This is a genomic window from Legionella pneumophila subsp. fraseri (genome assembly GCF_000586315.1).
In the GTDB taxonomy this organism is placed as follows: Bacteria; Pseudomonadota; Gammaproteobacteria; order Legionellales; family Legionellaceae; genus Legionella; species Legionella pneumophila_B.
The window spans coordinates 1454-59124 of sequence record NZ_KK074221.1 but is presented as its reverse complement, the minus strand read 5'-3'; the positions used below and the strand labels follow the sequence as shown (position 1 = coordinate 59124).

Here is a 57671-nt window from a genome sequence, read left to right as displayed (position 1 = left end):
GTTGAGGCATTGGCAGGGAGCTTTATTCTATGATGCGCAAAACGAGGGATTTAGTGCAGATATTATAGCGAAAATAAGGGAAATATTAGATAATACTGTCTCTAATTGACATCATGCCGCAAAGGAACAACATGAGGAAAACAACAAAAGAACTTGCCAGCGCTAAAAAAAATTATGTAGTGCACAGACATCAATTACCATTGAGTTGCCCAACAGATGAGATGGAGTTATGGAATGCTCATCCTAAGGTTTATTTGCCTATAGAAAAAACAGGGGTGGAAGTCTGCCCTTATTGCGGGTCTCGTTTTGTATTGCAGAATGATTAAATCGATTTGCATTATAAGGCTTTCAGCTTTAGGTGATGTTTTGATGTTGGTCCCGCTGATTAGGACCCTGCAAAATAAATTGCCCAACGCTCAATTGACCTGGGTTATTTCAAAACCTGCTTTTTATTTGGTGGAGGGAATGGAAGGCGTAGAGTTTATTGTTATTGATAAACCTAAAACGCCTGCTGACTATTGGCGGTTTAGGAAACAAATGTTACCTCGCCAGTTTGATGTGTTGTTAGCTCCCCAAGCCAGTTTTAGAACTAATTGGCTTATTCCATTCATTAAGGCCAAGCGTAAAATCGGCTATGATTCCCATAGAGCCAATGATGGCCATCGTCTGTTTGTAAAGGAAAGTATTACTCCTGGCTTGGAACATACTCTTGAAGGTTTTTTAAAGTTTGCAGAGCCTTTAGGAGTCACTGAAAAAATAATACGCTGGGATTTACCGATTACCAAGGCAGATTATGAATGGGTCCAAAATCATTTGCCAGAACAAGAAGGGCCGATTTTAGTCGTTAATCCTGCAGCCAGTAAACCTGAGCGCAGTTGGTTGGCTGAGCGATACATCGAGGTTTTGAAACAGGCGCAAGTTAAATGGAATGTCAAAGTTGTCTTAACTGGGGGGCCTGGTGATCATGATAAGTCATTGGCAGAGCAAATAGTGAAAGAAATCCCTGCGATTAATTTGGTTGGAAAAACCAGACCTAAACAATTGTTGGCTGTGCTCAGTAAAGCAAAAGCAGTATTGTGCCCTGATACAGGGCCTTCTCATATGGCAGCGGCAGTAGGTACTCCTGTTGTGGCTTTGCATGCGGTAACTAATCCCTGTATTTCTGGCCCCTACACGTTTCAACATTTAGTAGTTAACAGGTATTCGCAAGCTGTCCAAGCTGTATTAGGAGTGAGCCCAGAAAAAAACATTTGGGGTACGCAGGTACATGGATATGAAGCCATGAAATTAATTACCGTAGATGATGTAATGGATAAATTAACTGAAATATTTCAGGGCTTATGAAAAATCCCCGATCTTTGTGTAGGAAAGGTTGTTAATTCGATCATTGAGCCCATGCTCATTAAACGCTTTTTTACCTTGACCCTGTGGGTTTTCCCAAGTTCTGATTTTGATTTTTGAGGAGCATAGGATGCAACTTTCTTCTGAGCAATGTGATTTTTTTTTCACAAATGGATATTTGGTAATTAATGATTTCTTTGCAGAATCTGTATGTGATCTTTTAAAGCAACGCATAGAAACATTGCTTGAAAATAATCAAACAGAGATACCTAAAACCATTTTTTCCACGCAAACCAATGAGCATGCCAAAAAACAATATTTCCTTGATTCTGGAGATAAAATTCATTATTTTTTTGAGCCGGGCGCTTTTGATGAAACCGGAGATTGTATACGGCTTTTTAAGCAATCAGTTAATAAAATTGGACATGCTTTACATGAACTGGATCCTGTTTTTAGGCAATATTCCCGAGATGAACGAATTAAAAAGATAGCACATCAGCTTGGGTTAGCAACACTTGGATTAGTGCAATCCATGTATATATTCAAGCAACCGGGAATAGGGGCTGAAGTGCTTTGCCATCAAGATAGTACCTATATTTTTGGCGAGAATAGTGATGCTTTAGGATTTTGGTTTGCAATAGAAGATGCTACTCTGGAGAATGGTTGTTTGGAAGTGATTCCAAGTCCTTGTACCACACCCTTAAAGCAAAGGATGTTTCGCCGAGAAAACGAAATTTATTTCGAATACTACGATTCAACTCCTTGGCCAGAAGAAAAGAGTGTCCCTTTACCCGTTAAAAAAGGTGCATTGATTATACTGCATGGCAGAGTTCCGCATAAAAGCCAGGCTAATTTTTCTGATCAATCCAGGCATGCCTATACTTTGCATCTGGTTGATATTTCTTCACCTTATCCCGAGAGTAATTGGCTGCAATGGCCGAATGGGATTCCCTGTTTATGACGTCGTTATTTTGAGTATAAAATATTAACAATTTCCAATTTTTAGAAAATTGCGCTGGAGAACTCTATAATTTACATGAGACTCTTGGGTAAATCATTTTGGAAGAGATCCTGAATGGATAATGAAAGCTTGCTTGCCATATTAAATAATTGGTCTGCAATCAATTATGCAAAAGGTAACTATATCCTGAGGGAAATCTCCGGCAAGTTTCTTTCAAAAATATCTATCCACAGTCATAATTACTTACTCGATGCCGGTTGTGGCGATGGCAGTTTCACTCAAATAGTAGCCAGTTTAGCCCCTGATGGATATGTTCTCGGCTTGGATCGATCAAAAACCATGATTGATTATGCGAACAAACATTATAGGAGTATCAACATTCGTTTTGATATAGGGGATATTCAAGAGCCTATAATTTACGGGCCATTTGATAATATTGTATCATTTTGGTGCCTTCACTGGACTGATTTGGAAAAATCCTTATCCAATTTATATCATGTTTTAAAACCAGGCGGAAAAATTTATGCCATTTTTTCTTCCGGCAAACAAAGCACATTGTTTGAAGTATTAAACAGCCTGCAATTTCAAAATCGTTACCCTGATATCGCTAAAAATGTCGCACAATCTAAAATGATGAGGGAGAATTATTCTGTTCAATGCCGAAGGGCATTAGATAATTTGCCATTTAAAAGCATTTCTTTTGTTGTAGAACATTGCCAAGTGGAATTACCTGATCTCGGGTTATTTGAAAACTTTATACATGGTGCCCCATTATTCAAGGATCTCCCCGGTAAAATGTATCAAGATATTGTAAACAGCATGGTGCAGTTTTTTGATGAGTACTGCAAAAAAAAATATGGTGGAAAATGGGTGTATGAAACCACTCCCTATTTTTTAACAATTACCAGGGAGTGAAGAATCATTGTAATTAAATTATATTTTAGCGAATAAGTCGGCTTTTTCTTTCAAGGAATCCAGAAAATCGCTTATGGACTAACATGGGATTGTCTACCCAACTCATCCAAATCGACAGTGATTTTATCGGGTACACTCGGCGTAAAACAAGAACCCAGGCATTTGGTAATTTGTCGATTCAAGCAGACGCCAACGCACATAGAGAAACAAATAGTAGCAGGGATACTCGAAATATAAGCTATTTGCGTTGATGAGTCGACGGCTGCTGCTTTCAGGATGTAATAAATACCAATATGCACCCCGGCCATCAATGTAGTAAGGGCAAAAGAAGAGCATTTTACAAAACATTCATTAGAGCTAAGATTGGAACTGCATTCCTCTATTTTTTCTTTCCTGGCTTCTACTTGTGTTTGATAGTCTTCTGTTAATTCATGAGTTAATGCTTCTAGTTTGTTGTCTATAAACTCTTTTTTTATCTCAGGGTGCGTTTCAAGTGAGTGCAACCTAAAAAAAAGATTCGCATTGGTTTTTTCAACAACTTTAGCTGCAAGGAATTTTAAACTGGGAACTTTGGATGTTTTATCTTCGGTTTTTGGCATGAGTTTTCTTAAAATGTAAGTTAATTATGCCAATTTGACCACATAATTGATTTATTGTCTATATAATGATGCGTATGCATTATTTATTGTCCTTTTTCTCACTTGATTTTCATGAGTTATCGTACTTTGGCAAGAGAGGTCACATTCTTACTCCTTTAAAGCATAACAAATCAAAATTGATTGTTATGATTGAGGAAGGTAATAGTCCTTCCTCATTCCAAATTCAGTCAGGTTTTATTTGGAGCTTATCCTAAGCTGTTATTCATTAGGTGTTCAGTGCTTGTGTCCTTCTCTTCCTCAAATAACTCAGGGAAATAATCATTCCAAAATGAAGGTGATTTATTCTTATGGACCGGCTGTTTTTCGGCTTGAATGCTCAGCTTATGATTAACCGTAGGATCTGTATGATAATTTAGTGTGTGTTTCTTCATGGCCTCATAAGACGAAGTAGCGGGCTCTGCTTTTTTCTGAGGGGTGTCTTGCAAATGTTGCAATGGTTGTTCTTTAAAGCGGTATACATTGAGTAGGACAAAACAAGCCTGAGTTACCATTAATGCCACACCAACAGCAGGATTTAAGACAAAACCAGCAGCAACTAATAAACCACCCGCTATTAATACTGCTGTCAAATTATACCCCAAGCTGATTAACAAATTTTGTTTGATGTTATTTACCGTTTGTTTCGAGATGGCAAAGGCATTGGCTATAGGCAATAGAGTTCCGCTTTGTATAATGGCTGAGGCGTGTTGCTGAGTAATTTCATCACTGTCCTGAGAGAGAACTGCTATACCGAAGTCACTCGCAGCAATGGCGTTTGCATCATTGGCTGCATCCCCAACCATAGCTACTTTTAGCCCTTGATTTTGTAATGATTTAATATAAATTGGTTTGGATTTGTCCTCTGTATTGATGGTCGTGGCGACACAGTTAGCATGTACTTTCTTAATGCCAAGAGCTTGCGCATAGCGATAGGCAGTTTTTTCATCTGCTCCAGTACACAGATGCACTTCTTTCCCCATTTTAATTAAAGCTTCAACCGTTTGCTTTGCATCTTTTCGTAAGGGGTCGGTGATGACCAGATAACCTAATAGTTGTTTGTTTTTGGCCAGAAAGACAAGGCTATCTCCTGCAACCAAATTCATTTGGCTTTCAATCGAGGATGTAGAAATCCCTATTTCCTGCATTAAGGTTTTACTGCCAATGGTGTATTGAGTACCGTTAATCTCCGCTGAAATGCCTGAATGGTTCGAATGGTCCAAATTAGCAATATTGAATTTTTGTTTATTGATTCCTTGGGTAAATGATTGTATTGCTTTCCCAAAAGGATGTTTTGATTGTTCCTCTAATGCGTTGCAAATACTCAGAAATTGCTCAGAAGAAAGATCAGTGTTATTTAATACAGCATATTCTTTAACAACAGGAACTCCAGTTGTTAAAGTGCCATTCAAGTCAAAAATGACTGCATCAATTTGTTCCGCTAATTGTAATACTCTGGAGTTTTTAAACTGGACGCCATGTTCTGCTCCTTTATGAATTCCGGTTTTTACAGCGAGAGGAATAATTAAACCAAGAGTACAAGGGCAGGCAGAAACCAGTACTGAAATCGCACATTGTATCGCAAGCGCTGGTGTAGAAATCAGGCCGACGATTATTCCTGAAAGGATGGAGATGGCAATAATGGCAGGGATAAAATAGGTGAGAAGCTGTCCTGTTTTTACTTCTATAGGTGCTTTTTCAAGTACAGATTGGGCTATGCTTTCATCAAGACGGGCAAGGTATGAATCTTTTACTGTTTTTAGAACGCGGAGTGTGAGTGGTTTTGCGTCATTAGCCAGACGCATCCCGGCAAGTACCTTGTCACCACTTCGAAATTGCCTGGGTATAATAGCACCAGTAATGATGGTGGGGTAAATGAGAGTGTCTTGCTCACAAACACTGTCCAATGGAATAAGCTCACCTGGTTTGACTTGTATGATGTCATTGGGTTGAACCTCCTCAATCCTGGCACTTTTGAAATCAGGTTGACGATATAATCTTATTTTTTGCGGGGCTCTGTCCTGAAATTTGGCAGAACTTATTTTTTCTTTGATAGTGTCTTCAATAGCGACACCAATATGTCTGAATCCATAAATAAGCAATCCCGCCTCAAACATCATCGGTAGCCAGGGTACAAAGAAAGAGGTAACGGATACCGCAAGAACAGAAATGGTGCTAATTGAAAATAATGTATCCATTGTGAGTGTGCGAGACTGGATAAACTTTTTCCAGGCCTCGTAATAAGATTGGGCACCAAGGGCAATGGTTAATAAAATGCTGAAACCCGCTAAAGGAATCATAACCGCAAGGGGTAATCCTCCTAAAGCCATAGTCAGGATCATCAAGCTCACACCGGTGATGCAACCCAATCCTCCAAGCAACCAATGGGAAGTGATTATTTTTTTGGCGCTGTTAAGTATTCCGGATAATTTACTGGCCTCTTGTTGAGGTGTTGATTGAGTTTTTTCGAGAGGGGTAGCAGGGCTCTGTTCTTTAACCGGGGGGAACTCGTAATTTTCGCAAGTAAACCCCGTCTCATCAATTAATTTTTTAATTGTGTTCCAGTTGCTTTCATGTTCATTTTCTTTTTCTTCAGAAAGGGATATCACAATTTTTTTCGGATCCGCTGTGCTCATGTCCGCATGGAATGTATTTACTTTGATTAAGTTTGAGTTTCTTAAAAAGGACTCTATTGCATTGCTGCAACTGGTGCAATTCATTCCGCTGACATAAAAAAAATAAGGTTTGGACATAATAGCTCGCTGAGTTAAATGGTTAACTCATCCTGAGAATTTTATACTGGAGTTATCAATCAGCACCAACTGTTGAGTCGGAGTTACTTAAGTCAAGACTTATCATCTTAAGTGCAGTGGATGAAGCCTACTGCCATTGAAATGATATTTTGGTATTTCCTTACCCCAATATTCCAGATTCCTGGTGCTTTTTGTAAGTCCCGTATTATTCCATTGAGGATACAGCTTTTTTAAATTGGGTTGAAATCATATCATACCCGATATTTTTTTTGCATCATGATTTTAGAACTTGTTGATGTTTTGTGATATTGCTATTGTGGATTGGGTTATAAAAAAGTTTTCTGGAGCAAACCACATTTTGAGTTCCCTGTTATCAAGAACAAAAACAATTCTGGTGCTATTAATAGCTATTTATTGCGCTTACGATCTGATAGTCGCCGTGTATACAGCTTGGGATTTCACAACAGATGACGCATACATCAGCTGGTATTACGCGCGACAGGTAGTGAGTGGGAAAGGGCTATTTTGGCATGTGACTCTGCCTCCAGTAGAGGGGTATTCCAATTTTTTATGGCTCATGATTGCTGCATTGGTCATTAAATTGCAATTACCTCTGGTTAGCAGTATGAAGGTTATTTCCTGTTGTAGCTTGGGATTGTCGCTACTGTTTTTATATCGATTGGCAAGACTTTTTTGTAGTCCTCTGTTATCCATATTACCCGTTTTTTTATTTAGTCATTATACAGGAGTGGCTTGGTGGACGGTCAGCGGATTGGAAACCTTATTTTACTGTGCCCTGTCTTTGGCATTGATATGGCAGTTTATCTTGGCATTCGGTTATCAAACTGTTAATGACAGGCCATGGCCCAATGGATTTTCCCTTTACTCAACCAATCATTGGGTAATAAGCAATATTCTCTTGTTATTGTTGTGCTTAACACGATTTGAGGGGATCATTTGGATAATTCCTCTGGTTGTTTTTATAGGATGTCAATATTTGAAAGATCAGCGGGGGCTGATTTTTAAAGATCATAAGAGGTTGTTCTTATGGGTTTCAATTACTTTTGTTTGCTTTATCTTGCCCTATCTTGTGTATTTTATTTGGAGATTAATTTATTTTGGTCATTGGATTCCTAATAGCTATCGTTGCAAAGCGATAGCTTATGGGCAATTTTTAGCAGTAGATTTTGATTATTTTCTTTTTATCACACCTTTACTTGTATTATCGGTACCCTATTTATTATCTGCTAATAAAGATTGTCGCCACGTTTTACTTTGGTTGCCTTCTGTTTTATACAGTTTGTTGCTTTGGAAAGCGAATCCAGTTGTCACCTATGGTTTAAGATTGTTTTTAAGTCCATTCTCTCTTTTTTCCATATTACCTGTTTTAGGACTTAGTCAATTGATACAATATCTTAAATCCTTTAGATGGGATCCTGAATACCCAATTGTGGTATTGATGTTGTTTATTACCTGGTCTTTTGTGCCGGGGAATGATTTAAATCATTTATCTAAAACAGTGACAGAATATAATGAGCGCACTCAAAATAGAATGCATATTGCTGATTTACTCAATCGAAAAGCAAAAAAAGGCGACAGCGTTTTGTTGGATGATTGCGGGATTATTCCGTTTTTTTCTCGAGAAGACATTCGATTCATAGACGCGCAATGTTTGAATAATAGCGATTTAACCCAAAAGCCATTTAAAAACGATTTAAGTCTTTACGCCGACTATCTCAACTCTAAAGTGAAGCCTGACTGGGTGATCACCAATTACTATCCTATGGAATCACGTGGTGATTATTTAACAGATTTATTAGATGAATAACATTTTTTTAAAAACTATCATTTAGTCAGTACGTTAAGCTCGGGGTTTTATTTAAACAAAAATCAACCGCAAGGGAAAAAAATGATTGATTTTGTGTATCAAATTTTTAAGCGTGCTAATAAACCTGGGTACAATGAGCCCCTGGAATTAGAATCCCAGGAGCCAAAGTGATGACTATTATTGCTCAGAAGGAGAGCCTTGACTTGAAAAGTCTGCAGTGGGTTGAGCGGCTTTTAAGTTTTGCAATAGCATAATGCTATTGGTTAATAATATCCGTTCTTGTATTTGTCTGTCCAAATACATTTGATAATTGATTTCGGCCAACAATACCGCTATTTCTTTTTGAACTGTGGCAGGGGATGCGTCATTGATTTGTTTAATCCATTGTTGGTTTGGTTGTCCAGGAGTGTTGGAGGCGGTTGGATCAAATAATCGTCGAGTAGCCATGTTAAATTCATTCAGCGCCTGGCTTGTCACATTAGGATTATTTTGGTCTCCACTCATATTTTGAGGTAACCTTTTGGATAAAATATAGTAGAGGTTGCTCACGCCCACAGAAGTTTGCGCTGCGTAAACACGCAAATTATTAAAATAACTGCTTAATGTTGCGGCCGCTTGTTTTTGCTGGACTTCATTATAACCCGCAGAGTTTGGTTTGGCAGTGGCTTGATTCCATAACTCACTGTAGGCACTCAACTTGGGTAATGAAGGAGGAGTGACTTGAGCACTGGCGTATCTAATAAAGTTAAGTGCTTGCTGGGCTTGGCTTTGTGCCTTTAATCCAGAGTCTTGCCCAGATTGTGACGCAGAGGTATCCATCAGTAAGGGGGCAATCAAAGAGTTACTGTTCAGTTGGCTTATGAGCGGTTGATTGTATTTATAAGAATAAAAAGCGGGTGTTGAACCAGATGTTTGGGCTGGAGGTATAGTGCCAATTACGTTTTGCATGACCAGATTTTGATACATGAGGTTACAATTGGGTAACCAGTTCTTTTGCTCGTTGTCCATACAAAAACTGTAATCCGGGGTTCCCAGTATGTTAAACACGGCTTGACTGACCGGATCACTCAAATAAGTTCCGGAAGTTGAGATTGGTAAGGCTGAAAAAATACCTGAAGGAGTGGGGGCTTGGGCACTGGTTGTTGATTGATCTATTAAACCATTAGCCGTAATTTTTCCATCCGCGCCGGATGATGGGGAGCTGAAGTTTTGATATTTAAAAGTATTATTCGCCAAATTATTAATTAATGAATTTCCTTGCACATTATTGGTAACAAAATTCATTAAGCTCTGGGACATGGCATCGACAGGGATAGCGCCCAAAAAGGTATTATAGGCGTAATTTTGAATGAGTTGAGCAACATTGGAATTGAATAATTGCGAATAAGGCGGGTTAGGGGCTTTATTAGATTGAGTGATGTCGTAGCCTAAATATTTTCCCAGATTAGTCAGGTAGGTCACCAGATTGGACGTGTTGGTGCTTGTCTGTTGTCCAGATGGGTCAACAGGTTGAGCAAAAACAGATAAAGTGGTAAAACAAAACAGATTGGCCAAGGCCAGTTTAGGTAATACTTTCATTATTCATCCCCTTCGAGTGCTCGTAAAACGAGTTTTAGACGGTATTGGCAAAAAACTCGCGATAATAACCTTAGTCTTTCAAATACAATATTGCGTTTTAGAAAAAAACCTGCCGGGTCATTGCTGCTTAAACTGGTTTCTTCCGCATGGATTAACACCCGGGAGGCGCTACCAGGATGGACTGTGTCTATCGCCTGTAACAAACGTAAACCTCTTCCTGATTTGATATTTCCAACGATACGAATAAATTTATCTTCTTCTGCTAACAAGCCCAAGTCAATTTTTTCAATATCATCAAGTTCTTGCCCTAACTGTTTCATTGCTTCTTCCAGTTCTGGATTGCCATCAAGAGTCCAGTTTTCCACACTTTCCATAAAAGTGATAACCCTGTAAATCATGGGGTCAAGGTACTCAAACCAGTACTTTGCGGCGGCTTCATGGCTTAAATCAGGCATTATTTACTCTTTTTTTACTGAGATACGTTGATAGACGAAACAACTACTTAATACTATAGTATATTATGATATATAAAAGTCCATTACTTAAAATTGTGAAAAAGTAAAAAATATGAAAAAGAAATCGGGATCAAGGATCGTAAGAGTTTTTACAAGGATTATCAATGTTCGTAAATGGTTCGATTGGGACAGAATGAGGTCATTAACCTTGTATTTGGTGAATGGCATTAAACGTTTATTCATACCTCAGGAACCAACCCATGTCGAATCATTTGATGAAGCAGCCAAGAAGTTAAAACTGAGCGAGGCTGACTTGGTAATCAAACAAAAAGCCTTGCTTAGACTAAGCATAATTATGGTTATCGCTGCTTTTATGATATTTATTTATACGGGTTATCAATTTTTATATGGTTCATGGAAAGCTACAATAATAAGCTTGGTTGTGGTGATGATCGCTTTGGTACTAGCCTTTCGTTATCATTTTTGGTACTACCAGATTAAACAACGTAAATTGGGATGTACTGTTAAAGAATGGTACAGGCAAGGGTTATTGGGTGAGAAAGAATGAATAAATTAGCTATTACGGTCCTCCTTTGCCTTTTTCCTGCGCTTGCACTGGCTGAAAATGGAGCGTTGAGTTTCGCTCCTCCGGCAAGTGACTTGTCCGTCGTTTTTTTAGGTAACCTGTTTGGTGTAGTCGATGGGGTATTGCACGGCACTGGAAGCCAGATAATGGGCAACATGTTTGCTGTCTTTAACTCTGCTGTCCTTGCGCTGGGTGGCATCATTATCATGTATACCCTTATGGTTTCCACCATGAACACGGCCCATGAAGGGCAAATGCTTGGCCAAAAATGGTCTTCTATCTGGATCCCTCTTCGTTCCACCTTCGGCTTGGCTTTGTTAATACCTAAGGCATCTGGTTATTGTATGATGCAGGTATTCTTTATGTGGGTTATTGTGCAAGGCGTTGGTGCTGCTGATAAAATATGGGAAGCTGCCTTGAGTTATCTTAATCGGGGTGGTGTGATAATACAGGCACAGGCCGATCCAACCAAGAGCTTGCAAGCAGCCGGATCTTCGTCTTCCGGTGTTGCAAAGGGAGCGCTAACTATATTGAGTGGCCAAATCTGCATGTTGGGTTTACAAAAACAATTACAAGCGCAAAGAGATCTTTATTTGAGTCAAAGTAAGAGTCCACCTTGTGGGGGTAATCCTACTGATGAAATGAATACTTTTTGCCGTACAGCGATTCCTGACTTCATCAGTACGGTGAATTTTGTCAAGAAACAAAACGATGACACGCCTAAAGATATAACGGCAAACCAGCCCGCTTCCTTTGAGATGGACATGCCAAATTTCGATAAAAGTTCAACATTTTCTTTCTTAAACGGGATTTGCGGCACAGTCAAATGGAATAATATTTCCGCTTTGAACTCAACGAATCAAACTGATAGTAAAGGACTTGTGACAGTAGGTGGGGCTGGATCCAACTCATCCATGGGCGCTAACAGCTTAAATATAACTTCTTCTCAATTGCAAACAGCACGATTGTCTCGCGCGATTGCCATACAGCAAATGTATGTGACTTTGTCTACTGTAGCACAGGTGATGGTTAATAATGATCCCGCGTTTTCAACAACCACGTCCACTGGAAACTCAAAAAATGATTTTTCCCCTATCGCCAAACAGCAGTTTGGGGTTCCCTATAAGTCATCCGGTGAGGTTTGCACTGAGTATCAACAAGTTTGCCAAACATGGGGGTCGGTACCCAGTTCCACCGGCTCTACTCCAGGTGTATTGTTTAATGGCACTGAATTTTTAGGCGCCATTAATGATTATAATGGCATTATGATGCCAACTCTCAATCTGATAAGACAAGCTACGTCTAAAGAATTTGATAAGAAATCCCGTGATTTTATCGCAGAAGCCAATGCCAAAGGATGGATCATGGCTGGCTCTTACTTTTTTGATTTGGTGAAACTCAATGGAAGCGCAACTGAGTTTGCTGACCAATTTGATACAGGAACAGGTCTCGATAAGAGTAGTTTTGATCCAACACAGCTCACCAAATCCTTTGGAAAAACGTGTCAGGCTCCCTATGCATTATTGTGTACCTGGTTTCAAAATAAGAACGATAAGCTGGTTCAAATCCAGTCACTAATCGATGGCGTACCCGCTTTAGGTCAGGATGGGGTCAAGCAACCTGATCTTAGTGATAATCCTCAACGACAGTCTGTGAGTGGGCCATTGTCTTCAACAGTCTATGGATTTGTCAACAATTCCATGATGGTTCAATTGCCAGGTCAACCAGGAATAAAGCCGTTGACTTTTGCTAACCTGATTAATTTTAAAGTGGATACGTCGCTTTATTACATGAAACACCAGGATTTTGATTGCGGCAGGGTGAAGATTTTGTTCTTCTCATTTTGCCTTGGTCGAATGATGGGCGATTTATTTTATAATTATGTCTTCAGGTACGTGTACAACTTCTTTCTGGCCATATTCGGGGAAATGATTAATTCCATAGTCATGGCCTTTTTAATGATTCCTTTACAAGGTATGAAAGATATCTTTATAGTGGGCGTTCAAACGCTGACACAACCTGGAGTAAACCCCATTGTCGCATTGGCTAATATGGGAACGATGTACATTAATTTTTCTGGTACTTTGTGGTTAACGTTGCTGAATATGGCAGTGGTCAGTTCACTCATACCACTTTTTGGTATCTTTATCTTTGCCTTGATTATGATGGCTATGCCCTTGTTGATGGCATGGATAGGAACCATGGTATCCATAGGATTTGTTACAGCATATTATATACCTGTTTTACCTTATATGATTTTTACTTTTGGATCATTTGCCTGGTTGATAGCCGTTATCGAGGCTATGGTGGCTGCACCTATTGTCGCTTTGGGTGTTACGCATCCAGAAGGTAATGAAGCTTTTGGTAAAGGTGAATTCGCCATTATGATTTTGGTGAATGTCTTTTTAAGACCTTCTCTGATGATAATAGGATATATTGCCGCGATTGCCTTGTCCTATGTGGGTGTCTGGATTTTGAATGCAGGTTTTGATCATGCGATAAGCTATATTCAAAGTGATCAGGGCAAAGATACTTCAGGAAAAGGATGGGGCGGATTCAAAACAGATACATCTCAGTGGGATAATTTTAAGGATAAATTGACGGGTGATTATCAATCGACTGCATTAGAAGGTGGGTATACTGGCTGGGCAGGAGTGTATGCTTTCTTCTTCTCCATCTTAATTTATACCAGCATGTATTTAATTATTGTACAAAAAGCCTTTACGCTGATAGCCCACTTGCCAGATAAAGTGCTGAGATGGATAGGTGGTAGTCCGGAATCTTTCGGTCAAGAAACCATGCAATGGGGTGAAGAAGCCAAGGGTAAAGTCCAGGAAGCAGGCAAGGAAACTTATGGGGCTGAGAAAGCTATTGGCGACAAGTTGGGTGCTAAAGGGCAATCCATGCTTGGCAATTTGGGGCCTCAAGCTAAAAAGGTTTCAGAAAATGCGGGTGATGTTTCAGGGAAAGGTAAAAACAGTGGTGGTAGCCAAACTGGACCAAGTTCCAAACCGGATACAGGCCAACAACTGGGTAGTTCAGACAGTGGTGCTCCTACCAGCACTCCGCCCCCCGAGTAACATTCTAAAACGATACGATAAAAGAAAGGCTCCTGCGAGCCTTTCTTTTTATGGGCAGTTCATTTCAATATACAAGTTCTGAACATGTGAGTATGAATGCTGTTTTGAACAGCTTTTAAAAAAGAGGGTTAATATGTTAGTTACAGAGGAAGTGGAATACAATGATGGTGATACGGTGTGCAAAGGCTTTATTGCCTATCAGCATAGTGTCTCAAAACCATTGCCCTGTGTCATGGTTGCTCATGATTGGGGAGGACGTGGAGAGGGGGCTTGTAGCAAAGCGATCCAGCTTGCTGGCATGGGATATATTGGATTTGCTATCGATATGTATGGAAATGCCAAACTAGGTAAGGATAAGGCAGAAAAAAGAGCGTTAATGACCCCTTTCATACAGAATCGAGGAAAATTAATCGCCCGTATTAATGCTGCCTTCAACAAAGTGGTTCAATTGCCTGGGGTCGACAGTGAGAGAGTGGCTGCTATTGGCTATTGTTTCGGTGGGTTGTGCGTATTGGATTTGATACGTTCCGAGGCGCCACTTAAAGGGGTTGTCAGTTTTCATGGGGTATTATCACCTTTGGATGGTGAGAATACTAAGCCATTAAATGCGAAAGTATTAATATTACATGGTTATGATGATCCCTTAGTACCCATCGAGCAAGTTAACCAATTCGCTATGGAAATGACGGCAAGGAAAGTAGACTGGCAGGTCCATGTTTATGGCCAAACAGCCCATTCGTTTACCGACCCTAATGCGAATGATGATGAAATGGGGCTGCATTACAATAAATTAGCGGATCAACGTTCCTGGCAAAGCACTCAATTGTTTTTGCAAGACTTATTTGCATGATCAGGACTTACGATAAACCCCAATCTCTTTACTAAAAAATGTTTTTAATTCGGTCATTTAGTTTATCTAAACTCCCTCATTAGAAACATTTTTTGCCTCGACCTTGGGGTTTATCGTAAGTCCTGATGATTTATTGATATTAGAATTTTACATCAGCTGATTATTTTGTTTTAGGGCAAGACGCAAACGTTTTGAAGAGTGAAGTGTACATGCTGTAAATGAGAACTGCAGCAATAGAATGAAAGAGGCGGGTTATGCAAGAGATCTATTGGAATTTTATAAGTTGAGTAATGCGATGGCATTGGAGAGAAGTAACTCCTCTTTTCGTTTTTCAGATAAATCCAATTCATGAAATATTCTTTTTGAGAAATGCAGCCAATCTGGAATATCCATTTGGCTGGGTTGCCCCAAATCCGAGCTGTAAATGACTCGAGGGAGATGAGTTAATACTTGAGAGAAATCTTGTTTGTCCTGGTGCCCAAGAATAAAGGTTAAGGCAGTCTGCTCTACCCATAACCATTCATTTTTAAGCAGCTCATTGAGCGCTGGAAATTTTAAACCGGTTAAAGGATTAGATGGTTGGCTTAATAATAAGGAAGGAACATCATATTGATTACAGGCATCAATCAGTCTATAAATCTCATCTCTCGAGGCATGGCCTGATGTTAAAACAATAGGGTAGTCCCTGGCCATTTTTAAAATATCTATCACTTCTTTGCGTAGCTGTTGTTTTGATCCGAACAGTGTTTCAACCTGTTGAGTATATTGTTTTAAATTATCGTGAGTTAATTTTCTTGATAGTTTTGATTGAAGTTTACGGCCTGTGATGGTTGGGAAATCAACAATCATTTTACCCGAGAAAAGAGGTTGATATTCACTCAAGGCACGGATAACTACTCTATAATTTATTCCTCCATTGATATGATTTAACACAACGGAAGGAAAAATGGGCAAACCCATTTCTTGCCCAATAGTTGCCTGAATACCAGTACTGCCAATATGGCTTTTTAAAACGACCGCACCATGTAAAGAGTGATACAACCTCCCCGCTTCAATTGCATTTCTGCGACGAATATAAAGATCAGGCGTTGCATGGTAGTGTATGTCTATGAATTTCAATTTTTTAAGCGATAACACTAGGGCTCTCTATTTTTATTGATACCTAACCAAGGTTGTTCATAGTAATAATCTTCTCGAGCTTGCTCAAGTGTGGAGCCTGATTCAATAGCTGTTTTAATGCGTTCCTCGGTTAATTTTATGACAAGGGCTTTATTCACTACTTCTTGAAGGAGATCATTTGGGATCACCAAGACTCCATTGTCATCAGCAAATATAATGTCGCCAGGATTTATTGTGACTCCATTAATGAATAAAGGGCATTGCTCATTCGCTTTGTAAACGCGATTCTTACCAGAGCACATATAAATTCCTGTGCAAAACACAGGATAGTTTGTCGAGCGAATTGATTCGACGTCTCTCACTGCCCCGTGCACAACCGTGCCCATGATGTTATTTCTCAATGCGGTATGTGTTAATAGGCCACCCCAAACGGTGCAATCAGTTTGACCGTTGTTGTCAATGACTATGACTGAATGTTTGGGAACTTTGTCAATATAGTTTGCGGCATTATGGAAGGCTGTTTCTTTTTTCTCTCTGGGTAAATATTGGATAGTATAAGCAGGTCCAACCATTTTCATTCCCTGTGATAACGGTTTGATATTCAATAATCCGCCTTCGATTCCACAAGCGTCCAGAGCATCAGAAATTTCTGCAGAATTACAATGCATTAATTGCTGAAGCAAGTTGCCCATAGTATCTGACTCAATTAAATTTTCTTTAGGGACCGAACTAAAACCTGTTGATAAACAAGAAGCTTCTAATCGCGCACAACGTTCAATCACTGCATTCGCCATATCGGTCGTAGTGGCATGCCCACCCAGATCATAAGTAATAAAACGCTTTTCCTTTATGACTTGCATCACGGCATTGACTATTTTTTTTGCTCGATCAGGATAACCAAAATGATTTAGCAGCATGCTAATTGTTAAAAACATAGCTGATGGATTGGCACAATTTTTTTTCATTCTTGGTCCGCTACCATGTACTGGCTCAAAGTAACTCCCTTTATCACCAATATTGGCACTGGGTGCAAGGCCTAATCCTCCCATAACTCCTGCTCCGACGTCGGATAAAATATCGCCAAACATATTCTCCGCGACAATGACTCCAAATTTTTCCGGACTTTTTATCAACCATAATGCTACGGCATCGACATTAAGTATGTCCGCTTGGATTTTCGGGTATTTTTGGGCTGTGCTTTCAAAAATTTTCCTGGCAAATTCGCCACTTTCTCTAAGCACATTTGGCTTATCTGCCAAAGTGACTCTAGGCATGCCAGTTTGCATGGCATGATTAAAGGCAAAATCAAATAAACGGGTTAAACCGGGTTTTGATTGCAATCTTAAGGCACAACTTGCTTCATCAGCTGGAATCGTTTGCCAATGTTGGCTTTCTGCTAATAAATTATGTATTGCTTTTGGTAATGGAAAATAATCAAATCCGCAATACAATCCTTCGCTATTTTCCCTAATGATGCAAAAATTAAACGGCTTTGATTGGTCATCGATGGAAAAACAGGGGCGAACATTTGCAAAAAGATCCAAACCTTGTCTTAATTGAATGACAGGAGATACGTAATAAGGGTTGCTCTTTCTAAGCGCTTTGCTTAATTCCTGTTTGGCTTCACGTTGGGGCTTGCTGGTAATCGCTCCTAGCAAAACGGTATCAGTGGAGGCTATCAATTGCCATGTTCTGGAGGGGATTGCTGTTCCTTCTTTTTTCCAAAATTCCCAGCCAATATCGCCATAACTCAGGGTTGCAGGGACATCAAGGACTGCAAAAACAGGAAGCGTAGCCTCAGTCACTTCAATCCCAATCCCGTCACCTGGTAATACAGCAATTTTTATAGGATCAGTGGATTTCATGATTCAGGGCCTTAAATATAATTTCTTTACAAAAAGTGGGGTTGCTTTCCAGAACTCGCATACTTGCTTCGGGAACTACAATCAATTGGCCACATGATGGTTTTATCACGTTATTGGTATTAACCAGTTGTGATTTTTCACCTATTAAATGAAGGTGATTCACATTACAATGATTTAAAATCGAAACACAATTTGTTTTTAATACTTTGGTTAAGCCAAAAATAAGTCTCTTGATCGCAAGTTCCCTATTTAAATACTGCAGTGAAGTATCAGGAATGGAATGAGGCGCGTAAACTGCTTGATAGAGCGAAGACAATCCTTCTTCCAACTTATTTTGAGAACAGAGGGAGATGACTGTTTCAAGTTTCTCTCTTAAGATGGAATCTGCAAATGTTGGTGTGGAAAAAAGAATGATTTGTTTTTTTTCCCCGCTCAATATGGAAAAACATTGTTGAAGAATAACACCACCAAAAGAAAAGCCAACAAATGCATCATAAATTTTGATGAGCGGCTTTAGTTGATTTTGCCAAATTCCATAATATTCCTCATCGGGACATTCTTGCAACGTGACAAGAGGATCAAGACACTCAATGGAGTAATAAGGATTGAGAAAAGATAAATTTTGGCTTAAGTGCCTCAGACTAGAGGATTGAGTTGAAACAGGGCCGATAATCAATAATCTTTTTTTTGCCATTGTATTCTCTACTTATTCCTTGAAGATCTATGATTTTGCCAGCTTAATTTTGAAAGTACGTTGCTTTCTGGAGCATCAAATCTTGGGGAATCAAGGTGTCCCAGCTTTATATTCCTATATTGGAAATGTACGCATTTTCTAGAGCTTGCCTGGTTTATGGCTTTTCAGGTCTGCTGTAGACAGATCAGAAATTCCCCTTATGAATTCACTCATTTCAATGGGTTCTTGTCCTATTTTCAAGGCATCTCTTACATAATTAGCTGCTGTCAACACATCTTCCAAATTATATTTTTTTATATTGTTCGCATGTAAATAAGCGATAAAAAATTCAGTTTTTAGATTACCTGTTCCCTTGCCCATTCCTGCCAGTGAGGCATCAATAAAATGAACCCCGGCGTTTACCGCCGCAAGAGCGTTGGCTTGCGCCAATCCAAGGTTGTCATGAGCATGAAATCCAAAAGAAACTTTATATTGGCGGGTGTATTTTTTATACAGGCTATTTATCCTGTCAGGAAATAAGCTTCCATTAGAATCAGCAAAATAGATCATATCCGGTTCGTGTTTGCTTACTTCCTCAATCAAACTATCCAGTTCGCTTTCCGTATAATAAGAAATATGGATAATGTTCACTGAGGTTTCAAAATTCAAATTCTTAGCCAGTTTAATCAGAGGGACAGCGTTTACAAGATCACCTTTTGCTATACATATTCTTATTAATTTCACACCGCAATTTTTTAGCTCGAACAGATCCTGTTCGTTTACATTATGAGGATGAACCATCACTGCAATTTTTGCTTTTTTTATTAGAGATTGGCAATACAGGAGATAATCTTGGGGACACATTCCAGCTTTCCCTATATTTTCAATAGGGTGAAGTGAACCATTACGGTAGCCAATTTCAATGTATTCAATACCCGAATTATCAAGAGGAAGTAGTATTTGTTTTAAATCATCATCCTTAAAATGAAAATTAGTTCTATGTCCACCATCTCTTAATGAGGCATCTAAAATCGATACAGGATTCATTTAATACCTCGTAATATAATTTAACCTCATTATTATTAAGTATAAACTTTAAAAGAGCACTTGCAAAATGAGCCTGCTCAATAGATTGTTCGATTAAGTACTTTAATCTCAAATTTCTTTCATCGAGGTTAGTGAATTATCAGAATTTATCATGAAGTGAACTACATTTACCTGAGCAAAGTGATTTCAGAAATAAATTTATTATCAAATAAGCTCTCTGCCAGGTATTGGAAGTAAAGATTGGGAAATGACATAAGTTTTAGGTGAGGTGAATTACCACACGGCTAAAAGAATTAATCCCATAATGATAATAAGAATAGAACTGCGGACATAAAAAGCGGTCGGTTGGTTGTTGTAGATAGAATATAAGTAAGACAACGGGTGGCGGGTGATGAAACTACGCATAATTTTTTTTGTGACTTTTTGTGGGGTTCCTTTCATTGGAAACTCATGAATTCGGATGCTGGGTTTGTGGTTAACTTCCAGTATGACCCCTTTTGATTGTTCTATAGGAACATTGATAATATCTGAGCATTCCACATCTATCCCAACTAATTGCAAGTCGAGTATTTTGGCTGCTTGAAGCAATAATTTACGATTTTGCTTGCACATCTTCTTGTTTATGGTGACATAGGACCCACCTCTTGTCGCGTTGCTTGTATAGCATAAAACAATTTGTTCTCCAAAGGAGGGGATGTAATTTTCTGTTATGCCCAGCTCTTGAAGTTTAATGCGTACTTCCTCATCTAAAGTAATTTCACCCAGGGCTTCATTGATTCTTTTTCTGTTTATATTTTCCAGTTTAATTAACTCATGTATGGGGTGTACCCTATCACCAGTTACGGTGGCTGGATAACGTTGAACTATACCAAGGATACGCTGATTAAAAACCAAGACGCGGTAAGAATTCAGTTTGCCGTGGAATTCTTCTATTATTAAGCACTGATAAGAGGAAAAATATTTTGTTAAATGGCTTTCCAGTTCTTCCCATGTTTTTATATTGCATAAAACGCCGATTCCCAGCGACCCATCTATGGGTTTAATGACCAAGGGAAAGTTTAATTGTGCAATTTTATCTTTATGTAAATTCTGCTGGAATTCACTACAGTTTAAAGAAATGGCTTTGGGAACAGGAATACCGGCTTTTTCCAATAGTTTAGAGGTACAATATTTATCAATAGCAATATTGGCACTACAGCTGTTATTAAAAGGAGTTTCATTCTTGCAAAAATGGTAGTTATTCTTGCCCAATTTAAGTATAAAACCATCAAATTCCTCGACGGGTATTACTGGCAAGAACAACTCTTTCGCGCTTTCAAAATATTGCTGTGCATTCCTCTCTATGGTAACGTCTCCCTGGAATAATGAAATGCAATAGTAAAAGAATATAGTATCATAACTGTAAAAATCGCTATATATCTCTGCTTGAGAACGTTTACTTTATCTCTGGTTTTTATTTACATATCAGCTGGATGAGAAAGAATGGTTAACGATACTAGGTTACCAGAAAATAGCTTATAGTTTATGGGCAACACATCGATCTTTATTCTGAAAATAGGACATTTTAATGAAGCCATCTGTTTACCTGACTAACCAATTTCTCGAGCCAATCATTCCCATGCTGATTCCTGACTGGAACATTATCCATGGCTGGAAAATGGCTTCAGAAATGGAGCATTCCCAGGTGGTGGCTTTAGCCACAACGGTATGGGATCAAATTGACCATTCGTTTTTAATGCAATTTCCTAACTTAAAAATTATTAGCCACCTGGGAATAGGAACGGACAATATTGATATTAATTTTTTAAAACAAAATCATATTATTCTGCATTCACAACCTAATGCGGGTGTTCATGATACAGCAGAACTTGCAATTGCTTTATTGTTAACACTGACGCGAAGGGTAATTCTAAATGATCGTTATACCCGAAATAATGAATGGGTTGAGAAAAAGCCACGCTTTCTTGGCAATCATTTATTGGGGAAACAATTGGGATTGGTTGGATTCGGTCAAATTGGTGAAAAGATAGCGCAATTTGCAGAGCCTTTCGGGCTAAAAATTGCTTATACGGCCCGAAGTCAAAAAAGTAGCCCTTACTTGTATTGCCCAACTGCCGCAAGTTTAGCATCTATTAGTGATTTTTTAATCATTTGTTGTTCCGGTGGTATTGAAACACAACATTTAATTAACAAACAGGTTTTAGATAATTTAGGACCAGAAGGATACTTGATTAATGTCGCTCGAGGCAGCATTGTGGATCAAAATGCGCTTATCGATGCTTTGCAATGCCGGGCAATCGCTGGTGCCGGTTTGGATGTATACCAGTATGAGCCAGAAGTTCCTTTGGCTTTAAGGCAGCTTGATAATGTCGTCTTATCACCGCATATGGGCAGCTCAACTAAAGAAAATTTAAACCAGATGTTTCAATTGCAGGCAAAACACTTAAATCAATATTTAAATGAATTTTTAAGGAAAAAAGAATCCTGTCACCCTCTTTTTGAAGAGGGATGATTATTTTTTATTCAATATAAGGATATATTATGACCAGCACTTACATTTTAAATACTAATGACAAGGCAAGAGAGCGCCTTTCTCTGCAACATCAATTGTATGCCAAAAGCAGCCTGGATTTACTTGCTGAGATTGGGTTTCCAAGGAAAATGACTGCTCTGGAGATAGGGTGTGGCTCCGGTGATATGACGCTCGAATTAGCCAAATTAATTGGCCCGGAGGGCAGTTTGCTTACTATAGATTTGAGTCAGGATCAACTGGATCATACTCAACAACGAACCAGAACCTATAGCAATATACGATTTAAGGTGTGGGATGTTAATCATCTTTCCGATTTGGGGGAAAAATTTGATTTGATTTATTGTCGAATGGTTTTACATCATGTCGCTGATGCGCGCTCTGTCATTCTTCAAATGAAAAATTGTCTTAATTCTGGTGGTTTCGTCGTATGTGAAGAACCCTCTTTATTTGATTCTACCTTTTGCTCTCCTCCTTCGCCCTCCTATGACCAGTTTACTCAGTGGGCTAAATCATGTTTTAGCAAAAGCAATCGGGATTTTCAGGTCGCGCATCGATTGGAGCAAGAGTTTTCATCCTGTGGTTTTGAAATTGAGCATTGTTCTTTATTTCAACCCTTGCTCAGAGCAAACAAAGAAAAACTAATTTATTCCATGGCGCTTGATGATTTGACCCCCCAGCTTTTAGAGCTTGGTATAGCTAAAAGAGAGGAAATTGAACAATTACATGATGAGCTTGAGGACTTGGCCAAAACAAATTCTACGATGTGCTGGATTAGAATGCATAGAATAATAGCTAAACGTAATGAATAAATAATAAAAAACAGGGGCGGGCTGTAAGACGTCTAGCCAACCCCTGTTTTTGATACAATTTCCAAATTTTTTATCCTTGCTTCAATCGACGCGTGAAAGGGTTGAGGTAAGCTTTTAATATAAGCGATTACCGTGTCATGATCACTTTGACCAATATGGATTATTTTCCCTCTTTTCATAACCGAAAAGGTACCATTCCCGCTGGCCAGAAAATCTGAAGTGGCTATGGTATACATTTTTTCTCTAACTAATGGTTTGTTTTGATGCCTAATCTCAATTATTTTATGTCCCAAAGGTTGATGTGAGTCATAGGTGTAGGCAAACCCGGAAATTTGTAACATATTGATATAAGAGCCCATCCATTGTTGCTCTAACAAGTCATAAATATCATTTCCAGTTAAGGTAATTATGACTATTCTGTTGGAAAAGGGTAAAATAGAATAGATATTTCCCCAGTTAACTTCCCCTGCTTTTAAATCATCACGAATTCCATTGGGATTAGTGATGCCCAGATCAGTATTCATTACAGTTCTATAAGCATCTGCGATCAGATTTCCTAAATTCGACTCCCCATCTTCATTTTGTTTCCTTAGCAGATCATATTCTGCGGTGCCTACATGGCTATTTATTATTGGCCCAATTTTATCTTCTGCCAATTTAACAATTTCCAAGGCTTGCATATCCGGATTTGTTCCAGGCCATCGATTAGCATAAGTTGTAATAATTTTGGCTGATTTGTTTTTTATTGTATGGTTTTTGGCATCGATTTGCAGGGTAACTTCAGCAAAAGCGGCACTGTAACTATTTGCTTGTGTGACCAGGATCTTGTGTCCATTGCGATTAGGAAGGAGCGCATTGAGAAACTGATGGGTATGCCCGCCCATAACAACGTCGATTTCATCACCAAGGGAATAGATGATTTCTTTAATATGGCCTTCAACTGTTGAGGAAGTTTGGGTATCTCCCTCATAAGGAGTTTGATTTCCACCCTCATGAATCAGGACAATGATAATATTGACTCCTTGCGCTCTAATTTCCGGGATGTAATGATTAATGCTTTCTGCTTCATCTAAAAATTTAATTCCCTCTGCATTGGAAGGAAACATGGAGTCTGCCGCATCTTTTAAAACAGCGCCAATAAACGCTACGGGAATATTTTGTATCCGTTTAATTGTGTAGGGTGGGAAGATAGGTTGTTCTGACTTGGCGTCAACAATATTCGCAGAAACATAGGGATAAGAGGAGCCTGGATAATTGGGTAATGAGATCCATGAATCGGTCGGTGGATTATTGGTACCATAAATTAAATCGAACATAGCCTTTTGTCCTTTATCAAACTCATGGTTTCCTACAGTGGCAACGATATTGCAAAGCGAATTCATTCTTGATTCGGGCTTGCATTGATTATTTCCCAAGCTATTGATGAATAAAATAGTGGGTTCATCATTCAACAGTCCTGAAGAAGGGGGGGATGCCCCAACCAAATCACCCATGATGGTGATGATTGCCCGATCTTCCATTCCCAATTGAGCTTCTTTAAGATAGGCAGCCAGAACAGCTGCCCCGCCGACAGGCTCATTTTTTACGGTTCTTCCACTACTGATTTGACCATGAAAGTCGTTAATACCTAAAATTTTTATGTTGAGGGTTGGCGAATCAGCTCTGTGTTGATTGGCGGAGGCCCAGCTCAGAGAAGAGCTTAAAAGGCTGATTAACAAAATAAATAAATTAAAATAATGGTATAGGTTTTTCCTATGAAACATCATGAATCGAATCCTTGATCTTGATTATTTTGCTATGAGGTATATCAACGATTTTTCTATGACAAGCACAAGAAGATTAATTTTGCTTATTGTTGATATTCTTTGGCTCCGGCGATGATTAATTTGTAAACTCGTTCACTGATAATCCCTTGTTCAAACTTCATTTTTGCATCCCAAGTCATTAATTGCCCTTTTTGCCTCACTAATTTACGAGTGGCTGAAGTCACTTCGTTAGGGTCGCCCTCCAACAGAATATCCCTCACTTCTTCATCGAATACCAAATATTCTCTGAGAGCTACTCGTCGCTCATCAACGGTAGGAACCAGCTTTTGCCAAATGCAAAGCCTAATCGTTTCAAGAATATCGATGGTTCTGCCCAGACGCTCTTCCCCGCTAAAAGACGTGACCAGACGTCGCATCGTTTCTGCAACACCGGAAGTATGCAGGGTTGTGTAGACAGGGTGACCAGTTAAAGCCGCTTCAAGAGCGGCACTGATGGTTTCTGCATCACGACACTCACCCACCATAATTAATCTCGGTTTTCGTCTTAATGCGTTTCTTACGCCATCAGCAAAGTTGGGTAAGTGTCTTGGAATCTCTGATTGGCTTACTACAGCAGAAATTGTTTCAATTTCATCATAGACGAATTCTATCGGGGATTCGTAAGTTAATACTTTACGGTTTGAGTCTGATGTTTCAATCAGTTCTCGAATAATGGAAGCTAGCAATGTCGATTTACCCGAACCGGTAGCGCCTGTAATAAACACGATTCCTTCCTGTGGTGCAATCGCTTCAATAATGTTATCAGGGAGGTTCATGGTGCTGAGTTTGGGTGGTGTGGTTGGAATGGTTCTTAATGTGATCTGAATGGCATCATGACCTTCAACCAGGCAGGCAGTCGCGTTAACTCTATATCGATAGCGGACGCCACGATTAGGGCGAAACTCATAATGAGTGTCTATATCTTTACCGGAAAGTAATTGTGTGGTGGCATTCGGGCCATAAATGGAGTTAATAAGATCGCCCAATTCTGTATTGGAAAGACGTCGATTTGTAATTTTAAGGAGTCTTCCATAAACCTCTGCGAAAATGGGTTCTCCTGTTTGGATTGTAATATCTGAAGCATTCAGACTTTCTGCATGCTCCAGCATTCTGTCCATGAATACAGGAGTGAAACGAGTTGGCTCATCGGGCATTAAATTAATATTATCCATAGACATTAACTTACTGGTGCTATAATAGGTTGCCAGGATTTGTTCGTTATAACAATTTTAGCCTGATTTGCCAGTTTTTCCATATTTTTGAAACGTTCCAGAGCATTTTCATCCTTGGCTACCGCTGCTCTCCATTCCGCACTATTTACATTAAGTTCAGGTAAAGCTGTGATGCGCAAGACTCTGTCATCGATATGAATTTCTGAGCCATCCCCAGTTACACCCAAGTCAGTATGAGAAACATAAGGAGGCGATACCATGTTCATAGCCAGTAGTTTTCTATAAAGAATCATCCCGCCGAAATCTTCTTTAATGCGGGCAATGTTTTCTTCCAAAATGGTGTTTGCCTGATCTATACCATTTTTCCATCCTCTTTCAGTATAGATACACCATATTTCTTTTTCAGCCTTGGTTTTGGGGAGCAGGGTCACATTAGGTGCTTCCGGTTTCACATAATCCATCCACAAATATTGTCGCCAGGTAGGTGGAGTGGTAATAAAATGAGCTTGTTTTGCGACTTTATAGGTGCGATCTGAAATACGAATACTTTGAGCATCGGCAAGGTTCAAAGTATTTCTTCCCTCAAGTAATACAGGAGGTAAAATATTATGCTCTAAAACCAGAGAATTAAAATCATAAACTGCATCAAGATTTCTTGCCTGTTTGTTTAACTGCTCATCAATTATTTTGGCTCTCCAGGCTAGTCCTGCCTGGGCACCAACACTTAGAGCGGTTTCCTTAAGGGCCATTTCGCGAATTTTACCCATTTTCTGTTTCTTTTGGGCTCGAGTGTATTTTGAATCAGCCATGGCTTGAAGCCCTGCCAATGAGCCTGTATCCCCATAATGATTACGAGAAGAACAGGCTACCAAGAGAGCTGATAGCAAAATGGATAAACTAAGAATAAATTTTCGCATAGCGCAATTCTACAACCTGACTGTTAGGATACACATGAATACTGGCTTTTTTTCCAGCTTGATAATCAATATCTCTAAGGATCTCCGCCAGACTCTCATCTTTAGTGCTGATGCTGATTAAAACTGGAACTGACGGGGATTGTCCTAAAACACGAAATCTGAAATGTGCTGCTTTTGCGATACGTGCAGTCAATTCTTCAACAGGACCAGACCAATCCACACTGGCCCTTGCTTGCAAGTTATAAGCATTCGGTATAGTTAAAGTATTGTCTTTGCTTGGTGGAGTAATTACTTTTTCAACTTTTGCCATTTCAAGCATGGAGTCACTGACCGAAACGGCAGCTTCCGCTAACTTAATAGTCGCATCATCACTTGGATTATTGATGGGTGGTTTTTTAAATTTCATTGTCCCAGCGCAACCGGCAAGAAGCGCTGAAAAAATAAACATCATGACAATCTTATTGTTGTTCATTCAATGTTCTTTACCATTTGGAAATATTAGTTTGATTGAAACAGGAGGAAGGCTTGTTGTCAAGACATTGTTGGTTAGAGTTTTTCAAATAATCCATAAATGACTTGACCGGCTTGTTTTAATTTCAGTTGTTTCCAAAGTTCTGTTTTTACTTCAATAGGGGTTGATGATTCAATATAGACAAGCCCTCCTTTAACAAGAAGGTTATTTGCTATGATAAGATCAAGACATTGAGGAACATAGTTGAGAGAGTAGGGGGGGTCTAAAAAAATCAGATCGAATTGCTCGGTGCTTTGTGTAAGATAATTTAACGTATCTGTTTTTATAAGGTGTAAGTTGGGGTTATCAAATTGACGAATGGTATTTTGCAAACTGGCATGAGCCTTGGGAGACTGTTCGATAAAAACAACTTGAGATGCCCCTCTGGAATAGGCTTCAAGTCCCAATGCACCACTACCTGCGAAAGCATCCAGACAGCGGGCGTTTCTAATATCATTCATTAACCAGTTAAAGAGTGTTTCCCGAACTCTGTCTGGTGTTGGTCTTAGGCCATTTACCTCGGGGAAATGAATTTTTTTTCCCCGATACAATCCTCCAATAATCCGTATTACCTGTTTCAAGATTGTCCAACCGTTACAAGGAGTAATTTTTCAGGATTCACCTGTTGCTGGAATGCTTGCTTGATTTCAGCATCGGTTACCGCGTTAATTTTAGCGACATAGGTATCCAGATAATTATCTGGTAAATGGTAAAATGCCATTCTTAATAACAGGTTTGCAATGTTGGTATTGCTCCCTAGCGAGAGAGGAAAACTGCCCGTCAAGTATTGTTTTGCTGACGTTAATTCTTCCTGGTTAGGACCATTTTTGATAAATTTTATCAGTGTGTCCTGAGTAATATTCAGTGCGTTTCTGGCTTCGGAGTTTTTTGTTGATAAACTAATGATAAAGGGTCCTTCCCCTAACATAGGGACAAACTGACTATCGATCCCGTAAGTTAAACCTCTCTTTTCTCTTACTTCAGTACCCAGCCTGGATACTAATGTTCCTCCGCCTAAAATATAATTCCCAACCATTAAGGGGAAGTAATTCTGATTATGATGATCTATTCCTATTTGTCCCAAGCGAACTATAGTTTGTGAAGAAGGGAATGGGACATTAACTTTTTCTGCATCAGACAGTTGTGAGGCTTTGGGAATTGTTGGTGCTGGTTCTCCTGCAGGTAGATCTTGGGTCAATTGTTCTGCCAACTGATGAGCTTGAGAATTGTCAATAGCACCAACCATAACTAATATACCATTTTTAGCAACAAAATATTTTTTATAAAAATCAATGACTTGATTTTCTTTAATGGCATTTAGTGACTCAACTGTCCCATGCACAGGATGGGCATAGGGATGCTCTTGATATAAGGTTTTAAAAAAGTTTTGGATGGCTACATCATCTGGAGATTCTTCTGTTTGCTCAACAGCCATGAGAAGTTGATCTTTTTCTCTTGCGAAGGCCTCTTTAGGAAAATCAGGATGACTGATAATTTGGCTAAAGGTTTGCGTGGATTGCTCCAAAGCCTCTTTGCTGGTAAGGGTTCTCAGGCTAAGGACAACCATATCCCTGCTCGTTTCCGCATTGAATTGTGCCCCGGTGTCTGCTAAAGCTTCCGCAATAGTCGTTGCGTCTTTACCGGAATTGCCTTGATTAATCAAATTAGTTGTTAATGCGCTTAAACCAAAATACTTACCGTCATAGGCAGAGCCGGCAGCAAATGCCAAACTGATATCAAGCATAGGCACTTCCATTGCTTGATAAAATACAACTCGCACCCCATTTTTAGTCTGCCATTTTTCAGTTTTGAATGAATTGGCGAATAGATTGTGAGAAAAAATTACACTAAACGAAATGATAAAGGCTCTTAAAACACTCATGGTCTTACCTCTTCTTGCCTGATTGGCTTTAATTCTGCAACAGTCATGTTATTTTCTTGAAAATATCGTTGCGCGACTTGCTGAATTTGCTCGGGGGTTATTTCATTGATGGCTTTGGTGTATGTTTCCGTATTTTTCCAACCCAGACCTATTGTTTCTAACAATCCCAGCTCCATGGCCTGACCAAAAATAGAATCTTTTTCAAAAGTTTTTTGTGCTATGATTTGATTTTTAACCCTTTGTAATTCCTGATTGCTAACAGGCGCTTTTTTTAAGGCTTCCAATTCCGTAATTAATGCCTTTTCCAGATCTTTTATTTGATGATCTTGGCTAGGCGCCCCATAGACAATAAATTGGCTTTGGTACCTTGAATAGAGGTTATAATAGGCTTCTGCACCAGTGGCTACTTGATTGCCTCGCACCAGGTGTTTGGCAAAGCGCGCACTTTCCCCGGCATCAAGTATCCCGGCGATAATTTCCAAGGCGTAAGGTTCCCAGTTATTTTTAGCAGTTTTTACACTAGGTACAGTATAGCCAATTAACAGTAATGGCAATTTCGCTGGCGCGTTAATGTAAACCATTTTTTTCCCGAGCGCTGAGGGTTCTTGCTGGGGTTTACGAGACGCTATGGGACGTTTGGCTATTGAACCGAAATAACGTTCAGCCAAGGCATGTACTTTCTCAGGATTCACATCGCCTACTACTACCAAGGTGGCATTATTTGGTGCGTAATAACTTTCGTACCATTTTTTTAAATCCTCTACTTTCATTTGTTTCAAATCATTCATCCATCCTATCACCGGGTGATTGTATGGTGCTGTAAGATGCGCTGTGGCCAGAAAACGTTCGAAAGCAAGTGCCTGCGGGTTATTGTCAGTACGTAAACGTCTTTCCTCTTGAATGACTTTAATTTCTTTAGCGAATTCCTCGCTATTAAGCTGTAAATTATTCATGCGATCGGCTTCCAATTCGAAGCTTGTAGCCAGATGATCAGCATCTAATTTTTCATAATAGGCGGTATAATCATTGTTTGTAAACGCATTTTCCTGACCTCCCAATGCAGCAATTGTTTTGGAAAATACCCCTACCGGGTATTTGGAAGTTCCTTTAAACATCATGTGTTCTATGGCATGAGAAACACCAGTAATGCCTACAGATTCATCAGCTGAGCCCACGTTATACCAAATCATGGATACTACTACTGGAGCTCTATGATCTTCTTTCACCAGAACTTTTAAGCCATTGTTCAACGTATATTCCTGGACTTGGCTAAAAGCCTGAAATGAGAGTAGCATCATAAGAGAAATGAGTAATTTGTGCACAATGTCACCTCAAAGCTAAAAAGATGATAGAATTTCATATTTTTAAGGAATTGTACACTAAAATGATTAAATGGTTTAAACGAAATCAAAATTCCGAGTCAAGTTTGGACACTGAAGAACAACAGGCTCATGCCGAAAACAGCGTGGAATCCGGGCTTGAAGAGCCTTCGCCAAAAGAAAGTATTTTTGCTCGTTTTAAGAAAGGTCTTAGCAAAACGCGCCATCAATTGGGGGAAGGCATAAGTCGGCTGCTATTAGGTAAAAAAGAAATCAGCCAGGAGTTACTCGAAGAACTCGAGACCTTATTGATTAGTGCTGATTTGGGCTTGGATACCACGCAAGAAGTATTGAAGCAATTAAATGAAGGCCTGGCAAGAAAGCAACTATCCAATGGTGAAGCAGTTTATCAGACTCTAAAGGCAAATTTGCAAAAGATTTTGAGTCAAGAAGAGAAACCGCTTTCCATAGAAACAGAAGATGGTTCTCCTTTTGTCATTTTAATGGTTGGTGTCAATGGCGCCGGTAAAACAACCACGATTGGTAAATTAGCCAAACAATTCCAAAAACAAGGAAAGAAAGTGATGTTAGCTGCTGGTGATACGTTTCGTGCTGCTGCCGTGGAACAATTGCATGTGTGGGGCGAAAGAAATGGCATACCTGTTATTGCCCAGCATACCGGGGCTGACAGTGCCTCAGTAATTTTTGATGCCCTTCAGGCTGCCAAAGCGAGAAAAATAGATGTTTTAATCGCTGATACAGCCGGACGTTTGCATACCCAAAGCAATTTAATGGAAGAGTTGAAAAAAGTGAAAAGAGTCATGCAGAAACTCGATCCCAAGGCACCTCATGAAACCATGTTGGTATTGGATGCGAGTATCGGGCAGAATGCCTTGGCCCAGGCAAAACAGTTTCATGAAGCAGTACAATTAACTGGAATTACTATGACTAAGCTTGATGGAACAGCCAAAGGCGGGATATTATTTGCTATAGCGAATGATTTGGGGATACCATTTCGTTATTTAGGGGTGGGGGAGGGCATTGAGGATTTGAGGCCCTTTGACGCAGCGCAATTTGTTAGTGCAATATTCGATGATGATCACATTTGACCAGGTTAGTAAACGTTATCCGGGCGGCTTTGAGGCATTAAGCCAAGTTAATTTTTCTTTGCAAAAGGGAGAAATGGCCTTTCTTACAGGCCATTCAGGTGCTGGCAAAAGCACCTTGCTCAAGTTGATTGCTCTTCTTGAATGGCCGACATCGGGTCAATTAATAGTCAATGGTTTGAAATTAAATCATCTTAAAAAGCGAGATGTTGCCGCCCATCGCAGCCAGTTAGGCATTACTTTTCAATCACCTCAGCTGCTGAATGACCGAACTGTGTTTGATAATGTTGCCCTGCCCTTGCAAATTCAAGGAGTTGCTTATCCCATGATTGCCAAAAGGGTACATGCCGCTTTGGATATGGTTGGATTGTTGAGCAAGGAGAAAATGTTACCAGTTCACCTGTCTGTTGGTGAACAGCAACGAGTCGGTATTGCTCGTGCTGTAGTTCATAAACCTGCATTATTATTGGCAGATGAACCTACCGGTAACCTGGATCCAAAACTTTCTTCTGAGATAATGAAAATTTTTGAACAATTTAATCAGGTTGGGGTTAGCATATTAATTGCAACACATGATTTGGCTTTAATAGCCGGAATGAAACATCGCATCGTTATGCTGAAAGGAGGAAGGCTGTGTTAAAACGATCACAATCTCTTCTTGCCTATCATTTGCAAGCCGCAGCCAATAGTTTGAATCTTTTTTGCCGTAAACCGATAGCAACCATGATGACCGTCATTGTTATTGCCATCGCTTTGGCGTTACCCACACTTTTTTGGGTATTCACAGACAATTTAAGTGAACTAACCAATCGTTGGCAGCGCGGAGGCCATATTTCTCTTTTTTTGAAACCTTCATTGCCAGAAGCGGAGCAAACATTGTTACTTGAAAAAGTACGTACTACGGAAGGAGTGGGCCAGGCAAATATCAAATCCGCTGCAGATGGATTATCCGAGTTAACGCAACAAGAAGGCATGCAGGACATTATGCGGTATCTTCCTGAAAATCCTTTGCCTGCAGTTATTGAAGTAGTTCCTGCATTAGTTATAGATTCTCCTGCAAAGTTAGATTTATTATCGCGAAAACTGCAGACTTTTCCGCAGGTGGCGTTAGCAAAACTGGATATGGAGTGGATCAATCGATTGCATGCCATCTTAGGTTTTTCTGGTAAGGCAGCGAATGCTTTAATGGCGTTATTGGCTTTGGCGGTAGTCTTTATTATTGGCAATACCTTACGTTTGGATATTCATAATAGACAAGAAGAAATTAAAATTTTAAAACTGATTGGCGCAACAGATCCCTATATTATTCGTCCTTTTTTATATTCTGGAGTTTGGTATGGGGTGGCTGGCGCTCTCTTAGCCATTTTTCTGGTTAATATTTTTATTCTAACCTTAGGTGTTGCCGTGAATCAGTTGGCTAATGTTTATCAAATGCACTATCCTTTAGCTTGTTTATCATTACGGCAAATCTTGCTACTTGTATTATTTGCTATTATACTCGGGTGGCTTGGAGCCTTATTGTCAGTTAAACGACAGTTGGCTTCTATAGAGCCCTACAAATAATGTATAATATTATTGATAAAGCACCTGTTTTGGTCAATATTTAGACGGTGCCGGGATGTGCTTATAAAACCGTACAAACCCCTTTATAAGAGATTTAACGACTTATAGAACATGCCAAGGACCGCTGAAATAATGACTAAAACTGAAACATTACGAAGTGGCTGCTAAGTTATGAAGTTTTACTTAATTTGCAGTTTTTGAAAATTTATAACTTAGCATTCATTTTGGTGAATCCTATCAGCTAATAGGATGTAAATTTTAATACTATTTTAGTGTTAATGACCGGAGGAAGTAGTATGAGTCAACAGTTGCAACTTGCTGCAATGAATCTACCTGTTGGTAGTCTTGATTCTTATATCCATCGAGTAAATCAAATTCCAATGCTGACTTTGGAAGAGGAAATAGCATACGCTGAGCGTTTTCATTCTGAAGGAGATATAGAAGCCGCTCGACAATTAGTTCTTGCCCATTTGCGCTATGTAGTTCGTGTAGCCCGTGGTTATCTGGGGTATGGATTGCCTTTAAGTGATTTAATTCAGGAAGGTAATGTAGGCTTGATGAAAGCAGTGAAACGTTTTGACCCTAAAATGGGCGTACGTCTTGTTTCTTTTGCTGTTCATTGGATTAAAGCAGAAATTCATGAGTTTGTACTGCGTAACTGGCGAATAGTTAAAGTTGCTACAACCAAGGCTCAACGTAAATTATTTTTTAATTTGCGCCAAATGAAAAATCGATTGGGTTGGTTCAGCAATGAAGAAGTCGATGCCGTCGCCAAAGATTTGGGAGTCAGTCGAGAAGACGTGTTGTTGATGGAACAACGTTTAAACGTTATGGATTCTTCTTATGATGCGCCAGACGTTGATGATAATGATGATGCTTACAAAGCGCCTGAACGTTATTTGTTTAATGTAAACGATGATCCTGCTGTCTTGTTAGAGAATGAAGATACTGGTGATCAGGGGCGTGAAAAATTACTGTGTGCTATGGAACAACTGGATGAACGTAGCCAGGATATTTTACAACAACGCTGGCTTGCCGAAGAAAAACTCACGTTACATGATTTGGCGGAAAAATATGGTGTTTCTGCTGAACGGGTTAGGCAGCTTGAAAAAAATGCCATGAAGAAAATTCGTCAATACATGGAAGGTTAATTAGAAAATTTTGAAGCAAATTTCTCTCCATGTGCGATTTGCTGTTGCAGCAAACACAATAGTCTGCTTATGTACTTGATACATCTGGATTAGGTAAAACCGTAATCCATGTGTATCAAATTACCCTGCCCTGTTAACAATTTAAAAAATCCAAAGCAATTTGTTCAACACGCTCATCCATTAATACACTCACATGATCAGCGTCTGGTAAAAGAGACAGGCTGGCATTTTTGTAATTTTTGCAAAAATTTATCGATTCTTTGGGGTTGATAGTGGCATCCAATTCTCCATGAATACATAGAAAATAGGTATCAGGGGCTTGGGAAATAAAATGGCTTAAACGAATCCTTTCAGGGTCGATTGATGCTTGTTGGCGGATTAATTGGCGAAGTTGTAAATAGGCATGCCCGCTTAATTTAAAACGTCTGGCAATTTTATTGACAGGAGTCCGCATTTGTGTGGGCGATGCAATTAAAATGGCTCTTTCTGGCTTGTAATTTAATTGCCATTCTGGAAGTTGGCCGGCCAGATTCAAAGTATTTAAGATCATAGAACCACCAAAAGAATGGCCAATCACTCCATAAAAAGGCCCAAATTGATTAATCGTTTCTTTGATAATAGCAATGGCATCAGTCCAGGGAAGCTGAATTCCTTTGGCTTCACCATGAGCAGGAAAATCGATAGCGTAGACTTCATATCCTTCTTTATGAAGAAGCCTGATTAAGCGTACCATATAGGCAGCACGAGACATCCAGCCATGCGTAATCAATATTTTTTTGTTATTTGATTTGTTTGCCGGGGTAAATCGATGTAAAACATGATGGCGAGGATATTCTCTGTGTATGATTTCATCCCTTCTTCCTTCTATGAATTCACAGGCCATTTTGGCAAATTCCCTGTATTTTTTATCGATAGGAAGATGAATGGGGGTAATAAACATTTGGTAGCAAAATTGAGCATGTAACAAATCCCTTATGTGTATTAGTGAATCAGTCATCATGGCAATATTCCTTACACAGTTTACTTTTATTTTAGACCAAATCCATAATTTGAGTTAATTAGTGGGCACGTTGATATTTGCTGGCTCATGTATTGTCTGAAGGTGCTAGAGTATCATGCCAATCCAATTCCTAGTCATTATATTACGCGGCTTTATTGCTTTATTTAGCCAGAAAAACAAAGACGAGAACAGCATTACTCTAAACTAATGTATTTACTGGACTTTTACAGAGATTGCCCTAGACTATTTTTAAATAATTTAGGAGATATTCTATGTATTCATCGAATTATATTTATCAGCATGGTGATCTGGATTTGCATGGATTTTTAGCGCATGAAGAGGGAATTAAGCAACCTCGGCCTGCAGTAATAGTCGCGCACGATTGGGGCGGAAGGGGCGAGTTTGCCTGCCTTAAAGCAAAACAACTTGCTGAGATGGGTTATATAGGTTTTGCTTTGGATATGTATGGGCAAGGACAAATTGGTTCTAACAATGATGAAAAAATGGCATTAATGCAACCCTTGTACAGTGATCGCTCTTTGCTTAGGGGAAGATTGCATGCTGCCTTTGAAGCCATTAAATCGATATCAGTGGTCGATAGCCATCGCATAGCCATTATAGGGTTTTGTTTTGGCGGGTTGTGCGCACTTGATTTAGCCAGGAGTGGTGCGGATATCCGAGGGGCAATAAGTTTTCATGGCTTGCTTAATAAACCGGAGAATCTCAAGTCAGAAAGAATTAAGGCAAAAATTCTGGTGCTGCATGGTTATGATGATCCTATGGTGAAACCAGAACAAGTACATGCTTTTTGTCAGGAAATGACAGAAGCGAATGTCGATTGGCAAATGCATATGTATGGACAGGTACAACATGCGTTCACTAATCCTCAAGCACATGATGAAAATTTAGGACTCATTTATGATGAGGTTGCCGCACGTCGTTCATGGCAAGCAATGAAGCTCTTTTTACAAGAGATTTTTAATGTTTAAAAAAATTCTGGTGGCCAATCGTGGTGAGATAGCACTGAGAATTGTACGCGCTTGCAAGGAGATGGGGATAGCAGCAGTCACTATTCACAGCGAGGTGGATAGATTTGCCTTACATGTAAAGAGAGCTTCCCATTCCCACTGCTTGAGTAAAAAACCCCTGGAAGCTTATCTTAACGGACGGCGCATTATTGAGTGTGCCAAGGTGGCAGGTTGTGAAGCAATTCATCCCGGGTATGGTTTTTTATCTGAAAATGCCGAATTTGCCGAGGATTGCAGCAAGGCGGGTATCATTTTTATCGGCCCTTCTGCTTCAGTGATAGCCACCATGGGCTCCAAGATTGCAGCAAGAGACGCGATGATAAAAGCGGGGGTTCCCACCATACCAGGAAGCAAAGGGAATTTGGAAACCATAGATGACGCTTTATGATGCTATGCAGAAACTCTGGGGTATCCTGTAATGCTCAAAGCGACTTTTGGAGGGGGCGGTAGAGGAATAAGGTTATGTCATGACGCCAGTCAGATAAAACAACAATTTGCCCGTGTGCAATCTGAAGCGGAAAAATCATTTGGAGACCCGCATGTCTACATGGAAAAATACATAGCGAATCCACGTCATATCGAAGTACAAATTTTAGCGGATCATTATGGGACAGTACTTCATTTATTTGAACGGGATTGTTCAATACAAAGACGGCATCAGAAACTGGTTGAAATAGCGCCTTCCCCCCAGCTGAATGAGGCTACGCGTAAAGTACTTTTGGGATACGCAGTCAAGGCAGCCAAGGAGGTAGGGTATACCAATGCGGGTACTGTTGAATTTATTTTGGATAAAAATAATCAACCCTACTTTATGGAGATGAACACTCGTTTACAAGTTGAACATCCAATTACAGAGCGGATTACCGGCATTGATTTAGTCCAGGAGCAAATTCGAATTGCAACCGGTGAGCGTATTTCCTTCTCTCAAGATCAAATTAAATACAATGGTTTTGCTATCGAATTTCGTATTAATGCAGAAGACCCTCAAAACGATTTTTTACCTAGTTTTGGAAGGATTACCCGATATTATGCGCCCGGAGGATCTGGTGTCAGGACAGACAGCGCAATCTATACTGGTTACCAAATTCCGCCTGATTATGATTCCTTGTGTGCCAAACTGACCGTATGGGCCCTTGATTGGCCATCTCTTCTTAGACGGGCGCATCGAGCTCTTGAGGAAATGCGCATGTTTGGTGTCAAAACTGCCATTCCTTATTATCTGGAAATGATAAAATCGGATGAGTTTCAAAAGGGGGCATTCAATACCGGTTTAGTAGAGGCACATCTTGAATGGTTAAGGTATTCGAATAAAGCCTTGCCTCAACACAAGGCAGCCGTTATTGCAGCAGCAATCGCTTTGCATAAAACCTAAAGCGGGCTTGTCTTTCTAGACATCAATATGTGATAAAATAATTTCCAAGCGTTCTTTTATTGATGTTGCTGGCAACTCTATGACAGGATAGTGAAGACCGGTATAGGCATCATAAATGCAATCGCTAATTTTCTTCGCAGTCAGATCATCTTCATCCCTTATGCTATCAGGGATAACAGGCAATGGATGACAGAAAAAAATTTTTTTATAGCGTAAATATTGGCAAGCTCTAACCACATGAGCCTCATCTAAATGATGAAAACGAAAATAGCCGATACTGTCCGGTGTGCCTCGATCAAAAAAAATTAAGTCGTCCTTAGGCAGATTTCTTTCTCGTCTTAACATGATATTAAGAATTTTTCTTTGTAACCAAAGGATGTCATGCTTTACTTCTTGCAGAGTTTTTTTCTCATGAGACAGAAGTTGGTTGATATAAAATCTGGCTATTTCTGGCGCAGTTTTGTATCCCAACTCTGCCAAATGATTAATTAAAGTGGTTTTCCCTGAGGAAGGTCCACCTGTTATCACGCACCAATTGGTTTGAATCATAGCAAATAATTATCAATGAGACGGATATCGCCAATTTTTACTGCAGCAAATCGTCTGCCCTGGAATTCTTCAATATATTCTACAGTAATTCCAAGAGCCTCTAATTCCTTAGTTATCATGGCAGAGGATTTGTCTTGATGAAAAATTTTTGCGAATTTATCAGCGATTTCTCTTTGGCTTGGAGTAAGCCTGTTATTGCGTGAGCTGCAGGCCAGGCCACTTTTTTCTCTTACTGTGGGGCAAGATTTGATTTCAATATCCATGAACAATGCTTTTACCATTCCTTGAATTAGCAACAGTTGTTGGTAATCTTTTTCACCAAAATAGGCACGGGTTGGTTTGACCAAATTAAAGAGTTTCATGACGATGGTCAGGACTCCGTTAAAATGCCCCGGTCGGTGTTTTCCCTCCATCAATTGCCCCAGCCGGTTTTCTTGAACTTGATAAGCATAGCCATCGGTATAGATTTCATTTTCATTGGGGAGTATACAAAAATCAACTCCATTCTGAGTCATTAATTCGAGATCAGCATCGACTGTGCGTGGATAATGCTTGTAATCATCAGGGTTATTAAATTGGGTCGGGTTAACAAACAAACTGGAGACGGTATAGTGATTTTCTTTGTTACTGGCTAAAAACAGTGAAGCATGTCCAGCATGCAAGTTACCCATAGTTGGAGCAAACCCCAGGGATAAATCAGGGGACAGGGTATTTCTAAAGTGAATCCACTCATTTAAATTATGAAAAATTTGCATGGATAATTTTCCTAGAAAGAATGTTCATTAGCTGGGAAATGCCTTTGTTGTACTTGCTGGACATAGCTGTTTAAGGCTTCAATAAAATGGTCTTTGGCTCTAAAATATTTTTTTACAAATTTAGGATTAAATGAAGTCTGTAAACCCAGCATATCGTGCCAGACAAGGACTTGGCCATCAGTTCCTGGGCCAGCGCCAATTCCTATAGTAGGAATAACCAACGAATCGGTAATCGTTTTTGCCAGGTCCTGCGGAACACATTCAATAACTACCGCAAAGCAGCCGGCTTGTTCCAGGGTGGCTGCCTGTTGTAATAGAGTTTCTGCCTGTTCGCTGTTTTTTCCCTGGACTTTATAACCGCCTAATTGATGAATGGATTGGGGAGTTAAGCCGATATGACCCATAACAGGGATGCCGGCATTAACTAAATGGGAAATCGTTTGGCAGGTGTCTTTATCAGCGCCCTCGATTTTAACTGCTTGGGCTCCAGCCTGTAACAGCCTTTTTACGTTTTCTACTGTATGACCTTGAGATGATTTATGTCCGAGAAAAGGTAAGTCAGTAATCAAAAACTGTTTGCCTAAACCACGAGCTACTGCCTGGGTATGTAATTCCATCATTTCGATAGTGGCCATAATGGTTGTAGGGTGGCCGTGTACTGCCATGGCTACGGAATCACCCACGAGAACACAATCGATATTTGATTCTGCTACTATGCATGCTGAAGGGTAATCGTAACAGGTCAACATGGAAATTTTCTTTTGTTCCTGCTTTTTTATTTTAAAATCATGGATTTTCATGCCGCTCTCCCTGAATAGGAGAATGCGCCTGGAATGGATAAGAATGATGGTAATACAGGTACCTGTCTCATGGATCAAGTCCTCCTCTGAAGGTCAATAAAAGTCGCTGCCAACAAAATAAACCAGATATACAAAAGGTCTATTGGGGGTCAACGCATCCATTGCTATAATAGCCTAATTCTTTTGCTTAAATCCATATTGATTTGGGTTATTATCTTTAAATGGGCAGGGTTGTTATGCTATTTACCGACAAATTAAATACTCCCGGAGAGCATGGATTAATGCTTGAAGGATTAGTTGGCCCACTGGAAGCCGTACTGACTGTTCCTGAAGATGCGGATACTCGCTATATTGCTTTTCTTGGTCATCCACATTCTTTACAAGGTGGAACAATGAATAACAAAGTAGTTACCACGATGGCCAGAGCTTTTAAGGAATTGCATATTCCTTCAGTACGGTTTAATTTCAGAGGTGTAGGGCAGTCTGGAGGCCATTATGATAATGGTATTGGCGAGAGTGAAGATATGCGCAAGCTCGTGAGGCAGTGGCATTCTGAGCAACCGCAAGCCCAAAATATTTTTGCGGGCTTTTCTTTCGGATCTTATGTGGCTTATAGAACGGCGTCTCGTTGTGAGCATGCTCTTTTAATCACGATTGCGCCACCGGTGCATCATTATCATTACAAAGAATTTGAACCCGCTCCTCACCCCTGGCTTATTATACAAGGCAAAGAAGATGAGGTGGTTCCATTTGAACTGGTGAGTGAATTCGCCAGCCAATCATCGCAGGTATTGCCAGTCATTGAGTTTGGTGAAACAGGTCATTTTTTTCATGGTAAGCTGTTAATATTAAAAGAAAAACTGATGGATGCTGTTCGTGATCAGGTTTGCCTGTCATGAATTTGATTGAGCAGTATAAAGCCGCTATTCAAAGGGGTGAAATAGACAGCGATCCGGAGCAGAGAGAAATCCTTGAGCACATGCAGAGGCTTGCTGAGGATTTACAAAAGAATGATTCTTGGTTTCCCTGGAGAAAGAAGCGCCCCATTAAAGGGCTTTATATCTATGGGCCTGTGGGAGTTGGCAAGACTTATTTGGTGGATTTGTTTTATCAGCATATTGATGAGGAAAAAAAGGCGAGATTTCATTTTCATCATTTTATGCAGCAAATTGATGCTCAATTAAGACGATTACAAGGCAAAAAAAATCCTTTGCAGTATATCGCCAAAGAAATGGCCAAATCGATTCGTTTACTGTGTTTTGATGAGTTTTTAGTTCACGATGTGGCTTATGCAATGATTTTGGCTGAATTATTACAGGCATTGCATCGATACGGCGTTGTTTTGGTTGTTTCTTCGAATACTCACCCGGATGAATTGTATTTAAATGGGGTGCATAGAGAGAGATTTATCCCGGCTATCGAGATTATTAAAAAAAATTGTGAGGTTCTGAATCTTAATCAAAAACGAGATTATCGTTTAGGTCGACAACCCTTATTAGAGGCTTATTTCTATCCTTTAAACGAGCAAACACAAGAAGCGATGGAAAAACAGTTTGCTCTAATAACCCGGGAAGAAGACTGCAAAGGTTTTATAACAGTACAAAATCGTGATATTCCATATATTAAATACGGGGCAAGGTCTATTTGGTTTGCTTTTGATGTGATTTGTAATTTTCCTCGTAGCCAATTGGATTATTTAGAAATTGCTGATCGCTTTGATAATGTCTTCCTAAGTGATGTTTATCAGCTTACTGAAAGTCACACAGCACAAGCGATTATGTTTATTCACTTTATAGATGTTATGTATGATAGGGGCATTAAGCTCATTATCTCAGCGGATGTTCCTGCAGAAGAATTGTACGTTAAAGGTGAAATGAAGGAAACGTTTAAAAGAACGTTGAGCCGTCTAATTGAGATGCAATCGGTCGATTATTTGAGTCGTCATCCTCGACGTTTGGTAAGGGAAATGCTGTAATGTGGTATAAAATTTCTTAATTGAGAATGATTCTCGATATCGTTTGTGTTAAAATTAATTAAATGAATTACCTTATTGCTTACATATTATGCAGATTAGTGAATTAAAACAAGGGGATAAAGTGCGATTGATCAGTTTTGGTACGACTGATACGCAGTATCGACGCAGGCTTTTATCCTTGGGTATAACTTGTGGAGTTGAGTTTTCTGTAGTAAGAATGGCTCCATTAGGGTGTCCTGTAGAAATTGAAGTAAGAGGAACATTTTTAACTTTGCGTAAAGACGAAGCGAGTCAATTAGTGTTGGAGCACCTATGACTCATGCTCTATTAATAGGAAATCCCAATTGTGGTAAAACCACCTTATTCAATGCTTTGACCAATGCCAATCAACGAGTAGGTAACTGGCCCGGAGTAACTGTTGAGAAAAAAACAGGTGAATTTTTATTTGGCGAACATTTGATTGAAATCACTGATTTGCCAGGCGTCTATTCGCTGGTTGCGAATGCTGAAGGAATAAGCCAGGATGAGCAAATTGCTGCCCAGTCTGTTGTTGATTTGGAATACGATTGTATCATTAATGTTATAGATGCTTGTCATCTTGAAAGACATTTGTATTTAACCAGCCAACTGTTTGAGTTAGGTAAGCCCGTTATTGTAGCGCTTAACATGATGGATATTGCCGAGCAACGGGGTATTTCTATTGATATAAAGAAACTCAAGGATTTGTTAGGGTGTGCTGTTATTCCAATTCAGGCCCATAAAAACATTGGTATTCTGGCACTTCAGCAATCATTGCTTCATTGCTCCCAACAGAGCAAACCTTTAAAACTTTCTTTATCTGTTGTTGCGCAACATGCTTTGGATGACCTGGAAAATCGTTTGCTCTCAGAAGGGTATAACAATTCGCTTGCCTATTATTTCTCTCGCAGGATTGCAGAAGGAGATACTTTGACAGGAGATAAAACTCTTACCGAGAATCTTATAAAGCTTAAAGAAACAGATCAAAATCTTGATGTGTTATTGGCGGACGCCCGCTATCAAAAAATTCATGAAATTGTCACCTTGGTTCAAAAAAAGAGTAGTGATGCCAGCGAGCATTTCACTGCGAAACTGGATAAGCTTGTTTTACATCGTTTTTTAGCTTTGCCTATCTTTTTTGCGATGATGTATTTGATGTTTTTGTTTGCTATTAACATTGGGGGAGCATTTCAGGACTTTTTTGACATTAGCACAGAGACGATCTTTGTTCAGGGTAGTGGTTGGTTGTTGCAACAACTCCATGCACCAAATTGGGTAATTGCGCTTGTAGCCAGTGGGGTAGGCAAGGGAATTAATACCACTATTACTTTCATTCCTGTCATTGCCGCTATGTTTTTCTTTATGTCCTTATTGGAAACTTCTGGCTATATGGCCAGGGCTGCTTTTGTCGTGGACAAAGCGATGCGAGCTATGGGCTTGCCCGGAAAATCATTTGTACCCATGATTGTAGGTTTTGGATGTAATGTTCCTGCCATTATGGCCGCACGAACCCTGGATTCGGAGCGCGATCGATTATTAACTGTGATGATGAGTCCATTTATGTCTTGCAGTGCTCGATTGGCTATTTATACAGTATTTGTCGCGGCATTTTTTCCCTCTGGCGGACATAATGTTGTTTTTTCGTTGTATTTAATTGGTATTTTAATGGCCGTATTTACCGGATTTATTTTACGAAAAACCACGTTGAAGGGGCACGCATCCCCATTGATTTTGGAGTTACCCGCATATCATAGGCCCTCACTTAGAAGATTGCTTAGAGAAACCTCCTTGCGATTACGATTTTTTGTTTTTCGTGCGGGTAAGCTTATTATTCCCATTTGTGTGATTCTGGGAGGATTAAATGCAATTACTTTAGGAGGAGGAGTTAGCTCCGGAGAAGCCAATACGGATTCTTTATTATCAATAATAGGTCAGTGGATTACTCCACTCTTTGCCCCAATGGGGATTCATCAAGACAACTGGCCTGCGACGGTCGGTTTATTAACTGGCATGCTAGCTAAAGAGGTGGTGGTTGGTACCTTAAACTCATTGTATGCTCAAGTAGGTCATTTGGGAGAAATTGCCGCTGCTCATTTTGATTTTTGGGGTGGTATCAAAGACGCTTTTTGGTCTATTCCCGCCAATTTATCAGAATTAGGCTCGGCATTGTGGAATCCTGTTTCCGCCAGCGCGGCTGATAGTGAGTTATCCCAATCCGTCTATGGGATTATGTCGCAACGTTTTGATGGAGCCGTAGGAGCCTATGCTTATTTGCTTTTTGTTTTGCTTTATATCCCTTGTGTTTCGACTATGGCAGTGATTCGCCAAGAGGCGAATAGGCGGTTTATGTGGACTTCCATTATTTGGTCATTTGTCGTGGCGTATGCCAGTTCTGTTGTTTTTTATCAAGGCGCTAAATTCCTGGAGCATCCTCAACAGAGTATGGCCTGGATTTTTGCTATGTCACTGAGCCTGCTTTTTGTTTTAGCTGTATTTCGTTTCAGCGAATTGAATATGGAGAAGCAAAATGCTGCTGCAAATACGTGATTTTATCTATCGAGAAGGGGTTGTCAGCACGCAACAATTGAGCAGGGCATTTCATTTGGATCTGACCGCATTGCAACCTATGCTGGATTTATGGGTTAGGAAAGGTGCAATAAGGAAGTGTCAAGGAGGGGCTAATTGCAAAACGGCCTGCTTTAAATGCCGCACCCCCCCGGATTATTATCAATCGGTTGTGTAATTATTAGAATCGATGCTATTTTCAGCTTAATAATTTCTTTCCAAGGCAAATTTGGCCAGATCAACTAAAGCCTCTTTATAAACAGAATCAGGCAGTATTTCCAGGGCAGACAGTGCCAAGTCCACCTCTTGGGCAGCAATTTGTTTTGTAAACGGTATGGCTTTGGTTTGCTCAATAGCAATTAAAATCTCAGGCAGGTAACTTAGACTACCTTTCATTAAACTTTCTTTTATTTGTTGTTGTTGCGTTGCATTTCCATGTTGTAATGCATGAATTAGTGGTAAAGTGGCTTTCCCATCGGCTAAATCGTCACCAATGTTTTTGCCTAAAGTGGCAGCATCTGAGCAATAATCCAAGGCATCATCAATTAATTGAAAGGCATTTCCCAAGTGTAAACCGTAAGTGTATAAACTATTTTGAACTTCAACAGGTGCATTAGTGAGTATAGGACCTATGCAGGCTGCAGCAGCAAATAAGAGTGCTGTTTTGGCTCTTATGACATCAAAGTAGTCATCAAGATTAAGGGCAGGATTGTGGCGATTGGCCAGTTGTTTGACTTCACCACAGGTAATTTGGTGTGAAGTATCAGCTAGTAGATTGAGAATTTCTGTGATACCGACTTCTACCATTAATTGTACGGATTGAGTAAAGAGGTAATCACCAACTAACACACTGGCTTTACTGCCCCAAATGCTATTCGCGGTTTGTCGTCCTCTTCTTAAAGTAGATTCGTCAATCACATCATCATGCAACAAGGTAGCAGTATGGAAAAACTCAACCATGGCAGCAAGTGAAATGTGATCCTTTCCCTTGTATCCACAAGCATTGCTTGCTAACAGGACAACCAAAGGGCGTAAACGTTTGCCGCCACTTTCAACGATATGTTGTGACAAGTCATGAATTAAATCAATTTGAGATTGAATTTTATCAATAATTAAATTATTAACCGCGTTAAAATCATCACTAACCAGCGCTCGTATACGGTCAATAGTCATTCATTTACCCTCAGATATTTAATCAATGAATGCTAAAGTTGTAAAAGTTAATTGTCAAGTCAATGTCAGATTGCTGACAGGGCAAGATCGTACCAATTTTAGTTGATTATGAGCGGTAATACTCTATAAATTTGAGCACATTTTTGTCATTCCCTCATGGGTGCGCTATTCTGTAAGATACAACAGAGTTTGCTACAGCAATGGATTCCTGCTTGTGCGGGAATGACTCAAATTTTGCATTATATAATCAAATTATGGTTTTACCCTGAGATTGTTGAATCCTGAGAATGGTATAATGAAAACTGGATAATACTCTAGGAAATTTGACTAAGTAGTTTGTTTAAGCGGTTGGTATTTTTTCTTTTTATTGTCATACATTGCCTTATCAGCGCATTTTAACAAGTCTTCAGCATTTTTTGCGTTCTGCGGGTAATTGGCCATCCCAACACTTATACTGCAATGAATTGTCTGGCCATTGATGAGAAAAGGTTGTTTAAATTCCTGTTCAACTCTAAGGGTTAGGGCGTCAGCAATTTGATCATGGGGCTTATGAACGATAATCGCGGTAAATTCATCTCCTCCCAACCGGGCTATAAAATCATTTTTCCTAAAGCAGGATTGCAAACGTTTGCTGGTTAAAAGTAAAAGGTGATCACCGAACTCATGACCGTATTCGTCATTGATGGGTTTGAATTTATCCAAATCCATAAAATAAAGAGTAATGGCTTCCTTTTTAGTGTTAGTATTCTCCAAGAGGGTCTGAAGATGAGCATGAAAGTAGGAGCGGTTGGGTAAGTTGGTTAATGAATCGTGATGTGAAAGGTAATGAAACTTTTCTTTATCGGCGATCAGTAAATAATTTTGCTCTTTTAACAGCAATTCATATTGTGAGTTTTGAATGAGAAAATGATAAAGGACAGTAAAAATAAGAGCAAAAATAAACAGGTGATTGGTGTTGTCCAGAAAAAATACATACTCTTGAGAAATGGAATAGATGGGGATGTAGAATTCGAATACAAAAAGAAACATTGCCCCAATCGCCAGCAGGCCATAAACGACTAATCCGGCTAATCCAAGGGTAGCAAAAGCAATAATAGGAGAAACATAGAACCATCCCAGGTAAGACATGGTAGTTTTTCCAACGATGAGATTGCCTCCAATGATGATAGACAACACAAGAATATTCAAAATGTGCCCACTCAAGGCCAGATTGAAGTTCTTTTTGATTAAGATTAAATTTCCAAGTAGGATGAGAATGCCCACGATTAACATACTGACTATAAGCCAGGTTCTTAGAAGGCAGAGGTTTGTTATTATCAGCAAAATACCCAAAATCAAAAGCTCTATGGAAATAACACTAAGTAAATGGCGCTTTCTTTGCTGGTCTTGAGTTGTCACCAGGATTGAGTAATCCCGATCTTTTGTTTTCTTTAATAATGACATCAACTACCTCAATACTCTCAGTCGGTAAATGATAGGACTAATTTCTATTATTAATTCAATTATAGATTAAATAAGAGGTGATTTTTGTTCATCCAGGCCTTTTTGTGTTCAATCTCGTGTTGGTCAGGGCATGACTCATGGAAAGAATAAGGAATTCAGGAGGGGCTGTTGCAAATACAACAATAGCTATTGTATGCGCAAGGGTAAGAAGAACTGCACTTCCTTGTGATTGCCAATCATCTCAATTTCTGATTTCAATGACTTAGTCAAATCTCTCTATGATGGAGAAGCAGATGATAGAGTCTCCTTAGTCCAATTCTTGATAAATCAATAGTTACTTCACGCTAATTGTTCAGACATTAAAGCGAAAATGCATGACATCTCCGTCACAGACAATATATTCCTTGCCTTCAAGCCGCAATTTTCCAGCTTCTTTAGCACCTTGTTCTCCGCCAAAGCGAATAAAATCATCGTAAGAAATCACTTCCGCGCGGATAAATCCTTTCTCAAAATCAGTATGAATTACTCCTGCAGCCTGAGGTGCTGTCGCCCCTTTGCGTATGGTCCAGGCTCTTACTTCTTTCACTCCCGCGGTGAAATAGGTTTGCAATCCCAGCAATTCATACCCGGCACGGATCACTTTATTTAATCCAGGTTCACTAAGCCCCAAATCAACCATAAACTCTTGTCTGTCTTCTTCATCCAGCTCAACCAGCTCGGCTTCTGTTGCTGCACAAAGGGCTACTATGCTGGCATTTTCCTGGGAAGCCAGAGCCTGAACTTTATCCAGGAGCGGGTTATTCTGATAGCCGTTATCGTCAACATTGGCTATGTAAAGTACTGGTTTGGCCGTTAAAAGAAAAAGGCGTTTGCTTATCTGCTCTTCTTCAGGGGCAAGTTCAAGTGTTCTTACAGGATATCCGGCATCAAGATGCGCTTTAATTTTTTCCAGAGTTTTTAATTCAAAAATGGCTTCTTTATTTCCACTTTTGCTGTTTTTCCCTACTTTTAAAAGCGATTTTTCCAATGTTTCCATATCCGCTAATGCCAATTCTGTATTTATCACTTCTATGTCACTTAAGGGGTCAACTCGCCCTTCGACGTGAACAACATCGGAGTTGTCAAAGCAACGAACGACGTGAGCAATGGCATCTGTTTCTCTAATATTGGCCAAAAACTGATTTCCCAAGCCCTCTCCACTGGATGCTCCTTTAACCAATCCTGCAATGTCAACAAATTGCATGGTGGCATGAATTACCTGCTGGGGTTTGACTATGTCGCTTAAAGTATCCAGTCTTGAATCGGGGACGGTGACGATACCTACATTGGGTTCAATGGTGCAAAATGGGTAATTGGCTGCCTCTATTCCAGCCTTGGTCAATGCATTAAAAAGAGTCGATTTCCCTACATTTGGCAATCCTACTATTCCACATTTAAATCCCATGAGTCATACCTCATTCTGTTAAGCGTTTACTTGATTCATTGCTCGGGCCATATCCCCAGACAATACCATAGGTATTATCGCTATACCTCTGTCTATTGCATCATAAATTTGTTGCCTGTCGTGCATAGAAGGTCTGCTAAGTACGTATTGATGGACTAAATCTTTATGTCCGGGATGACCTATCCCTATACGCAATCGATGAAACTCGCCTGTTCCCAATTGAGTCGTTATGTCTCTCAAACCATTATGCCCACCATGGCCACCACCTGTTTTTAATTTGATTCGTCCAACAGGTAAATCCAATTCATCATGAACAATTAATATTTCACTTGGTTCAATCTTATAAAATTGACTGATTATTCTTGTTGTTTGGCCACTATGATTCATAAAAGTTAATGGAAGCACCAGTCGGCATGGATGGCTGTTAATATCAATTTCAGTTAATTCAGCCTGCATCTTTTTGTCAATCTTAAAATGCGAATTATGTCTTTGAGCCAACGCAGTGACCAACCAGGCACCTGCGTTATGTCTGGTTTGTTCATAAGCCGATCCGGGATTGCGTAAACCGACAATAAGTTTAATGGCCATAGATTTTCTATCAAAAATTGAATTAAGCAGGTTCGTGTTGAATATTCTAGCACTGGATTTTATGCAAATATCCTGGATTGAGTTCCGAATATTTGCATAAACAATATAAAGAGAAGTACTTATTCAGCACTTTCCCCTTGTTCTGTAGTTGGTACAGCTGATGCTGGAACTTCAGGTGTTTCTTCCAGTTCGGTTGAACTGACTTTAGCGGCGTGTATACTCACTACAGGGGCATCATGACTGCCATCAGTCACATCCACTGTCAGCTGAACACCCTTGGGAAGTTTTAAATCCGATAAGTGAACCACATCGTCCATACCTACCTTTGACATATCTACTTCAATGAATTCAGGCAGATCTTTTGCCTGGCAACGTATTTCGACTTGAGTCATGGTATGTTGAACAATACCGCCAGCTTTAATTCCTGGAGATTGTTCTTCATTTATGAAGTGAATAGGTACCAATTTAACCAGAATGTCTTTACTGGAAACACGTTGTAAATCCATATGTAACACAATTGGTTTGTAGGGATGCCGTTGCAAGGCTTTCAGAATGACATGCTCTACTTTACCGTCTACTGTGATGTCAAAAACGCTGGAATAAATGCTTTCTGTTTCCAATGCTTTAATCACTTTATTATGGCTAAAATGGATGGCCATAGGTTTTTTGCTTCCACCATATATGACAGCAGGAACTTTATTTTCAAGACGACGTAGGCGGCGGCTCGCACCTTTCCCCATATCCGTTCTTGATTGTGCTTCTAGTTGAATAGTTGACATTATAAAAACTCCAAAAATTTAAGGGTTCCCTCTAGGTGCTAATGAAAATAACGATAGCTCCTAATTAATCCGCGACCAGATTAAAATTTACTCGAAAGCCTCAAAAACACTAAGTCAATCAGTAAAGGGTGGTGAAGTATACAATATTTTAAAATGAACTTGAAGTAATAGTCATAATTTCATAGAATATGGCACTTTGTTGGAATTGTGATAGCCAATCAGGCGAATTGGAGAATAGTTATGTATGCGGTAATTAAAACTGGCGGTAAGCAATATACCGTGAAAGAAGGTGACGTTTTAAAAATTGAAATGCTGCCTGAAAATGTTGGCAACGAAATAAAATTTTCGGAAGTATTAATGTTGGTGGATGGTGACAAGGTGACTTGTGGCACACCTTTTGTTGCTAAAGCAACTGTAAAGGCCGAAGTGTTAGATCATGGCCGTCACAAAAAAGTCAAGATTATTAAATTTCGTCGACGTAAGCACCATATGAAACAAATGGGGCATAGACAGTATTATTCGCAAGTTAAAATCACTGCGATAGGTAAATAAGAGGAGATAGCAATGGCTCATAAGAAAGCAGGTGGTAGTACTCGGAATGGCCGCGACTCGAATCCAAAGTACCTCGGTGTGAAACGTTTTGGTGGTCAATTTGTAAATGCTGGTGAAATTATTGTAAGGCAGCGTGGCACGCGTTTTCATCCTGGACCTGGTGTTGGTTGTGGTCGAGATCATACTTTGTATGCACTGGTAGAAGGTTTGGTGCAGTTTACTACCAAGGGTGAAAAAAATCGCAAGTATGTCACTATATTACCGGAGCAACGTGAAGAAGCTGCGAGTTAAGCTGTAACAATGCTATTATCCAATGGCATCATAATTCGTTTTGTTTAACCCCGGTAACGGGGTTTTTTTTTACAGACTTGTACAAAATCCCAATCTCTTTGTTAAAAAATGTTTTTAATGTGGTCACTTGGTTTATTCTAAAATTCCTTATTTAAAATATTTTTTGCCTCGATTTTGGAGTTTTGTGCGTAAGTTCTATTTTAGTCAAAGGTTAGGCATGAAATTCGTTGATGAAGCACTTATTAAAGTAGAGGCCGGTAAGGGAGGTAATGGTTGCTTAAGCTTCAGGAGAGAAAAATTTATTCCCCGTGGTGGTCCCGACGGAGGTGATGGAGGCGATGGAGGCAGTATTTATTTTGAAGCGAGCAGCGATTTAAATACCTTGATTGATTTTCGTTATACTCGTCAATACAAAGCAGAGAATGGACAACCAGGAATGGGTGGAAATTGCACTGGGAAAAAAGGAGATGATTTAATCATCAAAGTGCCAGTCGGTACTATGGTTTATGATGCTGATACCGGTGAATTACTGGCTGATATCAGTCAACCCGGTATTGCCATACTGATTGCCCAGGGAGGTTTTCATGGTTTGGGTAATACTCGCTATAAAAGCAGTGTGAATCGATCACCAAGACAAACAACCCCAGGAAGTCCGGGTGAGTCCAGAAATTTGCGCTTGGAACTTCGAGTTTTGGCCGATGTAGGATTGTTAGGGCTTCCTAATGCAGGAAAATCTACTTTAATAAGAGCTGTCTCAAGTTCAAAAGCCAAAGTGGCTGACTATCCTTTTACAACGCTACATCCAGGTTTAGGGGTTGTCCGTGTTTCTCCTTATAAGAGCTTTGTCATGGCAGATATCCCAGGCCTGATAGAAGGCGCTGCTCAAGGGGCAGGATTGGGACATCGGTTTTTAAAACATCTTTCACGTACCTGTATCCTGCTGCATGTTATTGATATTGCACCTTTGGATGGGAGTGATCCCGTAGCTGATGCGAAAGCCGTTCTTAATGAATTAACTCAATATAATCCAGATCTGCTCAACAAACCCAGATGGTTAGTTTTAAACAAAATAGATATGTTACCTGATGAAAAGGAAAGAGAAGAAAAAATTCAGTCCATAATAAAAGGTTTGGAGTGGAAAGACAAAGTATTTGCTATTTCCGCCATAGAAGGCAAGGGAACACAAGAACTTTGTTACGCCTTAATGCAATTGATTGATGAGATGAAAGAGTCTGAAGCTTAACCACTCAGCCGCATAATACACTACCATAGCGCTTCGATAGGGAATCTGATGTGTTTCTCGGCCCTCTTGTATTTGATTGCTGTAGTGAATGATTAATTTGCTAGTGCCTTGAGGTGGTTGTTGTGACCAATAGTCTTCTAATCCACTGCAATGAAAGTATAATCTGGTTCTATTAAGATTATGGAAATTTAATAAATGATAGTTTTCTGGTCTTACTAATATCGATTGTAATAATCCTCCTGTAACCTCATCAATAATAGTTATTGGTTCATTATTCTTTAAGATCAGTGCTCTCAATTGATCAGACGCTTTGTCCTCGAGTGATGAGATAATGTGTGGGGCTAAAATGGGATCTATTATTGATTTGATCTTTTCAATCAATTCATTTTTGCAGCGAACCTTAAACTCCAGATAAGGTGTTTCCAATCGGTATCCAGTCTGACAGTCCAGACCTACCAAGGCATCTTCAAGGGTTTGAGCAATTTCACTTTCAGCCAAACCGAAAATTCGCCATCGCAGAATTTGTTTATTGCTATGCCTGGAAGTTTGCAATAATAAAGGCAGTACATCCTGATTAAACATTGGAAGGCATTCTCGTGGAGGTCCAGGCAATAGAATAAAAACTTTACCTTTCCATGTGTAAGAACATCCCATGGCTGTGCCATAAGGGTTAGGGAAAAGTCTTGCATTGGCTGGGAAGAGGCATTGCTGCAAGTTGCCTTGATTCAGTGATATTTTGGCTATGTTTGCTTTCTCTTCTATGTGATCCAGGGCTTCAGCATGTTGAACAAGAGGTTCTTTGGTAAATTTAGCCAAAGCAAAGCGAGTAATATCATCCTTCGTGGGGCCAAGTCCACCAATTAAAATAAGAATATCATGGTGTTCTGTCAGGAAATTCAGGCTATCTATAATCTCATTTTCCTTATCGCTACAGGCCATTTGCAATCCGAGTGGTAATCCTTCGGAGCAAAGGGCATGAGCAATATAATGCGTATTGGTATTTAGAGTATCACCATGTATTATTTCATCTCCTGTAGCCAGGATAGCTATTGTCATTTTATGTATTCCATGTGTAATTTCTGTAATAAATCTATAGCAGAATCTGTAAAATAAGTAATAATTAATATAAGGCTTAACAGATTAAGCTATCGTTTTATGACGCCCCAGTTACCTCACAAACACCAGTAGGTAGCTTTTGCTACATCAGAAAGTTGATCATTGCTTTCCATTGTTCGTCAAATATAGAGGGCATCTCAAAAAAGATGACGGTTATCATGTTGACATTTAGTTTACTGTTAGGTAATTACTAAAACAAGTTAGAGGGTTTAGTTATCATTAATAAATAAAGCCAATCTAAAAAAGTGTCTTGATTAGGATGTATACTCAAAATAAAGCAACTTTTAGGTAAAAATTCTCGTTGACTTTATAAGTTAACCTTAAATGAAAATAAACATTATTATCCTGAGTGATTGATTTTTGAATGAGATGAGTGAAGGAGAGATTATGGAGTTTAGTAGCCGGTATGTCGCACATGTCCCTGATGCTCGGGGTTTAGTCGATTATTCGGCACAAGAGAATAGAATTTGGAATATTTTATTTGAGAGACAACTCAAATTGTTGCCAGGTAGAGCTTGTGATGAATTTCTGTCTGGATTACAGACTCTAGGGCTTAATTCCTGGACTATTCCACAACTGCCCGAAGTAAGTGAACGATTAAAAGCCAAAACAGGATGGCAAGTAGCGCCAGTTGCTGCTTTAATTTCAGCTCGGGAATTTTTTGAATTATTAGCAGAAAAATATTTTCCTGCGGCGACTTTTATTCGAAGTGAAGACGAGTTGGATTATGTTCAAGAACCTGATATTTTTCATGAGCTTTTTGGTCATTGTCCTATGTTAACCGATAGAGTCTATGCCGAATTTGTTCATGATTATGCACGTAAGGTGTTAACTTTTCCTGAGCAGGATTGGGCTTTATTGCAAAGGATGTTTTGGTTTACTGTTGAGTTTGGATTGATTAAAACCCCTAAAGGGCTTAGAGCATATGGCGGGGGGATTTTATCTTCTATTAGTGAAACGGTATATTGTGTGGAAAGTGATATTCCTGTTCGAATTTTATTTGATCCAGTGGTGGCTTTTCGAATGCCTTATCGGATTGACCGGTTACAGCCTGTTTATTTCGTTATTGACAGTTATCAAAACTTATATGATTTTGTGCTTTCTGATATGGGTAAATTCATGGATCGGGCTCGGGAATTAGGTGAATTTCCACCGTATTTTGATGTGGATCCGGATAATCCAAATATCCATATAAGGGCTTGTTAATTTATTATTTTGTAAGATAGCGGGAATTGTGGATTAGAGTGACTATGTATTGTAATGATTATCGAGTCTTGTTAACATCGACCAACACAGTTTGTTCATTGACTGGTTGGTCAAGGAGCATTATTTGATTAAAGTATTAATTGTTGATGACCATGCATTGGTTAGAATGGGCATTCGACGATTGCTTGAAGATATGTCGGATGTTGATGTAGTTGCAGATGCTGAAAGCGGTGAGCAGGCTTTAGCCTATGTGAAAACCCACTCCCCTGATGTCGTATTATTAGACATGAAAATGCCTGGGATAGATGGGTGGGAAGTGACACGTCGTTTAAAAAAAACCAACCCAAATATTAAAGTCATAGCCGTTACAGCCATTTGTTCAGATCCTCTTCCCACTTGAGTATTGCAATTAGGTGCGATGGGATATCTTACTAAAGAATCAGGGGCTGAGGAAATGGCCGCTGCAATTCGTAAAGTGGCTAAAGGTGAGAAATATCTTAGTGCCGAGATTGCACAAAAGATGGCAATTAATAGCCTCCAGGAGTCTCAGGATTCCCCCTTTGATTTATTGTCTGAAAGAGAAATGCAAGTCATGTTGATGATTACAAGCGGCATGAATGTACAAGACATTGCTGATAGATTATTTTTAAGTAGTAAAACCATCAATGGTTATCGATACAGGATGTTTGAAAAATTGGGAATTAAAAATGATGTGGAGCTTACTTATTTGGCTATGAAGCACCGCATTATTGAGCACCCCAGTGATTTATCACAAGATGATTAGATGTTAATTTCATGAATGACTCACAGCTTCCCGCTGAACTCGCTTTATTTTTAACTAAACTCCCCAATGATCCGGGCATATACCGCATGTTGGACGAAGAGGGTACCGTTCTGTATGTGGGGAAAGCGGCCAATCTTAAAAAAAGAGTCAATAGCTATTTTAGTAAACAAAATACAGGAGTTAAGACACGCTCTCTGGTAAGCCAAATTAAATCCATAGAAATTTCTGTGACAAGATCAGAAACGGAGGCCTTATTATTAGAGAGTAATTTAATTAAAGCGTTGAGGCCTAAGTATAATGTTTTGTTGCGCGATGACAAATCTTATCCTTATATCCATCTATCAAATCATCCAGACTTTCCAAGAATTGAACTATACCGAAGTAAAAAGAAGCCTCCCTCCGGTAATTTTTTTGGTCCCTATCCTGGTGTAGCTGCTGTAAGAGAAACGATAGTCACCATTCAAAAAATATTTAAAATTCGCAATTGCAGAGACAGCTATTTTAAAGCTCGTTCTCGCCCTTGTTTGCAATATCAAATAAAACGTTGTACTGCGCCTTGCGTTCATTATATTTCTCCTGAACACTACAAATTGTCTGTAGAGGATGCCATAAGATTTTTACAGGGGAAGTGCCAAATAATTCTTGATGAACTTGCCGAACGAATGAAAAAAGCGGTAAGTCAATTAAATTTCGAAGAAGCTGCTGTTTTGCGTGATCAGATAAAAAATTTGCGCTTAATTCAAGAACAACAAGGAGTTGTCCAGTTACGTGGTGATGCTGATGTGATCGCAATAGAAGTACGTCCTGGTTTCGCATGTATTCAGTGTGTGACTATTCGTGAAGGACAAGTACTGAATAGTCAAAGCTTTTTCCCTACAGTGCCTTATGCAGTATTAGATGAAGAATTGGATGCCAATTCACTTTGGCAGCAGACTTTTGAAGCCTTTGTTGGTTTTTATTATTTGGATACATCAGAAAGAATTCCGGATTTAATAATTACTAATCAATCGATAACAGAGAGTCGTTCATTAGAATATATTTTGTCCCAGCGACGAGGCAAATCCTGTAAGATTCAAGTCAATCCAAGAGGAATCAAATCGAGATGGATGGATTTTGCAGTGAACAATTTACGAATTTCAGTAGCAGAATATGTCAGCAAACACTCTACGATAAAATCAAGATATCAGGCATTAAAGCAATTGCTTGCGCTTGATAAAAATATAGAGCGAATGGAGTGTTTTGATATTAGCCATACTCAAGGTGAAGCAACTGTCGCATCTTGTGTTGTATTTGATACAGAAGGCCCTAGCCCCAGTGAATACAGGCGATTTAACATTGAGGGTATTACTCCAGGAGATGATTACGCAGCAATGGAGCAGGCAGTTACTCGCCGATTTAAAAGACTGATTGATGCTCAATTATTGCCAGATGTTTTGATTATTGATGGAGGTAAAGGCCAGGTTTCTATTGTAAAACGAGTTTTAACCTCTCTGGGTGTGGAAGATATTACTTTATTGGGTGTATCCAAGGGGCCTTCACGAAAGGCGGGATGGGAGAAATTGATACTGGTTAATGAAAACAGAGAATTTGTTTTGCCAGAGGACTCCAAAGCGCTTCATCTTTTACAACATATTCGTGATGAAGCGCATCGTTTTGCTATTACTGCCCATCGGAAGAAAAGACAAAAGACACGTGTTGAATCCACTCTTGAAAGTATAGAGGGTGTTGGTGCGAAACGACGTCAAGCGTTGCTGCAGCGTTTTGGCGGGTTGCGAGAGTTGGCTAAAGCGCCACTGGAAGAAATTTGTAAAGTCCAGGGAATCAGCGAGTCCTTGGCAAAACGAATTTATGAGTATTTTCATCCTTGATCAACGCTTGTGTTTTGTCACTCTAAAAGGCTCTTACAGCGCGGACAGCGGCCGTTTTATTTTTGGCAATATCTTTAATTTCCCCTGTTTTAAAATTAAATACCCAGCTGTTTGCCGATGATTTTTCAATTGAACTCCAGTAATTACCCTCTAAAAAATTTCCCAACTCATTACGCATCATATAAATTAAATTCAATTCAAAGCGAGTAGGTAATCTCCAGTCAGAATACAACTTGCCTTCATTATCAAAGTGGGCAGGATTTGTTATGGAATCTTGAGCATCCCACCATGTGCTTGAATTATCCTGATCTGAGTTTGCCACTATAAGTCCATGGGTTCCCAATGCATTGACATAAATCACTGTACCGCCAAGAATTTTATCGCCTAATTGCCGTTTAATACCAGAATTTGCCGGATCAACCCACATCGTGTTGAAATCAAGGTCATTTGATTTGGCAAGGACTTGACCAGTTTCGCCTCCAGTAGGTACTCCTTGACCATTATCTCCGGCTTCGCCTTTAGGTCCTGGCAAACCCTGAGATCCTGCCTCTCCTCTGTCTCCCTTGGGTCCTGGCAGACCCTGAGGTCCTGCCTCTCCTCTGTCTCCTTTCGGCCCGGGTAATCCCTGCGGCCCTGCCTCTCCTCTGTCGCCTTTAGGTCCTGGCAAA

52 protein-coding genes and 3 pseudogenes (1 of these 55 cut by a window edge) are annotated in these 57671 nt (G+C 39.6%); 28 read left to right on the top strand and 27 right to left on the bottom strand.

The genetic code is table 11. From position 1 onward, the window contains the following. The 5 genes from miaA to CC34_RS0110435 all read left to right on the top strand — a co-directional run. On the top strand, positions 1-109 hold the end of the coding sequence (gene miaA, locus CC34_RS0110455; RefSeq protein ID WP_027229028.1) for a tRNA (adenosine(37)-N6)-dimethylallyltransferase MiaA. 833 nt of this gene lie to the left of the window's left edge; the window shows 109 of its 942 coding nt (coding positions 834-942); the start codon falls outside the window, past its left edge; it ends in the stop codon at positions 107-109. A gap of 22 nt (positions 110-131) precedes the next feature. Then, positions 132-326, top strand: coding sequence for a zinc-finger domain-containing protein (locus CC34_RS0110450; RefSeq protein WP_027229029.1), 195 nt, complete (start codon positions 132-134; stop codon positions 324-326). 43 nt (positions 327-369) lie between these two features. Further along, entirely contained in the window at positions 370-1344 is a 975-nt protein-coding gene (locus CC34_RS0110445) for a glycosyltransferase family 9 protein (RefSeq protein WP_181049478.1), read from the top strand. 100 nt (positions 1345-1444) lie between these two features. Further along, the gene (locus CC34_RS0110440; protein ID WP_080272378.1) at positions 1445-2302 is read left to right on the top strand and encodes a phytanoyl-CoA dioxygenase family protein; all 858 of its coding nucleotides are present in this window, start codon (positions 1445-1447) and stop codon (positions 2300-2302) included. A gap of 114 nt (positions 2303-2416) precedes the next feature. Continuing rightward, a complete protein-coding gene (locus tag CC34_RS0110435; RefSeq protein ID WP_027229032.1) occupies positions 2417-3217 on the top strand; it encodes a class I SAM-dependent methyltransferase in 801 nt (266 codons plus the stop codon). Between the two features lie 71 nt (positions 3218-3288). Here the strand turns inward: CC34_RS0110435 and CC34_RS0110430 are convergent, their stop codons facing one another. Together CC34_RS0110430 and CC34_RS0110420 are read right to left on the bottom strand one after the other, a co-directional pair. After that, entirely contained in the window at positions 3289-3816 is a 528-nt protein-coding gene (locus CC34_RS0110430; protein WP_028379472.1) for a hypothetical protein, read from the bottom strand. A 245-nt stretch (positions 3817-4061) separates the two neighbouring features. After that, positions 4062-6605: a heavy metal translocating P-type ATPase gene (locus CC34_RS0110420; protein WP_028378947.1), complete on the bottom strand. Its 2544-nt coding sequence runs from the start codon at positions 6603-6605 to the stop codon at positions 4062-4064. 358 nt (positions 6606-6963) lie between these two features. Between CC34_RS0110420 and CC34_RS01000000116475 the strand changes: the two are divergent. After that, a pseudogene (locus CC34_RS01000000116475) lies at positions 6964-8604 on the top strand (protein LphB). 6 nt (positions 8605-8610) lie between these two features. Here CC34_RS01000000116475 and icmX read toward each other — a convergent pair. Continuing rightward, the gene (gene icmX, locus CC34_RS0110410) at positions 8611-10011 is read right to left on the bottom strand and encodes a type IVB secretion system protein IcmX (protein ID WP_028378949.1); all 1401 of its coding nucleotides are present in this window, start codon (positions 10009-10011) and stop codon (positions 8611-8613) included. Continuing rightward, a complete protein-coding gene (icmW, locus tag CC34_RS0110405) occupies positions 10011-10466 on the bottom strand; it encodes a type IVB secretion system protein IcmW (RefSeq protein WP_027222834.1) in 456 nt (151 codons plus the stop codon). The genes icmX and icmW overlap by 1 nt, the downstream gene beginning before the upstream one ends. A gap of 112 nt (positions 10467-10578) precedes the next feature. On the opposite strand from icmW, the gene icmV reads away from it, so the two are divergent. The 3 genes from icmV (at position 10579) to CC34_RS0110390 (ending at position 14982) form a co-directional block, all read left to right on the top strand. Beyond that, positions 10579-11034, top strand: a complete 456-nt coding sequence (gene icmV, locus CC34_RS0110400; RefSeq protein ID WP_027222833.1) for a type IVB secretion system protein IcmV — start codon at positions 10579-10581, stop codon at positions 11032-11034. Further along, positions 11031-14132, top strand: a complete 3102-nt coding sequence (gene dotA / locus CC34_RS0110395) for a type IVB secretion system protein DotA (RefSeq protein WP_028379471.1) — start codon at positions 11031-11033, stop codon at positions 14130-14132. Before icmV ends, dotA begins: the two co-directional genes overlap by 4 nt. A gap of 133 nt (positions 14133-14265) precedes the next feature. Next, positions 14266-14982, top strand: a complete 717-nt coding sequence (locus CC34_RS0110390) for a dienelactone hydrolase family protein (RefSeq protein ID WP_028378951.1) — start codon at positions 14266-14268, stop codon at positions 14980-14982. A 276-nt stretch (positions 14983-15258) separates the two neighbouring features. On the opposite strand, the gene CC34_RS0110385 is transcribed toward CC34_RS0110390, so the two are convergent. From CC34_RS0110385 to CC34_RS0110365, 5 genes are all read right to left on the bottom strand, one after another. Beyond that, on the bottom strand, positions 15259-16119 hold the full coding sequence (locus CC34_RS0110385) for a DUF6282 family protein (protein ID WP_028378952.1): 861 nt from the start codon (positions 16117-16119) through the stop codon (positions 15259-15261). Further along, positions 16119-17966 (bottom strand): isocitrate/isopropylmalate family dehydrogenase, encoded by a 1848-nt coding sequence (locus CC34_RS0110380; RefSeq protein ID WP_028378953.1) that lies wholly within the window; start codon positions 17964-17966, stop codon positions 16119-16121. Before CC34_RS0110380 ends, CC34_RS0110385 begins: the two co-directional genes overlap by 1 nt. Beyond that, entirely contained in the window at positions 17953-18660 is a 708-nt protein-coding gene (locus CC34_RS0110375; RefSeq protein ID WP_028378954.1) for a hypothetical protein, read from the bottom strand. Before CC34_RS0110375 ends, CC34_RS0110380 begins: the two co-directional genes overlap by 14 nt. Positions 18661-18798: 138 nt before the next feature. Then, entirely contained in the window at positions 18799-19686 is an 888-nt protein-coding gene (locus CC34_RS0110370) for an aldolase catalytic domain-containing protein (RefSeq protein WP_028378955.1), read from the bottom strand. A 273-nt stretch (positions 19687-19959) separates the two neighbouring features. Then, the gene (locus CC34_RS0110365; RefSeq protein WP_028378956.1) at positions 19960-20982 is read right to left on the bottom strand and encodes a sugar-transfer associated ATP-grasp domain-containing protein; all 1023 of its coding nucleotides are present in this window, start codon (positions 20980-20982) and stop codon (positions 19960-19962) included. Between the two features lie 271 nt (positions 20983-21253). On the opposite strand from CC34_RS0110365, the gene CC34_RS0110360 reads away from it, so the two are divergent. Both CC34_RS0110360 and CC34_RS0110355 read left to right on the top strand, forming a co-directional pair. Continuing rightward, positions 21254-22198 carry an NAD(P)-dependent oxidoreductase gene (locus CC34_RS0110360; protein WP_028378957.1) on the top strand — a complete coding sequence of 315 codons (945 nt, stop codon included), beginning with the start codon at positions 21254-21256 and terminating at the stop codon, positions 22196-22198. Positions 22199-22227: 29 nt separating this feature from the next. After that, the gene (locus CC34_RS0110355) at positions 22228-23028 is read left to right on the top strand and encodes a class I SAM-dependent methyltransferase (RefSeq protein WP_028378958.1); all 801 of its coding nucleotides are present in this window, start codon (positions 22228-22230) and stop codon (positions 23026-23028) included. Between the two features lie 32 nt (positions 23029-23060). On the opposite strand, the gene CC34_RS0110350 is transcribed toward CC34_RS0110355, so the two are convergent. The 7 genes from CC34_RS0110350 to CC34_RS0110320 all read right to left on the bottom strand — a co-directional run bounded on the left by CC34_RS0110350 (position 23061) and on the right by CC34_RS0110320 (position 30637). After that, the gene (locus CC34_RS0110350; RefSeq protein ID WP_028378959.1) at positions 23061-24794 is read right to left on the bottom strand and encodes a bifunctional metallophosphatase/5'-nucleotidase; all 1734 of its coding nucleotides are present in this window, start codon (positions 24792-24794) and stop codon (positions 23061-23063) included. An 83-nt stretch (positions 24795-24877) separates the two neighbouring features. Next, positions 24878-26011 carry a Dot/Icm type IV secretion system ATPase DotB gene (gene dotB, locus CC34_RS0110345; protein WP_011216546.1) on the bottom strand — a complete coding sequence of 378 codons (1134 nt, stop codon included), beginning with the start codon at positions 26009-26011 and terminating at the stop codon, positions 24878-24880. Next, positions 26011-26922, bottom strand: coding sequence for a type IVB secretion system protein DotC (gene dotC / locus CC34_RS0110340; RefSeq protein WP_028378960.1), 912 nt, complete (start codon positions 26920-26922; stop codon positions 26011-26013). Before dotC ends, dotB begins: the two co-directional genes overlap by 1 nt. After that, positions 26903-27394 carry a type IVB secretion system lipoprotein DotD gene (gene dotD, locus CC34_RS0110335; protein ID WP_028378961.1) on the bottom strand — a complete coding sequence of 164 codons (492 nt, stop codon included), beginning with the start codon at positions 27392-27394 and terminating at the stop codon, positions 26903-26905. The genes dotC and dotD overlap by 20 nt, the downstream gene beginning before the upstream one ends. A gap of 74 nt (positions 27395-27468) precedes the next feature. Further along, a complete protein-coding gene (rsmD, locus tag CC34_RS0110330; protein ID WP_028378962.1) occupies positions 27469-28014 on the bottom strand; it encodes a 16S rRNA (guanine(966)-N(2))-methyltransferase RsmD in 546 nt (181 codons plus the stop codon). Beyond that, positions 28011-29315, bottom strand: a complete 1305-nt coding sequence (locus CC34_RS0110325) for a M16 family metallopeptidase (RefSeq protein ID WP_028378963.1) — start codon at positions 29313-29315, stop codon at positions 28011-28013. The genes rsmD and CC34_RS0110325 overlap by 4 nt, the downstream gene beginning before the upstream one ends. After that, positions 29312-30637: a M16 family metallopeptidase gene (locus CC34_RS0110320; protein ID WP_028378964.1), complete on the bottom strand. Its 1326-nt coding sequence runs from the start codon at positions 30635-30637 to the stop codon at positions 29312-29314. Before CC34_RS0110320 ends, CC34_RS0110325 begins: the two co-directional genes overlap by 4 nt. A 62-nt stretch (positions 30638-30699) precedes the next feature. Here CC34_RS0110320 and ftsY point away from each other — a divergent pair, with 62 nt between their 5' ends. The 4 genes from ftsY to rpoH all read left to right on the top strand — a co-directional run bounded on the left by ftsY (position 30700) and on the right by rpoH (position 34454). Continuing rightward, a complete protein-coding gene (gene ftsY, locus CC34_RS0110315; protein WP_028378965.1) occupies positions 30700-31743 on the top strand; it encodes a signal recognition particle-docking protein FtsY in 1044 nt (347 codons plus the stop codon). Next, positions 31730-32380: a cell division ATP-binding protein FtsE gene (gene ftsE, locus CC34_RS0110310; protein ID WP_028378966.1), complete on the top strand. Its 651-nt coding sequence runs from the start codon at positions 31730-31732 to the stop codon at positions 32378-32380. The genes ftsY and ftsE overlap by 14 nt, the downstream gene beginning before the upstream one ends. Further along, complete coding sequence (gene ftsX / locus CC34_RS0110305; RefSeq protein ID WP_027229056.1) at positions 32374-33303, top strand: permease-like cell division protein FtsX; 930 nt, start codon at positions 32374-32376, stop codon at positions 33301-33303. The genes ftsE and ftsX overlap by 7 nt, the downstream gene beginning before the upstream one ends. A 296-nt stretch (positions 33304-33599) precedes the next feature. After that, positions 33600-34454 (top strand): RNA polymerase sigma factor RpoH, encoded by an 855-nt coding sequence (gene rpoH, locus CC34_RS0110300; protein WP_028378967.1) that lies wholly within the window; start codon positions 33600-33602, stop codon positions 34452-34454. Positions 34455-34587: 133 nt separating this feature from the next. Here rpoH and CC34_RS0110295 read toward each other — a convergent pair whose 3' ends face one another. Continuing rightward, a complete protein-coding gene (locus CC34_RS0110295; RefSeq protein WP_028378968.1) occupies positions 34588-35454 on the bottom strand; it encodes an alpha/beta hydrolase in 867 nt (288 codons plus the stop codon). A gap of 272 nt (positions 35455-35726) precedes the next feature. On the opposite strand from CC34_RS0110295, the gene CC34_RS0110290 reads away from it, so the two are divergent. Then, positions 35727-36443 carry a dienelactone hydrolase family protein gene (locus tag CC34_RS0110290; protein ID WP_028378969.1) on the top strand — a complete coding sequence of 239 codons (717 nt, stop codon included), beginning with the start codon at positions 35727-35729 and terminating at the stop codon, positions 36441-36443. Continuing rightward, positions 36436-37854: pseudogene (locus CC34_RS01000000116470) on the top strand (acetyl-CoA carboxylase biotin carboxylase subunit). Before CC34_RS0110290 ends, CC34_RS01000000116470 begins: the two are co-directional and overlap by 8 nt. A gap of 15 nt (positions 37855-37869) precedes the next feature. Here the strand turns inward: CC34_RS01000000116470 and CC34_RS0110280 are convergent. From CC34_RS0110280 to panB, 3 genes are read right to left on the bottom strand one after another with little or no spacing between them, the layout of a single operon-like run. Beyond that, positions 37870-38403, bottom strand: coding sequence for an ATP/GTP-binding protein (locus CC34_RS0110280; RefSeq protein ID WP_028379470.1), 534 nt, complete (start codon positions 38401-38403; stop codon positions 37870-37872). After that, positions 38400-39158, bottom strand: a complete 759-nt coding sequence (panC, locus tag CC34_RS0110275; protein ID WP_028378971.1) for a pantoate--beta-alanine ligase — start codon at positions 39156-39158, stop codon at positions 38400-38402. The genes CC34_RS0110280 and panC overlap by 4 nt, the downstream gene beginning before the upstream one ends. Positions 39159-39169: 11 nt before the next feature. Then, a complete protein-coding gene (panB, locus tag CC34_RS0110270) occupies positions 39170-39958 on the bottom strand; it encodes a 3-methyl-2-oxobutanoate hydroxymethyltransferase (RefSeq protein WP_028378972.1) in 789 nt (262 codons plus the stop codon). 236 nt (positions 39959-40194) lie between these two features. Here panB and CC34_RS0110265 point away from each other — a divergent pair, with 236 nt between their 5' ends. From CC34_RS0110265 to CC34_RS0110245, 5 genes are all read left to right on the top strand, one after another. Continuing rightward, positions 40195-40857, top strand: coding sequence for an alpha/beta hydrolase (locus CC34_RS0110265; protein ID WP_028378973.1), 663 nt, complete (start codon positions 40195-40197; stop codon positions 40855-40857). Next, positions 40854-41933 (top strand): cell division protein ZapE, encoded by a 1080-nt coding sequence (gene zapE, locus CC34_RS0110260; RefSeq protein ID WP_028378974.1) that lies wholly within the window; start codon positions 40854-40856, stop codon positions 41931-41933. Before CC34_RS0110265 ends, zapE begins: the two co-directional genes overlap by 4 nt. An 88-nt stretch (positions 41934-42021) precedes the next feature. Continuing rightward, positions 42022-42249 (top strand): ferrous iron transporter FeoA, encoded by a 228-nt coding sequence (feoA, locus tag CC34_RS0110255; protein ID WP_028378975.1) that lies wholly within the window; start codon positions 42022-42024, stop codon positions 42247-42249. Then, positions 42246-44498, top strand: coding sequence for a Fe(2+) transporter permease subunit FeoB (gene feoB, locus CC34_RS0110250; RefSeq protein WP_028378976.1), 2253 nt, complete (start codon positions 42246-42248; stop codon positions 44496-44498). The genes feoA and feoB overlap by 4 nt, the downstream gene beginning before the upstream one ends. Next, a complete protein-coding gene (locus CC34_RS0110245; RefSeq protein WP_028378977.1) occupies positions 44479-44694 on the top strand; it encodes a FeoC-like transcriptional regulator in 216 nt (71 codons plus the stop codon). The genes feoB and CC34_RS0110245 overlap by 20 nt, the downstream gene beginning before the upstream one ends. A gap of 26 nt (positions 44695-44720) precedes the next feature. On the opposite strand, the gene CC34_RS0110240 is transcribed toward CC34_RS0110245, so the two are convergent. From CC34_RS0110240 to CC34_RS0110220, 5 genes are all read right to left on the bottom strand, one after another. Further along, positions 44721-45689, bottom strand: coding sequence for a polyprenyl synthetase family protein (locus CC34_RS0110240; RefSeq protein ID WP_027229068.1), 969 nt, complete (start codon positions 45687-45689; stop codon positions 44721-44723). Positions 45690-46016: 327 nt separating this feature from the next. Beyond that, positions 46017-47132: a GGDEF domain-containing protein gene (locus CC34_RS0110235; protein WP_028378978.1), complete on the bottom strand. Its 1116-nt coding sequence runs from the start codon at positions 47130-47132 to the stop codon at positions 46017-46019. Between the two features lie 352 nt (positions 47133-47484). Continuing rightward, positions 47485-48576 carry a redox-regulated ATPase YchF gene (gene ychF / locus CC34_RS0110230; RefSeq protein WP_027229070.1) on the bottom strand — a complete coding sequence of 364 codons (1092 nt, stop codon included), beginning with the start codon at positions 48574-48576 and terminating at the stop codon, positions 47485-47487. A gap of 18 nt (positions 48577-48594) precedes the next feature. After that, positions 48595-49164, bottom strand: coding sequence for an aminoacyl-tRNA hydrolase (gene pth / locus CC34_RS0110225; protein ID WP_027229071.1), 570 nt, complete (start codon positions 49162-49164; stop codon positions 48595-48597). Positions 49165-49283: 119 nt separating this feature from the next. Next, on the bottom strand, positions 49284-49943 hold the full coding sequence (locus CC34_RS0110220; protein ID WP_027222799.1) for a 50S ribosomal protein L25/general stress protein Ctc: 660 nt from the start codon (positions 49941-49943) through the stop codon (positions 49284-49286). A 240-nt stretch (positions 49944-50183) separates the two neighbouring features. Between CC34_RS0110220 and rplU the strand changes: the two genes are divergently transcribed. The 3 genes from rplU to cgtA all read left to right on the top strand — a co-directional run bounded on the left by rplU (position 50184) and on the right by cgtA (position 52029). Then, positions 50184-50495: a 50S ribosomal protein L21 gene (gene rplU / locus CC34_RS0110215; protein ID WP_010948351.1), complete on the top strand. Its 312-nt coding sequence runs from the start codon at positions 50184-50186 to the stop codon at positions 50493-50495. 12 nt (positions 50496-50507) lie between these two features. After that, entirely contained in the window at positions 50508-50786 is a 279-nt protein-coding gene (rpmA, locus tag CC34_RS0110210) for a 50S ribosomal protein L27 (RefSeq protein ID WP_010948350.1), read from the top strand. A 217-nt stretch (positions 50787-51003) separates the two neighbouring features. Next, positions 51004-52029: an Obg family GTPase CgtA gene (cgtA, locus tag CC34_RS0110205; RefSeq protein WP_027229072.1), complete on the top strand. Its 1026-nt coding sequence runs from the start codon at positions 51004-51006 to the stop codon at positions 52027-52029. On the opposite strand, the gene CC34_RS0110200 is transcribed toward cgtA, so the two are convergent. Then, on the bottom strand, positions 51988-53085 hold the full coding sequence (locus CC34_RS0110200; RefSeq protein ID WP_027229073.1) for a competence/damage-inducible protein A: 1098 nt from the start codon (positions 53083-53085) through the stop codon (positions 51988-51990). The genes cgtA and CC34_RS0110200 overlap by 42 nt on opposite strands. 447 nt (positions 53086-53532) lie before the next feature. On the opposite strand from CC34_RS0110200, the gene phhA reads away from it, so the two are divergent. The 3 genes and pseudogenes from phhA (at position 53533) to uvrC (ending at position 57003) form a co-directional block, all read left to right on the top strand. Beyond that, entirely contained in the window at positions 53533-54351 is an 819-nt protein-coding gene (gene phhA, locus CC34_RS0110195) for a phenylalanine 4-monooxygenase (protein WP_027229074.1), read from the top strand. A gap of 124 nt (positions 54352-54475) precedes the next feature. Continuing rightward, positions 54476-55135, top strand: a pseudogene (gene letA, locus CC34_RS01000000116465) (two-component system response regulator LetA). Positions 55136-55146: 11 nt separating this feature from the next. Beyond that, complete coding sequence (uvrC, locus tag CC34_RS0110185; RefSeq protein ID WP_027229076.1) at positions 55147-57003, top strand: excinuclease ABC subunit UvrC; 1857 nt, start codon at positions 55147-55149, stop codon at positions 57001-57003. A gap of 22 nt (positions 57004-57025) precedes the next feature. Here the strand turns inward: uvrC and CC34_RS1000000117480 are convergent. Beyond that, positions 57026-57671 (bottom strand): Lcl C-terminal domain-containing protein (locus CC34_RS1000000117480; RefSeq protein WP_134921750.1); only part of this gene is annotated, 646 nt, incomplete at its 5' end.

Excerpts from the sequence above, each read along its gene's own strand:
- CC34_RS0110450 (WP_027229029.1), top strand. The coding sequence starts at position 132 with ATGAGGAAAACAACAAAAGAACTTGCCAGCGCTAAAAAAAATTATGTA.
- CC34_RS0110445 (WP_181049478.1), top strand. The coding sequence starts at position 370 with ATGTTGGTCCCGCTGATTAGGACCCTGCAAAATAAATTGCCCAACGCT.
- CC34_RS0110435 (WP_027229032.1), top strand. The coding sequence starts at position 2,417 with ATGGATAATGAAAGCTTGCTTGCCATATTAAATAATTGGTCTGCAATC.
- CC34_RS0110430 (WP_028379472.1), bottom strand. The coding sequence starts at position 3,816 with ATGCCAAAAACCGAAGATAAAACATCCAAAGTTCCCAGTTTAAAATTC.
- CC34_RS0110420 (WP_028378947.1), bottom strand. The coding sequence starts at position 6,605 with ATGTCCAAACCTTATTTTTTTTATGTCAGCGGAATGAATTGCACCAGT.
- icmX (WP_028378949.1), bottom strand. The coding sequence starts at position 10,011 with ATGAAAGTATTACCTAAACTGGCCTTGGCCAATCTGTTTTGTTTTACC.
- icmW (WP_027222834.1), bottom strand. The coding sequence starts at position 10,466 with ATGCCTGATTTAAGCCATGAAGCCGCCGCAAAGTACTGGTTTGAGTAC.
- icmV (WP_027222833.1), top strand. The coding sequence starts at position 10,579 with ATGAAAAAGAAATCGGGATCAAGGATCGTAAGAGTTTTTACAAGGATT.
- dotA (WP_028379471.1), top strand. The coding sequence starts at position 11,031 with ATGAATAAATTAGCTATTACGGTCCTCCTTTGCCTTTTTCCTGCGCTT.
- CC34_RS0110390 (WP_028378951.1), top strand. The coding sequence starts at position 14,266 with ATGTTAGTTACAGAGGAAGTGGAATACAATGATGGTGATACGGTGTGC.
- CC34_RS0110380 (WP_028378953.1), bottom strand. The coding sequence starts at position 17,966 with ATGAAATCCACTGATCCTATAAAAATTGCTGTATTACCAGGTGACGGG.
- CC34_RS0110375 (WP_028378954.1), bottom strand. The coding sequence starts at position 18,660 with ATGGCAAAAAAAAGATTATTGATTATCGGCCCTGTTTCAACTCAATCC.
- CC34_RS0110370 (WP_028378955.1), bottom strand. The coding sequence starts at position 19,686 with ATGAATCCTGTATCGATTTTAGATGCCTCATTAAGAGATGGTGGACAT.
- CC34_RS0110360 (WP_028378957.1), top strand. The coding sequence starts at position 21,254 with ATGAAGCCATCTGTTTACCTGACTAACCAATTTCTCGAGCCAATCATT.
- CC34_RS0110355 (WP_028378958.1), top strand. The coding sequence starts at position 22,228 with ATGACCAGCACTTACATTTTAAATACTAATGACAAGGCAAGAGAGCGC.
- CC34_RS0110350 (WP_028378959.1), bottom strand. The coding sequence starts at position 24,794 with ATGATGTTTCATAGGAAAAACCTATACCATTATTTTAATTTATTTATT.
- dotB (WP_011216546.1), bottom strand. The coding sequence starts at position 26,011 with ATGTCTATGGATAATATTAATTTAATGCCCGATGAGCCAACTCGTTTC.
- dotC (WP_028378960.1), bottom strand. The coding sequence starts at position 26,922 with ATGCGAAAATTTATTCTTAGTTTATCCATTTTGCTATCAGCTCTCTTG.
- dotD (WP_028378961.1), bottom strand. The coding sequence starts at position 27,394 with ATGAACAACAATAAGATTGTCATGATGTTTATTTTTTCAGCGCTTCTT.
- CC34_RS0110325 (WP_028378963.1), bottom strand. The coding sequence starts at position 29,315 with ATGAGTGTTTTAAGAGCCTTTATCATTTCGTTTAGTGTAATTTTTTCT.
- ftsY (WP_028378965.1), top strand. The coding sequence starts at position 30,700 with ATGATTAAATGGTTTAAACGAAATCAAAATTCCGAGTCAAGTTTGGAC.
- ftsE (WP_028378966.1), top strand. The coding sequence starts at position 31,730 with ATGATCACATTTGACCAGGTTAGTAAACGTTATCCGGGCGGCTTTGAG.
- rpoH (WP_028378967.1), top strand. The coding sequence starts at position 33,600 with ATGAGTCAACAGTTGCAACTTGCTGCAATGAATCTACCTGTTGGTAGT.
- CC34_RS0110295 (WP_028378968.1), bottom strand. The coding sequence starts at position 35,454 with ATGATGACTGATTCACTAATACACATAAGGGATTTGTTACATGCTCAA.
- CC34_RS0110290 (WP_028378969.1), top strand. The coding sequence starts at position 35,727 with ATGTATTCATCGAATTATATTTATCAGCATGGTGATCTGGATTTGCAT.
- CC34_RS0110280 (WP_028379470.1), bottom strand. The coding sequence starts at position 38,403 with ATGATTCAAACCAATTGGTGCGTGATAACAGGTGGACCTTCCTCAGGG.
- panC (WP_028378971.1), bottom strand. The coding sequence starts at position 39,158 with ATGCAAATTTTTCATAATTTAAATGAGTGGATTCACTTTAGAAATACC.
- panB (WP_028378972.1), bottom strand. The coding sequence starts at position 39,958 with ATGAAAATCCATGATTTTAAAATAAAAAAGCAGGAACAAAAGAAAATT.
- CC34_RS0110265 (WP_028378973.1), top strand. The coding sequence starts at position 40,195 with ATGCTATTTACCGACAAATTAAATACTCCCGGAGAGCATGGATTAATG.
- zapE (WP_028378974.1), top strand. The coding sequence starts at position 40,854 with ATGAATTTGATTGAGCAGTATAAAGCCGCTATTCAAAGGGGTGAAATA.
- feoA (WP_028378975.1), top strand. The coding sequence starts at position 42,022 with ATGCAGATTAGTGAATTAAAACAAGGGGATAAAGTGCGATTGATCAGT.
- feoB (WP_028378976.1), top strand. The coding sequence starts at position 42,246 with ATGACTCATGCTCTATTAATAGGAAATCCCAATTGTGGTAAAACCACC.
- CC34_RS0110245 (WP_028378977.1), top strand. The coding sequence starts at position 44,479 with ATGCTGCTGCAAATACGTGATTTTATCTATCGAGAAGGGGTTGTCAGC.
- CC34_RS0110240 (WP_027229068.1), bottom strand. The coding sequence starts at position 45,689 with ATGACTATTGACCGTATACGAGCGCTGGTTAGTGATGATTTTAACGCG.
- CC34_RS0110235 (WP_028378978.1), bottom strand. The coding sequence starts at position 47,132 with ATGTCATTATTAAAGAAAACAAAAGATCGGGATTACTCAATCCTGGTG.
- ychF (WP_027229070.1), bottom strand. The coding sequence starts at position 48,576 with ATGGGATTTAAATGTGGAATAGTAGGATTGCCAAATGTAGGGAAATCG.
- pth (WP_027229071.1), bottom strand. The coding sequence starts at position 49,164 with ATGGCCATTAAACTTATTGTCGGTTTACGCAATCCCGGATCGGCTTAT.
- CC34_RS0110220 (WP_027222799.1), bottom strand. The coding sequence starts at position 49,943 with ATGTCAACTATTCAACTAGAAGCACAATCAAGAACGGATATGGGGAAA.
- rplU (WP_010948351.1), top strand. The coding sequence starts at position 50,184 with ATGTATGCGGTAATTAAAACTGGCGGTAAGCAATATACCGTGAAAGAA.
- rpmA (WP_010948350.1), top strand. The coding sequence starts at position 50,508 with ATGGCTCATAAGAAAGCAGGTGGTAGTACTCGGAATGGCCGCGACTCG.
- cgtA (WP_027229072.1), top strand. The coding sequence starts at position 51,004 with ATGAAATTCGTTGATGAAGCACTTATTAAAGTAGAGGCCGGTAAGGGA.
- CC34_RS0110200 (WP_027229073.1), bottom strand. The coding sequence starts at position 53,085 with ATGACAATAGCTATCCTGGCTACAGGAGATGAAATAATACATGGTGAT.
- phhA (WP_027229074.1), top strand. The coding sequence starts at position 53,533 with ATGGAGTTTAGTAGCCGGTATGTCGCACATGTCCCTGATGCTCGGGGT.
- uvrC (WP_027229076.1), top strand. The coding sequence starts at position 55,147 with ATGAATGACTCACAGCTTCCCGCTGAACTCGCTTTATTTTTAACTAAA.